Source organism: Vibrio sp. D54 (assembly GCF_021728075.1).
GTDB lineage: Bacteria > Pseudomonadota > Gammaproteobacteria > Enterobacterales > Vibrionaceae > Vibrio > Vibrio alginolyticus.
Map to the genome: position 1 here is coordinate 57,672 of NZ_JAKKCS010000014.1, position 57,671 is coordinate 115,342.

Sequence of the window (57,671 nt, forward strand, 5' to 3'; positions counted from 1 at the left end):
CTGTTCCGGGTTATGTCAATACCGCTACAAGTAATGAGTGGTCGGCACTACAACCCAAATCTCAAGCTTACCTAGAACGCAACGTATTTCTTGACTTCAACAATAGATATAATGCTCGGATGACTGATGGTTGGGTAAGTAAAATAGTCTCTTCAATTTTGACCTTATTAAGAATTTCAGGTCTGGGTCATATAATACAACAAATAGCAACTGTAGGCCTTACTGCTTGGGATCAACTAGCTAAAGCTATGGCGTACATCTCAAAACTAAAAAACGAGTATACAGAACACGTTCGCGGTATTTTAGGTCACATGAATGTAATGTCAGGTAGCGCAGCGATCGACCTATCGAGTATTACTTATAGAGTGATAAAAATTTGTTTTTCGAGACTAGTAAGAAGGTTAGATAGTCATGTTAGAAATGCTCTAAATATAGTAGAGTGACAGTAAAAGGCACGAACAATTATTCTAAAAAACGCTCTATTATCCTCAACTAGATTGAGTTCAGAAAAAGCGAAGCTATTTAGGCTTCGCTTTTTATTAGGGCTTAGAGTTGTTAACAATATTAAAATCTATATTCCACACCTAGTGATGCTTGGTTAAAGTCTGTTTCCGTGTTTGCACCGTTCGCGACATTCTCCGCATTGAGTTCTACGTCGTACCACATATATTCTGCGTTAACTAAGAAGTTATCAGTAATTTTAAAACCAACACCGGCACCAGCGAATACACCTTCATCATCTTTGTTGCCTTGGAAGCCAGCAACGTTGTAATCCGTCGAGTACCACATTTGACCGCCTTTTGCGTAAAGGTCGACACGATCAGCAATGGGAGCGGTAACTTTTAGAGCTGCTGTATAGCCGTCCGTTTCGGCATTTGCTAGGTTATTACCATAGCTACCGAAATCAATGTAACCACCTTCCAACGCTAAGTAAGGATTAAAACGGTAACCAACTAAACCTTGAATAACATCGCTGTCATCATCAAAGTCATCTTGTCCATCAACTTTTAAGTAACCGTAGTTGGCGCCAACATATACACCATGATCGTTGGAGTCCGCAGCATGTGATAAAGTACTAAACGTTGCTAAAGAAAAAAGGCTAATCAAAGTAACAACATTGCTTTTCATTTCGTTCTCCTAATATAAGTTCCATTGAAGGTTCGAATAGTAAAGAGCAAACGCAATGCCAACTTTAAATTAATGAAAAATATATTTAATTTTATAGAATACTGACAATCCTCTAAAGAACGCCGAACAAAAACAGAAAAAAAGAGCTGTCTGTTTACTTTATATAAACAATACTAAATTGAGGTTAATCACTGATGTGAAAAAGATTCTTGTTAATTTGTAGATTTTTCAAAGAAATTAAATAAACATCTAAAATACTCTTGTAGATTAATCCGTCAAAAAACGCTTAGCTAGTTTTTATAAGAAAGGAAGCTAATCACACATACGTTGCATCTTACTTTGCTTCAAGCCGTGAATACTCTACTCTTTGCCTAAGCAGAGTTTAATGGAACTGAAGTATGTTAAAAGGCAGTGAATACCCTTCTATTCGAGCATTAAGGACGTTTGTCGCGGTCTCTAATTACCTCAGTTTCTCTAAAGCAGCGGATGCCCTATGTATTACGCAAAGCGCAGTGAGCAAACAAATCGCATCGCTGGAGCAATTGGTGGGTTTACCTTTAATACAAAGAGGGACGAGTGGTATTGAGTTAACCGAAGAAGGCAAGCGTTATCTGCCGCAAGTCACAGAAGCTTTGGAGCTTATTCAGCATGCAACTGCCAACTTAATCCAGTCAGATTCAAAGCAAGAATTACTCACCGTGGACGTAACCCCTTCTTTTGCCAGCCTTTGGTTGATACCTAATATTGATGACTTCCACCAGCAACATCCTAACATCCGAGTAAGAGTCTGTACCGGGGATGGGAACGTCAAAGATTCGAGCAACGAAAGTGACTTACATATTCGCTGCCTTCCATTATCCACACATTATGAATACAGCAACTTACTGTGCGAAGAAACATTGTTATTAGTCGGTTGCACAAATGCTCCTGCAATTGAGAGTGTGCACGCTGTTAGCAATTATCCTTTTATACCTCAAATCACTCGCCCTCAGCTATGGGAGCAATTTAAAGCTGTCTACACTGTAGAATCTCCCGTTACCTATCAACCTGTAGGCGTCGAACATTTTTACCTAGCTTGCGAAGCTGTCAGAATGGGAAAAGGGCTCGCCTTGCTTCCCGATTTTATGGCGCAGTATTCGATTTTAAGAGGGGACATTCAGCATGTTCTCAACCTCTCTTTACAGAGCGGTTATGGTTATTACGTGATGATTCCAAATTATCGACTTTCAGCTAAAAAAGTAGTGGCATTTCACGAATGGCTGAAGAGCAAGCTAAGTTAATGTTGTTTCTTTAAACTCGTTTAGGTAAACCAAAACAACTCAAAGACTTCGGTATCTGTCTGCTCAAATTTATGGCATTCTCATCCATACTATTTAAAAAGGATAAATGGATAGTAGGATATGGACAGCAACACGCCAAGACTCTCTTTACGCACCATTGAGCCGACCGATTACCCAGAGCTCGCGGAATTAATGGACCTTGTTTTTCCTGATGTTGGTGGCTCATGGCCACGCCTGACCATCATGGATCTTATTCATCAGTTTCCTGATGGACAAATCTGTATTGAGGATAACGGAAAAATTGTCGGCGCAGCGCTAACAATCAAAGTGGACTACAACCGATTTTCACTTCCTCACCTGTACACCGACATCATCACCGAGAACAACGTCATCCAAAACCAAGTGACCGGTGACGCCATGTATGGTCTCGATGTATTTGTCCACCCGGACTATCGAGGGCTACGTTTAGGTCGACGTTTGTATGATGCGCGTAAAGAGCTTTGCCGTAGTAAGAACTTCAAAGCAATTTTAGCCGGTGGCCGCATCCCGAATTACCACAAATATGCTGACGAATTGAGCGTGGCTGAATACATCGACAAGATAAAACGCCGTGAGCTTCACGATCCTATTTTGTCTTTTCAGCTTGCAAATGACTTCGATGTAAAGCGTATTATGCGTGGTTACTTGCCAGAGGATAGTGCTTCTAAAGGCTACGCAACTCTACTGGAGTGGGATAACTTTTTCTACGAAGAGGATATTCAATCCGTCCATGATGTAGAAAAAACGCTGATTCGTATTGGTGTTGTGCAGTGGCAAATGCGTGCTATGAATGACTTAGAAGACTTGCTCGATCAGGCTGAGTTCTTCATTTCTTCTCTTGCGAACTACAAAGCCGATTTCGCCCTATTCCCTGAATTCTTTAACGCGCCGCTGATGGGATTGCAAAACGACCAAAATTCCGTCGAAGCAATTCGCTTTTTGGCTAGCTTTACAGAAGAGATCAAAAACCGCTTCTCGCAGATGGCCGTCACCTACAACATCAACATTATTGCAGGCAGTATGCCCGTCATCGAGGATGGCAAGTTGTATAATGTGGCCTACTTGCTGCAACGAGATGGTGAAATAAACGCTCAATATAAGATCCACATCACGCCCCATGAGCAAAAAGACTGGGTGATCGACGGTGGTGACAATGTTCAAGTGTTCGAAACCGATGCAGGCAAAGTCGGCATACTGATTTGTTATGACAGCGAGTTCCCTGAGTTGGGAAGAATGCTCGCCGAGCAAGGCGCACAAATTGTGTTCGTTCCTTTCTGGACAGACACAAAAAATGGCTACCAACGAGTACGAATCTGTTCCCAATCACGAGCCATCGAAAACGAATGCTACGTTGCAATTGGGGGCAGTGTCGGCAACTTACCTCGTGTTGATAATGTCGATATCCAGTACGCACAATCTGCCGTATTTTCACCGTCGGATATCTATTTTCCACACGATGCGACCTTGACAGAAGCAAGCGCCAACACCGAAATGATAATCTTCGCTGATGTTGATTTGACTAAGTTGAAACAGCTTAATACCGAAGGCTCTGTCACCAACTTACGTCATCGCCGCCTTGATTTGTATGGCGCATTCACCAAAGCCAAAGAGTCATAAGGATCTCCCTAGTTCGCCGCTACCAAAGAGCGTGGCGGCGAGTAAAGCCAGCTGCAGGTTGATTCTGCGCAATTATCAGAGGCATGTCAGTTTTTCTCAACGGTGAGAAACAAGAATTGACCCAATAGGACATTCGGAGTATCACTCCAACTTCATTCCGCTTTTATTAGGGGAAAGCTTTTGGAACATATTAACGAACTTCTCATGTCAATGAAGCCTTTGCTTGAGCAATATGGCTACGTTGCGCTGATTGTCAGCATATTTCTAGAAGGGATAGGTATCCCGATGCCTGGTCAATCACTGATGATCGCGGCATCTTTGCTCTCGTCAGAACAAGTCATGAACCTAAGTATGGTAATGATGGTATCGTGGCTGAGCTGCTTTTTTGGTAATACCTGTGGCTACTTAATCGGTTATTACTTTGAGGGGTGGTTAGATAAAAAAGGCTACATTTCCGGCCCGAAGATGCAAACGCTTCAATTGACGATCCAGAAATACGGCCCTACGTGCTTGGTCGTCAGCCGCTTTATTGAAGGAATGAAGCAATTTATGCCTCTTGCATGCGGTATCGCGAAAATGCCACGTAGAGAGTTTTTGCTCGGTAACGCCCTCGCGGCGACGGTTTGGGTATTGGCATTCAGCTTGTTAACTCACTTTGCATTTGAACATTTAAGCGTGTTGAGCAACCTGTACACAGAATACAAATATCTGGTATGGGCACTTGCTGCTGTCTTATTTACGTGGATGGTTTTAGGTATTGTTAAACGCAAAAAAGCCAAATCAATGCAATAACGACAGTCTCTTCATTAGCGCATAACTAAAGCTCGTGGTATCAGTGAGATACGCAACACGAGCTTTTATCTTTTTCTTTACGTGTAAAATTTAAACAGCCATTTAGACGTCTAGACGTTGACAATGTAGAAATGTGATATTAGTCTGCTCTTCTCTCTTATCATTAACATTGTCGTTTACATGTCCGGTTCCCAACAAACTACTAAAACAGTTGCACCTTCTGCGGTCGCACTGATCCCATTGATTGTATTCCTTGCGCTGTTTATTGGCGTAGGCACTTACTTATCTTTGCAAGGCGTGGAATTTGCCTTCTACCAGCTGCCTGCACCCATCGCGGTATTACCAGCCATCATCATTGCGTTTCTTTTAAGTAAAGAGAGGCTTAACCGCTCAATCGAACACTTCATGCGTGGTGTTGGCCACCCAGACATCATCGCAATGTGTATGATCTATCTGCTTGCAGGTGCCTTTGCTGCGGTAGCAAAAGCCTCTGGCGGTGTTGATGCAACAGTAAACCTTGGTTTATCCGCTATTCCAACCAGCATGATTTTACCGGGCATTTTTCTGATTTCTGCTTTTATCGCAACAGCAATGGGGACTTCGATGGGTACCATCGCAGCCGTTGCCCCCGTAGCGTTGGGTATTGCTGAATCAGCAGGAATGAGCTTACCGTTAACCGCAGGCGTTGTACTGAGCGGCGCTATGTTTGGTGATAACCTTTCTATCATCTCTGACACCACCATCGCGGCGACACGCTCTCAAGGTTGTGAGATGAAAGACAAGTTTAAAGAGAACATTCGTATTGCTTTACCTGCGGCGTTGATCGCGATTGCAGTGTTCGCTTTCAACAGTACCGCGACTCAAGTGCCTGAAACTGGCGATATTGAGTGGCTAAAAGTCTTGCCGTACATCACTATTTTGATCCTAGCGGTATCTGGTGTGAATGTGTTTGTGGTTCTGTCGATTGGCATTCTTTTGGCTGGCGGCGTGAGCTTGGCATCGATTGACAATTACGGACTGACTAATCTAGCCCAAGACGTTTACAAAGGCTTTGGTAACATGCAAGAGATCTTCTTGTTATCCATGCTGATTGGTGGTTTGAGTGAACTGATGCGTCGCCAAGGTGGTCTTGCTTTTCTAACAAATTTCGTTAGTAGCCTTATCCACGCGTTTGGCTCTAGTCACTCTAAGCATGCGAACAGTCGTGCAAGCGAGCTAGGTATTGCAGGTTTGGTATCAATGGTCAATGGCTGTACGGCAAACAACACCGTAGCCATCATTGTATCGGGCAGCGTTGCTCGCCAACTGGCGGAAGAGAATAATGTCTCTCCTCGCCGCTCAGCAAGCTTGTTAGACATTTTCTCATGCGTGGTGCAAGGCGTGTTGCCTTACGGTGCTCAAGTACTGCTGCTAGGTTCCGTATTCAACCTATCGCCACTTGAAGTAGTTGCCAATTCTTACTACTGTTTTGCATTAGCGATAGCGGCTGTTGTCGCGGTGTTTATCAAACATCCCGCTCGTCAACCTGTAGCGCAAACTGAGAACTAACGACAAATATCGAAAAGGCTCCGATGGAGCCTTTTTACTTTCCTTTCTTCTTTTTTTCTTTTCCGCGAGCAGATTTACTTCAAAGCTGAACGCAAACTTTGCGCACTGTGTAAAGGAATCGCAAAGCGATGCGCCACATCGCGTAGAGCTTCCACCTGAGTCGCGTTACTGATTGCTAATTCGCCTGCCACATCGACGTGGTTATTCTCAAACCCCACTCTCACATCGAATCCAAGTAACATCGCACTCGCTAAACAGTCTTGCTCTCGCGCGCCAAAAGCACAAATGGCACATCGAATTTCTTCCTCGACAAAATGCGCCAAATTCAAACCTCGTAAATCCCATGGCGAAGACTGTTGAGCTTGGTGATAACGCCCTAACACCACTAATGCATGCTGATGCGTTTTAGGTAACACGCCCGCATCACGCAGTTGGAAATAACGTTCAATGTCGGTTGCATCGTAGAGAATAATTTGGCTCACGATGTTGTGTTCTGCCACCCAATGGAAAAAGGCATGCCCTTCTTTCTCACTTGCGCGATCAGGGATTAACTCCCTCAATGCAAAAGAAGCCGCTTCTGGTTTCACAGCTTTAACTAACGCCATCTGTTGTGGCGGAGAATACAAGCCCACCGCCTCTGTGGTGAGCTGTACCATCATGTTTTGTCCCACCGCTTCTTTCACGGCATGGTAAATTGCCATGTTGTCGTCGATGTCTAATGAATGACGTCCGTTGGCGTCTCTAGCATGCAAATGGATCATGGCAGCCCCTACCGTTTGACAAGCGATAGCCTCTGCAACCAGTTCGTCTGTTGTCATGGGTAAGCTGGCGTGATCGTGCTTAGTTTTTCTTGCACCGTTTGGGGCCACGATAATAGCGATAGGCTCTCGTATACATCGATTTTCTAATTCCATTCCTTCGCTACCTCTTTTAGCGTTAATGAGAGTTTGCCAACTAGCTCATCAATATGGTGAGGCTGAATAATGAATGGCGGCGCAAGCAAGATATGGTGCCCATTAACGCCATCAATCGTTCCGCCCATTGGATAGCACATTAAGCCATTTTCCATTGCTCGCTGTTTGATGCGTTTGTCTGCCAATGTGGCTTTACTCAGAGGCGCCTTGCTTTCTTTATCCGCCACCAGCTCAATGCCAAAAAACAAGCCTTTACCACGAATGTCGCCAATATACGGTAAATGGGCCAATGCAGAAGTAAGCTCATTACGCAGCAAAGCACTTTGCTGATTCACCGCCGTTAATAAATCATCTTGGAAGATGGTTTGAATGGTCGCCACGGCAGCAGCGCACGCCACAGGGTGCGCCATAAAGGTATGACCATGTTGGAAAAAACCGCTTCCATCAGCAATAGCTTGATAGACTCGATCATTCGCAACCACCGCGCCAATAGGTTGATAACCCGCACCAAGCCCTTTAGCTATACACACCAGATCGGGTTCTGCCTCTTCTTGCTCAAACGCAAAAAAACTGCCACTGCGTCCAACGCCACACATGACTTCATCCAAGATCAATAACACATCGTATTGGTCGCATATTTCGCGAATACGCTTGAAATAGCCTTGCGTTGCAGGCACAGCTCCAGCTGTGGCACCCACAATGGGCTCGGCGACAAAAGCCATGACATTATCAGCCCCCAACTCAAGAATTTTTGCCTCTAGCTCATTCGCCGCTCGCAATGAGTAATCCAATTCCGACTCATGACTCTGCTGATAACGATAAGCATAGCAAGGGGCGATATGATGGCTCGGGTGTAAGATGGGTTTGAACGGTTCACGTCGCCATTCATTACCTCCGACAGCCAGAGCCCCCAAGGTATTACCGTGATAACTTTGCTGACGCGCGATGAATTGCTTTTTCTCTGGCTTACCTGATTCCACGAAATACTGCCGCGCCATTTTTAGTGCCGACTCCACCGCTTCTGATCCGCCACTGACTAAATACACATGGTTGAACTGTTCAGGCATGTGCTGACAAATCAATTCTGCTAGGCGCTCACTGTTGTCACTAGTAAAAAATCCAGTATGAGCAAATGGCACTCGCTCGATCTGTTCCAACATGGCTTTTTTAACGGCGTGATGACTGTGGCCAAGGTTTGATACTGCAGCACCACCACAAGCATCGAGATACTGCTTTCCATGCTTATCGAATAGATAAACACCTTCACCTCTATCGATGATTGGTAGCGTGGCATGGCAATGACGGTGAAATACGTAAGACATTTGAGTCCCTTCCAATGTGTAATACTTGCACACATAATCAGGAACAAACCCAAACGTGACAAGAGAATAAATCTCACCCTCTATGAGCTTTTGGAATGCCACAAACCAAAAACACCAAAACCCTTGATATTTAAACAATAAAATAAAAATAGGCCAGCTTTTTTAAAGGCTGACCTATGGGTAACCCAAAGCTAAAAACAGAATCGTTTTACGCGTTTAGTGCCTGTTCTAAATCGGCTAGAATATCGTCAATATGTTCAATACCCACCGATAAACGAATCATCTCTGGAGACACACCAGCTTGTTTTTGTTCTGCTTCGCTCAATTGACGATGAGTCGTCGATGCAGGATGGCAAGCCAATGATTTTGCATCGCCAATGTTCACCAAACGCTTAAAGATTTTCAAAGCATCATAAAAACGCACACCTGCGTCATAACCATCTTTTAAACCAAACGACAAAATCGCAGAAGGCTTACCTTTCATGTATTTTTCGGCGAGATGGAAGTGTTCAGAACTTGGCAATCCGGCATAACTTACCCAACTGACTTTGTCATTCTGTTCCAAGAATTCAGCCACTTTGAGTGTGTTCTCGGTATGGCGCTCCATACGCAGCGGTAACGTTTCTAACCCTTGCATAAGCATAAATGCATTCATCGGTGATAATGCTGCTCCGGTATTACGCAGTGGTACGGTACGCGCACGCCCGATAAATGCCGCCTCACCAAACGCTTCGGTATACACCACGCCGTGGTAAGAAGGTTCTGGTTGGTTGAAAACAGGAAAGCGGTCTTTGTGCTGTGCCCAAGGGAATTTACCGGAATCCACAATCACGCCACCTAATGTGGTGCCATGCCCACCAACGTATTTAGTGAGAGAGTGAACTACGATATCCGCACCAAATTCGATGGGTTTGCAAAGCACTGGCGTCGCAACGGTGTTATCCACAATCACAGGTACGCCTTGTGCATGAGCAAGCTCCGCCACACGTTCTAAATCGATGATATTGCCCGCAGGGTTCCCAATGCTCTCGCAGTACACCGCTTTGGTATTTTCATCAATTAATTCGGCCAAACTTTCTGGCTTGTCATCTTTAGCAAACTTCACCTGAATACCTTGATTTGGGAGCATGTGCGCAAACAAGGTATAAGTACCGCCATAAAGTTGCGGCGTAGAAACGATGTTATCGCCCGCTTGCGCTAACGTCAGAATCGCATAGTTAATCGCTGCACTCCCCGCACTCACGACCAATCCAGCAATGCCGCCTTCTAACGCTGCCATGCGTTTTTCCAGCACGTCATTAGTCGGATTCATGATGCGAGTGTAGATATTCCCCGGCACTTCCAAGTTAAACAGATCAGCACCATGCTGCGCGTTATCAAACTCGTACGCGACCGTTTGATAAATCGGCGTCGCGACAGATTTAGTGGTCGGGTCAGTTTCGTAACCAAAATGGATGGATAGCGTTTCGTCTTTCATGTTCTTCCCTGTCTTTCATCACTCAAATAGCGGCAAGCAAAGCACTTACCTTGCTTAAAACTTATATTGCCCAATTTTTCAACAAATAACGTAGGGATGAATCACAGAGATAAAACGCTAATTCAACTGTCCAAGTAACCAGTGACGAAACGTTTCTGTCGCATTCGTACGTGTGTTCATGATCAAGTAATACCCTGCATTGGCAGGAATCGGTTTGAATGGAGAAACCAAACGCTCTGTCGTCAATTCATCCTCAATCAATGCCATTCGAGCCATCGCAATCCCAACGCCTGCTTCGGCTGCAGACATCGCCATATCCGTTCGATTAAAAAAGTGTCCGACATCGGTTTTAAAATCCAACCCCATCGCTGACGCCCAATATAGCCACTCATAGTCACGCGTCGCTTTTTCCCATGGCATCGCATCGTGTAGTAGCGTCGCCTCTCGCCATTGCTTCACTGGCATTGAGTTTTTTTGCTCACCAAACAACGTTTTTAGCCAGCCATGATCCTCAAGGTATTTTGGACTCATCACCGGTAGCAGATGCTCATCCAAAATCAGCTCCGCGTTAGCATTTCTATAAGGATGAAGACCATAGTCAATTGCGACGTCATAGTCTTTTATCTCACTATTTACCAGCGCACCTTCCGCAAAGATTTGTACTTGGATATCCGGATTATCATGATGGAAGCTTTCGAGCTTTGGGACTAACCATTTGAAAGCAAAAGAAGGCGTCAACTTCAAACGAATTTCATTGGTTTGCTTTTCTACTTTGAGCTCATCAAGCAATTTGCTCAGTTCCGAAAAGTGAAACTGCGTCGCTTGGTGTAACTGAGTGCCTTTTACGGTTAAACGAATACCGCGAGAGTGGCGTTCAAATAAAGTAAAACCTAATAACGCTTCCAAATGAATAATTTGTTGGCTTATGGCACCAGTGGTGAGGTGTAAATGTCTTGCGGCGCCAGTAAAGCTGTTGTACTCCGCGACTTGGCTAAATAAACACAAACCACTTATCAGATTACTTTTCATCCTTGAGCCTATAGTTTTTCTAAACGCTATGTGTAATTTATATCGATTGTTAACAAAAGGTAAAGAAAAGAAACTGAGCACTCTGATAAATGTGTGGAGTGCATCAATGGAAGTCATCGTATTAGGCAGCGGCGTTATCGGCTTAACCTCTGCTTGGTATTTATCTCAAGCAGGCTATCAAGTTACCGTCATTGACCGCCAAGCAAGCAGTGCCATGGAAACGAGCTTCGCCAATGCCGGGCAGATTTCATACGGCTATTCTTCGCCTTGGGCTGCGCCTGGTGTTCCTGTTAAAGCCATTAAGTGGTTAATGGAGGAGCATGCTCCACTTAAAATCAAACCCACTCTGAATGCCGACATGATCCGCTGGGCGAGTAAAATGGTCGCGAACTGCACCCTACCTCGCTATCAAGTTAACAAGGCTCGCATGCTTTCTATCGCCAACCACAGCCGTATTTGCTTAGAACAGTTACGCCAAGAACACGCCATTGAGTATCAAGGGCGTCAGTTTGGGACCTTGCAAGTATTCCGAACACATCAACAGCTGCAAGCTATTGAAAAGGACATGCAGCTCCTTGAACAAAGTGGAACTCGATTTGAGCTAATGGACGTCGAACAATGTATTGAACAAGAGCCAGGGCTTGCACTTGTGAAAGACAAACTGGTTGGTGGCTTGCATCTACCTGATGACGAAACGGGCGATTGCCATCAATTTTGCCAACAACTAACGGAGCTTGCTAAGGCACACGGTGTCCGATTTGAGTTCGATACTGAAGTAAGCAATTGGGTTACAGTAGGCAAAAAGATCATAGGTGTCCAAACGAACCGAGGACAATTTAAAGCAGACCAATATGTGGTGGCCTCTGGCAGCTACTCTACAGCGCTACTCAAGCAACTCGATATTGATATTCCGGTCTACCCTGTCAAAGGCTATTCACTCACCATCCCGATGGAAGATGAACACTTCTCTCCTCGATCTACTGTGATGGATGAAACCTATAAAGTCGCTATGACTCGATTTGATGACAGAATTCGCGTAGCTGGCACCGCAGAATTAGCAGGGTTTGATGCTTCCCTTCCACAAAAGCGCAAAAACACCATCGAAATGGTCATCCGTGATCTTTTTCCTCGTTGTGGTGACTTCAGCCAAGCTGAGTTTTGGAGCGGCTTTAGGCCAATGACGCCTGATGGCACACCAATTATCGGCGCGACTAAATACGATAACCTTTTTACTAACACCGGACACGGAACTCTGGGCTGGACGATGGCTTGTGGTTCAGGTCAATTGCTAGCAAGCGTAATGAAAGGTGAAAAAGCAAAAGTGATGGATAATGCGGAGCTTAACCTTTGTCGTTACGCCTGAGGACATGGCTGAACAAAAAACAGACAGACAGACACTTACTCCACAAAATGCATAACCATTGGCATTTTTAACTCATCAAAATCGCAGCACATTTAAATGACAATGTGCTGCATAATTAATCATCAGGCAAATCTTCTACCTAAAAGGAGCAAATAAGCAACAAGAACCAAATTTTAACAACCACTCTCCATTCTGTGTTCATCATCACGCTACAAAGGATTTGTAGCTAAAAAAGTTAACAATTGCATTACATAAAGGGTAATGTATTGTGTGAAAAACAACCACAAACACAACTAACAGGGAAAATACTCATGCAGTCATTAGTTGATTTTCTGAATGGAATTATTTGGAGCCCGGTACTGATCTATTTGTGCCTTGGCGCAGGTTTGTTCTATTCAATCATGACGCGTTTTGTACAAATTCGTCACTTCTTTGAGATGTGGCGCTTATTACTTTCAGGGAAGAGTTCAACAAAAGGGATATCATCATTTCAGGCACTTGCCGTTTCACTGTCTGGCCGTGTAGGTACAGGTAACATTGCTGGTGTTGCTGCTGCTATCGGTTTCGGTGGCCCAGGCGCCGTATTCTGGATGTGGGTCGTAGCCTTCTTTGGCGCTGCAACCGCATACGCAGAATCAACACTTGCACAAATTTATAAAGAAGAAGACGAAGGCGAGTTCCGTGGTGGCCCTGCTTACTATATTGAGAAAGCAATGGGACAAAAATGGTACGCTTGGATCTTTGCTATCGCGACCATCTTTGCTTGTGGTGTTCTACTTCCTGGCGTTCAATCGAACAGTATCGGTAACGCAGTAGAAGCCGCATTTGGCTCAGGTGACATGATTGAAACCGCTATTGGTACCTTCAGTTTTGCTAAAATTTTCACTGGTACGGTTGTTTGTGTCATTTTGGCTTTCATCATTTTTGGTGGCGTAAAGCGTATCGCGAACTTTACCCAAGTCGTTGTGCCATTTATGGCGTTAGCTTACATCATTACTGCGTTTGTCATCATCCTTCTAAACATTGGTGAGGTTCCACGCATTTTCGGCATGATCATTGGTGACGCGTTCACACCAATGGCAGGCGTTGGTGCAGCAATCGGCTGGGGTGTAAAACGTGGTGTCTACTCCAACGAAGCAGGTCAAGGTACTGGTCCTCACGCAGCAGCAGCAGCGAGTGTTGATCACCCTGCTCAGCAAGGTCTTGTTCAATCTTTCTCTATTTACATCGATACACTACTTGTGTGTTCAGCAACCGCGTTCATGATTCTTATCACTGGCGCGTACAACGTAAATGGTGCGATTGAAGGTACATTCCTGGTTCAAAACCTACCAGCGGATATTGGTGCAAATGGCCCTGTGTTTACACAGATGGCGATCGAAAGCGCACTACCTGGCGTGGGTAAACCATTCATCGCAATCGCTCTATTCTTCTTCGCGTTTACGACCATTCTGGCTTACTACTACATTGCAGAAACGAACATTGCTTACATTCGTCGTACGTTCAAAGTAAATGGACTGATGTTTATTCTGAAAGTCATCATTATTTCATCCGTGTTCTACGGAACCGTGAAAACCGCCAACTTAGCATGGGCGATGGGTGATGTAGGTGTAGGACTGATGGCGTGGCTAAACATCATCGGTATTTTGATCATTTTCTTTATGTCGAAGCCTGCACTCAAAGCACTGAACGACTACGAAGAACAACAAAAACGTGGTGTGACCGATTTTACATTTAACCCTGTTGCACTGGGCATTAAAGGCGCAGATTACTGGGAAGATAAGTACCGACGTAAAACGGGTAAAGCTCCAACGGCAGACAGCAATAGCGCAGAAACTGTTGAGCAACCATCAACATAGCGTTATCACATAAATAAGAAAAAGCAGTGGTCCGATTGAGGACATAAAAAAGGGGGATTAACCAATGGTTAATCCCCCTTTCTTCATTATGAGTAACAGCTTAGGCGATAACCGCTTCAACTTTACGAGCGATTTTTGCTTTACCGACAGGTAACACTTCACGACCAAATTCGTTGTTCAGTACTTGCGCCATTGCAAAGTAAATTGCACTTGCGCCACAGAAGATACCCTCGAAGCCAGCGATAGCACCGATCACTTCGCTACCAGTGAAATCACGAGCAGCAAGCAAGAAGAACAGGATAGTTAGAGAACCAAATACCACTTGCTTCGCTGTTGGGTAACATAGAGAACCAATGAACATGAAACCAGTGAAGATGCCCCAAAGCGCTAGGTACCAACCCATAAAGCTTGCAGGGCTTGCAGGAAGCCCCATGTGAGGCATTACGATTAGACCAACCAATGTTAGCCAAAATAGACCGTAAGAAGTAAACGCAGTTGTGCCGAACGTATCACCGCGTTTAAAACACATGATGCCAACGATTACTTGGCTAAGGCCACCGTAAAAGATGCCCATCGCTAGAATCATAGAGTCAATTGGGAAAAATCCTGCATTATGAATATTGAGCAGAATAGTGGTCATACCGAAACCCATTAGACCTAGCGGTGCTGGGTTAGCCAGTTTTGTCGACATGTACAAATACCTTTTTTCAAAAATGTTGATAAAAAATGCGCGCGAATTTTAATGGGCTCCAGAACAAAAGAGAAAAGCTGTTATTGAAAACTTAGATTCCATAAATAAACCACTACATATATAAAAAAAGACCCTGCAAAAAAGCAGAGTCTTTATAGATGGTTAGGTTGTTTTTTACTCGATCACTGACAAGAAATCTCGTCCCAGAACCAGTTGCTTTGCGTTGGGCTTTCCCACACTCCTGGGCCATTTTTCGCAACAAAACATTTGTTTTGGTACGTCACTTTATCGCCGTTAGCGACTTGCGTTACACCCGGCTCCCACTGAATAAAATTGCCTGTCACTGGTGGTTCTGGCTCGGTTACTGGCGGCTCAGGTTCTGTGACGGGCGGCTCTGGCTCAGTCACCGGTGGTTCAGGTTCCGTTGTAGGCGGCTCCGTAGGAGTGCCTGAAACCAGCTTCCACGGGTCTCCTTTCGTTGGCTCATTACCTTGTGACCACCATTTCGCTTCGTAAACAGCACCTTGGTAAGAGACTTGTTCCCCCGTGTTATATACTTTGCCAGAATCCCAAGCTGCCACACCACCTACAGGCGGATCGACCGGATCCACTGGATCTAACTTGTCAACTACACGAACTTCTGGCCAACCCGCATGAGATTGGTAGAAGTTAGTTACACATTTCTCATAATCACCCGCAACTAGCGCAGAGTAAGCCGTTTGGAAACCAACAAGTTCACATTCAAAAGAGTGGCCTCCCGGACGATCTGAGTAGTATTTCCAGTTTCCATCCCAGTTGGTGTACAACACGTCTGTCGCACCATTCAGATTTAAGCTACCGTAAGGCGTCTGCTGCCAACAGGTATTGGTCTCATCGGCTTCAATTGGAATTTGATAATGGGCGGCAAGACCTTCCCAATAACGAATACGGTTAACAGGTTGACCTTTATCCTTGTTTTGCTCACCACACTCAATACCACCATTGATCACGTTGATGGTGGTACCAAAGCCGTAACCAATGCCAGCATCAAGCTCACGCTGTGAAGGCACCCAAGTACGGTCAATCACATGTAGCATTGCAGGTTTCGGTGCTTGTGGGGTTAGGAAGAACCAGATAGCCGATGCTAAGTTCAGCCACGAATCCGCAACCAAGCCTGGATTTTTTAGCAATACAGATGCATCACCATCAAACATCACTTCAGAGAACGCGCCATAGTTAAAATGGTAAGAAAGCTGTTTTGCACCACGTCCAAAGTAACCTTGTCCAGGTTCACATGGCCAGCGTTTGTTTTGCCAGTCATTTTGACCACAACCTGTTGTGTAACCTTCTTGCCCTTCAGACCATCCCATTTCTCGCACATGAACCAAAGCTTGCTGCCACTCTTCCAACCCTAGCGGATTATCCGATACGTTATCGATCGAAATATGGCCACCGGTTTCTTGTGCAAAGTGAGCAAACGCTGTCACGATCGATTTTTTACAAATTGCATCCGAATCACGACCGTCTGTGTACTCACCACAGAATGCAGGGAACTTACCAATTGCACGTAGGAAACGCGTGTAAGTGTATTCAGGTGCAGCCATTTGAGTCAGGAAGTCCCACTCACTTTCGGGGAATACACGCTCTACACGCTTCACGTTTTCTGGGTTGGTTGTCGCCCCTGGAACAATCGCTTCAACCACTGAGTTCGGGCGTGTCTCTAATGCTTGTGACCAAATGGCATACATAGGATCAGAAGTTTTGCTTTGCTCTACGGCTTGAACGTCACCACGAGCAATAACATAACCATTCGGATTTTGCGGATCGGGCTGAATATTCATACTCGCATTCACTTGTGCAGCTAAGACACAACTCAATGCAAGAGGAAGATGTTTGAGTGCAAACATGTCTAGTCTCCGGATTTCAACAATACAATATACGAGGAATAACTAGACATATAGTGGATCATATATACGAAACACCGAGCCAAGTACGTTGATTCTGCGAGACAAAATGAATAAATAGGTCCTCACACACATTTTGTCACAAGAAAAATGTTACCTTGACTCAAAAGAAAAGCGGAGACCCTGTGAGCCTCCGCTTTGTGATGTTTCTCTCTTTATTGTTCTGCCGAAACCACCTCTAGCTTCGCGGTTGACTTTTGTTTAGACAGCACAAAATAAACCACACACTGAGAAATAATTGCGGCAAGTACAATCACTGGTGAGGCGTTGATTCCAGCTAAAAGAAAACACCCCAATGCGATCATTCCATTGAGTAATGCGTAAGGCAATTGTGTACGGAAGTGCTCATACTGTTCACACCCCGCTCCTGTCGACGACAAAATCGTAGTTTCAGAGATGGGAGAACAGTGATCGCCAAACAAGCCACCAGATAATACCGCACCAATACAAACCAACAGTGGTGCATCAATCGCGACGGCAGTTGGGATCACTAATGGCATCATGATGGCAAACGTCCCCCAAGATGATCCCGTAGCGAACGAGATAATACCGGCCAGTAAAAACGCAACCGCTGGCAATAACCAGTAAGGGAAACCGGCTTGAGCTTGTTCAGCAATGTATGCAGCTGCACCTAATTCTTTCCCAACCGAGCTAAGCGCCCAAGCCAATACCAGAATCACCGCCACTGACATCATGTTTGACATCCCTTTCAGATAAACCTGAATACCATCCGAAAGCTTTCTTACGCCATAAAACGCCATCAGCGCAATTAAAGTGAAGGCCGCGAAGAAATATGCAGAAGAAAGTGCAGCCCTAAACGTTGATCCTGCCACTTTTTGAAATGGAAAACCGTGTGGCACGAGGATGGTACATAGAACCACCAGCATAACGAGCAAAGGCGCCCATACAAAACTGGATTTTGCATTTTTATGCGTAAACACATTCATAGACTCCTGTACGTTCCCAAAGTCGGAGCCCTGTTCTGCTAACTGCTCAGCCTTCGCCATCGGTCCGAAATCTAATTTGAAGAAAGAGACAATCGGCACAATCGCGATCGCAAGAAAGGCGTAAAACTGATACGGGATCGCGCCAATGAAAGCATCCCAATCACTCATACTGACATTCAGGGCAGTAAACTCTTTTTGAATCAATCCCATGATGTAAACGCCCCATCCGATAAAAGGGATCAAGATTGCGACGGGAGAGGAAGTAGAGTCGATAATAAAAGCTAATTTTTGGCGTGATACTTTTAACTTATCAAATAAAGGGCGAAAAACAGGACCAACAATCAACGGTGTACCAAGGTCAGAGAAGAAAATAACCACACCACCGAACCATGCGGACAGTTGAGCTTGGCACTTACTCGCCACCCATTGAGTGACCTTTTTAGCAAACGCCACACCACCGCCAGATTTCTCCATCAAGGCAACAAAGCCACCAATAAAGACCAAGAGCAAAATGACGCCCGCATTGTAGCTGTCAGTTAATTGCGGCAGTAGATAGCTTTTCATCAATGCACTAAACGAGTCTAGTGGCCTTTTTTCGACAAATGTCCCTTCAAGCATAGCGACACCACTCACCACACCGGCGAATAAACCAACAACGACATTTCTTGTGGTCAGCGCGAGGAAAAGAGTAATAAGGATGGGAATGAGAGAGGTAACGTCAGCCTGTTCCATAGCAATACCATTTATGATAATTAAACAATTAAAATGAATATATATTTAATTTAACCGCATGTATATATCTCTCACAAAAAAGTTGAGCCACCTCTTCACAAACTTGAAGTACAAAAAAACCAGCCCGAAGGCTGGTTCTTATAAACTCAACTGTCTAGAGGAAAATTATTCCCACTCGATAGTCGCTGGTGGCTTACCAGAAATGTCGTAAACAACACGAGAAATGCCATCAACTTCGTTGATAATACGGTTAGATACCTTACCTAGGAAGTCGTATGGTAGGTGCGCCCAGTGTGCCGTCATAAAGTCGATGGTTTCTACTGCACGCAGTGATACAACCCAGTCGTATTTACGGCCATCGCCCATTACACCAACAGAACGTACTGGTAGGAATACCGTGAACGCTTGAGATACTTTGTTGTATAGATCAGCTGCGTGCAGCTCTTCAATAAAGATAGCATCAGCACGGCGTAGCAAGTCACAGTACTCTTTCTTGATTTCACCAAGAACACGAACACCTAGACCAGGACCTGGGAATGGGTGGCGGTAAAGCATGTTGTAAGGCAGGCCTAATTCTAGACCAATCTTACGAACTTCATCTTTGAACAGCTCACGTAGTGGCTCAACAAGACCCATTTCCATGTCATCTGGAAGACCGCCCACGTTGTGGTGCGATTTGATCACGTGCGCTTTACCAGTCTTAGATGCAGCTGACTCGATTACATCAGGGTAAATCGTACCTTGAGCTAGCCATTTCGCGTTTTTCAGCTTCTTAGACTCTTCATCGAATACATCTACGAATACGTGACCGATAGTCTTACGCTTCTCTTCTGGGTCAGACTTGCCTTCAAGTGCTTTTAGGAAGCGTTCTTCAGCGTCAACTTTGATGATGTTCAAACCAAATTGGTCGCCGAACATATCCATTACTTGTTGACCTTCGTTTAGACGAAGTAAACCGTTATCAACAAATACACACGTTAGCTTGTCGCCGATTGCACGGTGAACCAGCATCGCGACTACCGATGAATCAACACCACCAGATAGACCTAGGATAACTTCGTCGTCACCCACTTGCTCTTTAATGCGAGCAACCGCGTCTTCGATGATAGATTCCGAAGTCCATAGACGCTCACAGCCACATACGCCAAGAACAAAGTTCTCAAGCATTTGTAGGCCACCTTTTGTGTGTGTCACTTCTGGGTGGAACTGAACACCGTAGTATTTCTTCTCTTCGTTCGCCATCGCAGCGTAAGGACAAGTGTCTGTCTCACCAACTTTTACGAAATCGGCTGGGATCTCTACTACTTTGTCGCCGTGGCTCATCCAAACGTCTTGAGTTGCTTCAAGATCTTTAAATAAGGCACATTCACCAGAAACTTTAACCTGAGCGTAGCCAAACTCACGTTCGTTAGAGCCTGCTACTTTGCCACCTAGTTGTTCCGCCATAGTTTGCATGCCGTAACATACGCCAAGTAAAGGAACACCAGAGTCAAATACATATTGAGGCGCGCGTGGAGAGTTCTCTTCCGTTACGCTTTCTGGACCGCCAGATAGGATAATGCCATCTGGGTTGAATTCGCGAATATCCGCTTCTTCTACATCCCAGCTCCATAGTTCACAGTAAACGCCGATTTCACGTACGCGGCGTGCTACTAATTGAGTGTACTGAGAACCGAAGTCCAAGATCAGAATACGTTGGTCATGGATATTTTTAGTCATTTTGAGCAGTCTTTTTAAGGCTAAGTGATTAAAACCGAGGCGAGTGTACTCGCCTCTTCTTAATGCTTCAAGGAAAAAGCAAACGTTTCCGTTAGGTAATTAGTTCCCTAGACGGTAGTTCGGCGCTTCCTTAGTAATTTGAACATCGTGTACATGAGACTCTTGCATACCTGCACCAGAGATACGTACAAATTCAGCTTTCGTACGCATATCTTCGATAGTTGCAGAACCAGTTAGACCCATGCTTGAACGTAGACCACCCATTTGTTGGTGTACGATCTCTTTTAGACGGCCTTTGTATGCGATACGACCTTCAATGCCTTCTGGTACTAGCTTGTCCGCTGCGTTGTCAGACTGGAAGTAACGGTCAGAAGAACCTTGAGACATAGCACCAAGAGAACCCATGCCGCGGTAAGACTTGTAAGAACGGCCATTGTATAGAATCACTTCACCCGGCGCTTCTTCAGTACCAGCAAACATAGAACCAACCATCACACATGATGCGCCAGCTACGATTGCTTTACAGATATCACCTGAGAAACGGATACCACCGTCAGCAATAACCGGAATACCATAATCATTAGCCACTTCTGCCGCATCTGCGATTGCAGTGATTTGTGGAACTCCCACACCCGTTACAATACGAGTTGTACAGATAGAACCAGGGCCGATACCAACTTTCACTGCGCTTACGCCAGCTTCGATTAGTGCTTTAGCACCAGCACCAGTTGCTACGTTGCCACCGATGATGTCTAGATCTGGGTATGCTGCGCGAGTTTCGCGGATACGGCTTAGAACACCTTCAGAATGTCCGTGTGAAGAGTCGATAAGTAGAACGTCAACGCCAGCTTCAACTAATGCAGCAACTCGCTCTTCGTTACCAGCGCCAGCACCAACGGCTGCGCCAACACGTAGGCGACCACGCTCATCTTTACATGCGTTTGGTTTACGTTCTGCTTTGTGGAAGTCTTTCGCAGTAATCATACCGGTTAGTTGGAACTCATCATTCACAACCAATACTTTCTCTACACGAGCTTCGTGCATTTTCTCTTGCACTTCTTCTCGTGTTGCACCTTCTTTAACTGCTGCCAACTTCTCTTTTGGCGTCATTACTGAAGATACTTTCTTAGAAAGGTCCGTCACAAAACGAACGTCACGACCAGTGATAATACCAACAAGCTCATTGCTCTCAGTGACAACAGGGAAACCTGCAAAACCATGCTTTTCAGTGAGTGCAACAACATCAGCGATGGTCGCGTCAGGGTTTACAGTAACCGCGTCAGTCACCATACCAGCTTCGAACTTCTTAACTTTACGAACTTCGGCTGCCTGCTGCTCAATAGACATGTTCTTGTGGATAAAGCCAATGCCACCCTCTTGCGCTAGCGCAATCGCTAGACGAGCTTCAGTAACAGTGTCCATAGACGCTGAAATCATTGGGATGTTTAGGGTGATGTTCTTAGTCAACTGAGTGCGAAGATCAGCTGTGTTTGGGAGAACGGTGGAGTGAGCTGGCACGAGTAGTACGTCATCGAATGTCAGCGCTTCTTTGGCAATTCTTAGCATTTGCAATATCTCACAATTAGAGGAGTAAAAAGACAATCCAATCTCATCGTTTCGCATAATGAGGGTAACCAGTTTTAGGTTGTTGGCTACATTTGGATTAGATATTGCGGAGGGATTATACGGTTAACGCAATCGCTTGACCACAAATTTTTTAATTTTTTTCTTGCAATTACCCCCTTGCTATGTATTATATTGCCGCTAATTTCCATACTCACGTCTAAGAGATTAGCTGTGCTCTCCAAGACCAATCAAAACATCTTTACTGTTTCTCGTCTCAACGCAGAAGTTCGTTTACTCCTTGAAAACGAAATGGGGATCGTTTGGCTCGTCGGAGAGATATCCAACTTTTCAGCTCCTGTCTCTGGTCACTGGTACCTCACTCTTAAAGACTCTCGCGCTCAAGTTAAATGTGCCATGTTTCGTGGTAACAATCGCCGCGTTACTTTCAAGCCCGCTAACGGTAATCAAGTCCTAGTAAAAGCTCGTCTTTCTCTTTATGAGCCTCGCGGTGACTACCAATTGATCATCGAAAGCATGCAACCGGAAGGTGACGGCCGTCTTCAGCAAGAGTTTGAAGAGCTGAAAATGAAGCTTGCCGCAGAAGGGTTGTTCGCTCAAACCAATAAGCAACCTTTGCCTGAACACCCAAAACGTGTTGGCGTCATCACATCGAAAACTGGTGCCGCGCTTTACGATATCTTAGACGTATTGAAACGTCGTGATCCTTCCCTACCCGTTGTGATTTATCCGACAGTGGTACAAGGTGAGGACGCAGCCATTCAAATCGCACAAGCCATTGGTCGCGCTAACAGCCGTGATGAATGTGATGTGCTAATTGTGGGCCGAGGTGGTGGTTCATTAGAAGACTTATGGTGCTTTAACAACGAGATATTAGCTCGCACGATTGCAGCAAGCCAAATTCCTATTATTAGCGCCGTTGGACATGAAGTCGACGTGACAATAGCAGATTTTGTCGCCGACGTACGCGCACCTACTCCATCAGCGGCCGCTGAGCTAGTAAGTCGTGATAACAGCCACAAAGATCAAGCTTTAGTTACCCGCCAGCATAAGTTAGCGAGCGCGATGCGTTACTACCTAGCACAACAAAAGCAGCAATCTGCTCAATTAGTGCACCGTCTAGAGAGACAGCACCCAAGCTATCGCTTGCAACGTCAGACGCAACAGTTAGATGAGTTGGACATGCGCTTACAGCGAGCGATGAGTCGTTTTATTGCCTTGCGTCAACAGCGAATCGAGCGTCAACATTATCGGCTGCAATTAAATTCTCCTGTAACACGCCTTGCCGAGCAGAAGTCGAAGCTAGAACGTGTAGAGCAAAAGCTCATGGATGCAATGGATCGCAAGTTACTGACTATGCGCCATCAACTCGCGATTGCCGCAGAAAAGTTGGACACCGTCAGCCCACTAGCGACATTGAAACGAGGTTACTCAATTACTCAAACTGAGCAAGGTAAAGTAATTACGCAATCTTCAGATGTTAAGTCGGGAGATGTATTGATTACCCGGTTAGCCGAAGGCGACGTTCGTTCTACCGTTAACTGAATACAAACTCTGGTTAACTGATTTTCTGGAACTCAAATCGGACACGTGATTTTGACTTGAGTTCATTACACACATTGCAAAAGTAACTCGCAGCACCGCATGCTTGCAGCTTCTCCAGCTCCGCCTCACAATCAGGGCAAAAACCTACTTTTTTAAAATCCGATTCACACTGTGCACAGTGGTATTGTCCTGTCCATTCCAGTTCGACATTGCAAGTCGGGCAAATGTTCTGCTGCATATCCCGTTCCTCTCTAAACTAAGCAATTTCGAGTAACGCATGCTACTCAAAATAACGAACAAGTATGTTGATCTTCATCACCGCCCCAACAAGTTTCACGAGGCGTTAACCATACTTGATACGTAGGATCTTATACTGATCGTCTGATATTTACTCCTTGATCAGCGATCACCCCTTAAAAGAATATTTATATAACCACACACCGAAAGCATAAGTTACATATTCTGCATTCCAATTTAAGACAGAATAAAAAACCCTAGATAGATTTAATTAAACTAAAAATCAGAATTTAATAAAAAGATCTTATTCAAAAAGCAGTGCTTACATTGGTGTGCATTTCGATAGTTTGAGCGTCGAGCTTAACGAGTTTAACTTGGATAAAAGCAAACTCATTTAAATGGCTCGCATGCGTTCCACCACAAGGGATTACCGCTAATTGACCTTCCCCTAAATCGCACTTCCAATAGCGAGAATCCGTTAATCTATCGCCGTGGCATTCCATGGTGATCATCGCATCTCTTTGAAGCCATTCAACCAGTTGGCCATTCACTTTTTCTGCAATCGCCTGGAGGTCATTCAGCATATCTGCACTGTTTAATCCTCTTTTACGGAGTGTTTTGCCTAAACGGTACGTATCGAGGCACTTATCTGGAGTGACATAACTAGTAACTTGCGCATAGCTATTAAAGTCATAATAACCATGTGGGTCTTTGCGGCCTGCGTCTTTTCGCCAATATTCTTCCGATAGTACTTTATTCAACGCCAAATACGCTAAGTGTCCTGCAGTGTGGCCTCGACTCAAAGCATTTTGATAGTCTTTATCTACCGCTAATGTTACCAAGTCATTAATTGCACATGATTCCGTACGTGATAAAACATGCACGACGACAAACACCCAACCTTCAGCATCACGCTTTACAGGGATGTCACTACCCACATACAGAGAACCACTTTCCTGCTCCACTGCCCCAACTTGGCAATCTACCACATCATGCTCAGCCCCATTCACCTTCAACGTTCCTTTGTCTGCAGGGTGATCCGGCCATATGTGACTAACGGGATGGAACGGCGTGACATCTGTAATAACGTAAGTCACTTCTTCCGTATATTGAACGAGCTGTATTTGTGCTTCTAATTGCCATGTTTGATGACAAAAACGAGTCTTTGTTGCTGTGATAGTCATTTTTACGATTACTTTTGATAAAAAAATACCCAAGTAGAAACTTGGGTATTCGAATTTCATTATTTATTGCGGTTTTTCACCATCGACATCATACGCTTACGTTTACGCTCTTGTGATAGCGTAAGCTTATTCGTACGGTTCTCGTATGGGTTATCACTGTTATGGAAGTTAATGCGAATCGGTGTTCCCATAATTTCCAGAGACTTACGGAAGTAGTTCATCAGATAACGTTTATACGAATCTGGCAATTCACGAACCATGTTACCGTGGATAACAACGATCGGTGGGTTGTAGCCACCTGCGTGTGCGTATTTGAGTTTGATACGACGACCACGAACCATTGGCGGCTGGTGATCATCCACTGCCATCTTCATGATACGCGTCAGTACTGAGGTACCTACACGTGTTGTCGCCGAGTTATATGCTTCTTGGATAGATTCAAACAAGTGACCAACGCCAGTACCGTGCAGCGCAGAGATAAAGTGGATACGCGCGAAATCGACGAATCCTAGACGGCGGTCCAGTTCTTTCTTCACGCTTTCTTTCACGTCACTGTCTAGACCATCCCACTTGTTAACGGCGATGACAATTGAGCGGCCAGCATTCAGTGCAAAACCAAGCAAGCTTAGGTCTTGGTCTGAAATATTTTCACGTGCATCAATCACCAGTAGAACGACGTTTGCATCTTCTACCGCTTTCAGCGTCTTAACAACAGAGAACTTTTCAACCGTTTCATTGATACGACCACGACGACGAACACCTGCGGTATCAATTAGTACGTACTCGCGTCCATCACGCTCCATCGGGATGTAGATAGAATCGCGCGTTGTACCAGGCATATCGTATACAACCACACGTTCTTCACCCAGAATACGGTTAGTCAGTGTCGATTTACCTACGTTAGGACGACCGATGATCGCCAGCTTAATCGGCTGCTCTTGAAGGCGTTTGAACTCTGCTTCTGCGTCTTCTTCAGTGTAATCTTCAACAAGAGGCTCTTCGTCTTCGAATCCAGTCAGGTCTTCAATCTCACCTTCTTCAGATTCACTTGTTAGTAGATCATCAAAGAATGGAGATAAAGCACGCTCAAGCAAAGCGGTCACACCACGGCCATGAGCGGCCGCAATCTGGTACATATCATCCACGCCGAGCTGCCAAAAGTCAGCACACGCCGCATCGGCATCAATACCATCGATTTTGTTTACTACCAGCATCGCTGGCTTTTCAATTTTACGCAGATGCGCAGCAATTGCTTCATCTGAAGGTGTCAGACCAGCACGACCGTCAACAAGGAACAATACAACATCCGCCTCATCAATCGCGGCTAATGACTGTTCTGCCATCTTTGTTTCCACGCCTTCTTCTGTGCCATCGATACCACCAGTATCAATCACAATGAATTCGTGCTCTTCACCAAGTCTCGCCTGGCCATATTTACGGTCTCGCGTTAGGCCTGGAAAGTCCGCAACCAACGCGTCACGAGTGCGAGTCAATCGGTTAAATAGTGTAGATTTACCTACGTTCGGACGCCCTACTAGAGCTACAACAGGTACCATAACAACCTCTACAATAATCTTTCTTCTGTAGTTATAGGTAACGACTTGCTCGATGCCAAATCAAACCAGCTTTTTACCTATAACCACGTCAGGGTTAATAAATTCAAACAACAAAACGGCTCCTAGCTGTCACCAGCCAGGAGCCGAATGTGAATTATATCACGATATTATTCGTTAATGGTTAGTTTCTTTACATCGCCGTTGCGAGTTGTAATCACATAACCATCCGACAATAACGTCGGGCCAACTGCCAAGCCGCTATCATCGACAAACTGCTGCGCAACAAATTCGCCCGTTGAACGATCCATCCAGTGAAGGTAACCAAGCGTGTCACCGACAACGAGATAATTGCCAACAATAACTGGCGCTGTAAGTTGTCGGTGCTCAAGCAAGCTGTTTTCCCACAACTCAGTCCCGCTTCGTGAATCAACGGCAACAACATGATCTTTTTCCGTTATCACAAAGATGCGACTACCATCTGTAGAAATGTCTGTCGCAGATGAGTAATTACGCTTCCAAATCGGGTTCGCTGAACGCAAGTCAATGGCGATAAGTTGACCATTGTATCCAATGGTGAAAAGAGTACCGCCTAGCACAATTGGCGATGAATCAACGTCAACCAAACGATCAATTTCTGTCGCGCCTTTTGGCGTACCAACAGGCTGTTGCCAAATCAACTGACCACGCTCAACGATAGCAGCTGCGAGTCGGCCATTTGCCGTTCCCCAAAATACACCGCCGCCAATTGCAGTCGGAGTACTGTCGCCACGTAAAGTTAAGTTCGGCACTTCTGTACTCAATGCCCAGCGTTGCTCACCTGTACTCTCATTAAGGGCAATCAACATGCCTCGGCTAGTATTGATGATAATAAGGCCTGAATCTGCAACTGGCTTTGCCAGTACCTCACCACCAACTTTTACACGCCAAACAATTTCACCTGTTTCTTGGTCAAGAGAGATGACTTCACCATTCTCAGAGCCAATGTAAAGGTTTCCGTATGCCGCTGTGATACCACCAGAGAGACGAGCAATGACATCTTCTTCTAGGTCCGTTTGCCAACGTTGTTTACCATTCTCAGGATCCAGCGCTTTTACTAAACCATCACGACTTGCCACGAACAACGTATCATTCGCAAATACAGGGGATAGTTTTGAAAAGTAATGACCAACACCATCGCCAACCGACGTGCTCCACTCACTACTGGTTGTAAACTGACTGTCTACCTGAGGTAGTGGCGCCATTACAATGGTGTCTTTCTCACCTGCACAACCGGCAAGTACTCCCATTGTTAACGCCCCTAGCAAGGCTTTCTTAAAGACTCTTTTCATCCAATGCGGTCCTTATTTCGCCAGGTCGTCCAATTTCATTTGTAGTGTCGGGCTTGCATCTGCCGCTTGCTGAGCTTCAGTATACGCAGCGTACGCAGCATCTTTATCACCTTGGCGAATCGCAATATCGCCACGAAGTTCAGCAATACGACCTGTCCATGCTGTATCAGTGACGTTACTTAGCTCTGCCGTTGCAGCGTCGAAGTTACCCATTTCCGTCTCAATACGCGCAATGCGGTAACTAATCAATGGTAACAACGCAGCATCTTGAGTGTTGCTTTGCGCCCACTTCAGTTGCTCCAATGCAGCAGAAAGGTCTTGAGCTTCAACTTGTGCTTTAGCAAGTTGTAGCGCAGCCAATACTGAATATTCTTTTACTTCATTTGACTCAATGAAAGCTTTCACGTCAGCTTGGGCATCAGTGCCTTTGTCTTGCAAAGCATTCATTGCTGTCGTGTAGCTTTGAGAAGCTGCTTCACTCGCCTGAATCACAGAATCCTGGTAGTAACGCCAGCCAAATAGACCACCTAAACCAACAACCGCACCGATGATGACGGCTTTGCCGTTTTCCTTCCACCAGTCTTTAATGGCTTCAACTTGTTGTTCTTCAGTATCGTAAAGTTCCACTTCCTGTCCTCTTAAAACATGTAAATGGCAGCTTAGCTGCCATTGTTCCTATTTCGTTTAAAGGCTCCACATTTGGGAGCCTTAGCTTACGAACTAGGATGTAATTTTGTTAGATTACTAAAAGACTTAAATCAGTGCTGCGATCTTTTCTGCAACTTCTGCTTGGTTGTAAGTCTCTTGCTCACCACCAGCTAAGTCTTTCAGTACTACGGTATTATCCGCAACTTCGTTTTCGCCCAGAACCAATGCTACAACAGCACCAACTTTGTCTGCGCGTTTAAACTGTTTCTTGAAGTTACCGCCACCGAAGTGATTCATCACACGAACGCCTGGAACAGACTCGCGAAGCTGTTCTGCTAGCTTCATTCCTGCCATCATGGTGCCTTCACCCGCTGTGACTACGTACACGTCAACACTGCGACGAACGTCTGTCAGTTCCAACGTTTCTAGCATCAGTACTAGACGCTCTAGGCCCATTGCAAAGCCAACCGCTGGTGTTGGTTTACCACCTAATTGCTCTACAAGGCCATCGTAACGACCACCGCCACATACAGTGCCTTGAGCACCTAGGCTCTCAGTGATCCACTCAAATACCGTGCGATTGTAGTAATCCAGACCACGAACTAGACGTTCGTTAACTGTGTATTTGATACCTGCGGCGTCTAAAAGTTCACATAGACCTGCGAAGTGTGCTTTAGATTCTTCACCCAAGTAATCTGAAAGGCGAGGCGCATCACCTAAAATAGCTTGAACGTCTGGGTTCTTCGTATCCAAAACACGCAGTGGGTTCGTGTGCATGCGACGCTTACAATCTTCGTCTAGCACATCAATATGTTGCTCAAGGAATGCAACCAGTGCAGTACGGTAGTCTGCGCGGTCTTCTTGAGAACCGATAGAGTTCAGCTCAAGACGAACATGTTCATTGATACCTAGCTCACGCCATAGACGCGCCGTCATCATGATAAGCTCTGCATCAACATCTGGACCATTTAGACCAAACACCTCAACACCACACTGGTGGAATTGACGGTAACGACCTTTCTGTGGACGTTCATGGCGGAACATAGGCCCCATGTACCACAGACGCTGTTCATCACGGTTGATCAGGCTGTTTTGGATACATGAACGTACACAACCCGCCGTACCTTCTGGACGAAGTGTTAGACTGTCGCCGTTACGGTCATCAAAAGTGTACATTTCTTTTGAAACGACGTCTGTTTCTTCACCAACAGCGCGGCTGAATAGGTTTGTTTCTTCAACGATTGGCATGCGCACTTCGTTATAACCGTATGCGCTAATTACATTTTTCACTGTGTTTTCTAATTTTTGCCACAGTGGCGACTGAGTTGGGAGGCAATCGTTCATGCCTCGAATTGCTTGAATTGTTTTTGCCACAATACTTACCGTAATTCTCGTTGAGATTAATCTTGTACTTTAACTTCGATGCGGTTTTCGCCATTCATCATAGCTGCTTTCGCACGGATCTTAGCTTCTAGCTTATTCACAAGGTCATCGTTATCAAAGCGCTCTTTCTGGCGTTTACCATCTTCGTAGAATGCGCTCTTCTTGTTACTACCTGCTAGACCTAAGTGAGAAACTTCTGCTTCACCAGGGCCGTTTACCACACAACCGATGATAGACACATCCATTGGCGTGATGATGTCTTCTAAACGTTGCTCCAGTGCATTCACCGTACCAATCACATCGAATTCTTGGCGTGAGCAGCTTGGGCACGCAATAAAGTTGATGCCTCGAGAGCGAATGCGCAGAGATTTAAGGATGTCGAAACCGACTTTGATTTCTTCAACTGGATCGGCAGCCAAAGAGATACGCAGCGTATCGCCTATCCCTTCAGATAGCAGCATACCTAAGCCAACAGATGACTTAACAGCGCCAGCTCGAGCACCACCCGCCTCTGTGATACCTAAATGAAGAGGCTGATCGATTTTCTTCGCCAGCAGACGATATGAATCCACCGCAAGAAAAACGTCTGAAGCTTTCACGCTAACTTTAAATTGGTCAAAGTTAAGACGATCGAGATGGTCTACGTGACGCATCGCCGATTCAACCAAGGCTTCTGGCGTTGGCTCACCGTATTTCATCTGTAGGTCTTTTTCCAAAGATCCACCATTGACACCAATACGGATCGGGATGTTTTTATCGCGAGCGCAATCAACAACAGCGCGAATGCGCTCTTCATTGCCGATGTTACCTGGGTTGATACGTAAACAGTCAACTCCGTACTCCGCAACTTTCAGCGCGATACGATAGTCGAAATGAATATCAGCCACTAATGGTACAGAAACTTGCTGTTTAATCAGTTTGAAAGCTTCTGCTGCGTCCATCGTAGGTACAGAAACTCGAACGATATCTGCGCCGACTTTTTCTAGTGCTCGGATTTGAGCGACTGTCGCTTCTACGTCAGTCGTGCGAGTGTTAGTCATTGACTGTACTGCAATTGGCGCACCATCACCAATTGGCACATCACCCACATAAATACGCGTCGATTTACGACGAATAATTGGAGATTCGTGTTGCATAATTTTTTATAACGGTAGAGTGAATCTAGCTACTTTGCCTGAAGTATACCCAGAAAGGTCGACAGGTTCACTTGCAAATGTCATTGTAACCCCTTCCGGTGCGCCTAATATCACTTTAAATGGCGCTTTTCCGGTAAGTTCTACATCTTGTCCTGGCTTATGAGTACCACTTACCAGCGTTTTACCATTGGTGTCTTTTACTTGAATCCAACAGTCCGCTTTAAACTTCATAGTAAGAAGTGTCATGCCTTCAGGTACTACTGGCGCAGGCTGTTCCTCTTCCGCCGCTTCAATCACGGCAACAGGTTCTTCAGAATCTACGCTTGTTGTATTTTCAGTTTCAGTCAGCAAAGGATCCGCCCCTTGCTCAACGGGTGCTTCAGTCGATTCAGCAACGCCTTCATTAGTTGAAGCAACTTCTTCAGGAGTGCTTGCGATTAACTCTTCAGCCGTCATCAAATCGATATCAGCTAATTCTTGAGCAGTGGGCTGCGGCGCTTCAACACTTGAATCCGTGACTTCCTTAGTTAGGCTATTCTCTTGTTGGTTTTGCCACCACCATGCCGCTGAAATGCCAATAATGACCAGCCCGATAACCCAAGTAAGGAGCATAATACGGCTATTGTGCTTCTCGTCTTTTGTTTTACGAGAGAAGCTTTGCATTTCAATTTCTTGCTCTTGAGGCTGAGCATCTGCAGTCTGCTCTAACGCCGTCAAAACCACCTTCTCATCAAGACCTACGAATTTAGCGTAAGAGCGTAAGTAACCACGCGTAAATGTCGCGACTTGTTGAGATTCAAATCGGTTATTTTCAATATCTTCAATCACAGAAATGCGAAGCCTCAGGCGATCGGCAACTTGCTTTTGGCTCATTCCCAAGGATTCACGTTTGTTTTTCAGTAATGTGCCAGCTTCAATAGAGAGTGGCACTTCATTCGTATTTTCGTGTTCTGTCATAATGGCGGTATTTAATCTGTTTTAGTGGCTAACGTGGTCATGTATTTTCGTTATTGTTCTTAAGCCTCTTTAAAGATAGCTAGCCTAAACGCGTTAACCAAAAATAATAATTTTAAGAAACTCTCAGCGATCTGAGTGCGAATACCCGTTTTGCAAAAATCAGCAAAACGTATGTGAGAAAGTGCTGAGAATTATCGGTGTCATCGTTAGTGTTACATATCATGATAAGCGAATGCGCAACGAAGACAAAAACTCTTTACACTCAAACTAACAGATAGCTCAAGCTTTTGTCCAAACTTTGACAAAGGAATTCGAAATTATACCCAAATAACCTTAGGTTGAAGAGTGATAGTCCCAAATCTTGGCGAAAATGTCCTAAACAATAAACAAAATAGCCAGAGCGAATGGCTCTGGCTATTTTTGAATTCCGGTCGTTTATACAGCTTTCACTTCAATGGTATCGGCACCGCGTGACGCTTTCAGCATTGCCGTACGTTTAGTTCGGTCAATTACATCACCGACCAACTGACCACATGCGGCATCAATGTCATCACCGCGCGTTTTACGAACCGTAACTGTGTGCTCGTATTGCATCAATGTTTTTTGGAAGCGATCAATACGTGAGTTACTTGGTTTCTTGTAAGGTGAACCTGGGTACGGGTTAAACGGAATCAAGTTAATCTTACATGGTGTGTCTTTCATCAATTCAGCCAGCTCGCGTGCATGGTCCATGTCATCGTTCACATGATCAAGCAACACGTACTCGACTGTTACTTTGCCACGGTTTGCATTAGATGAAGCAATGTAACGACGAACGGATGCTAGGAAATCTTGAATATCCCAACGATCGTTAATTGGCATGATTTCACTACGCAGCTTATCGTTTGGCGCATGAAGAGAGATCGCCAACGCAACGTCGATTTTGCCCGTCATTTGATCAAGACCAGAAACCACACCTGATGTTGATACGGTTACGCGACGCTTCGACAAACCAAAGCCAAGGTCATCCAACATTAACTCCAGTGCTGGAATCAAGTTCTTCATATTAAGAAGCGGCTCACCCATACCCATCATCACGACGTTCGTAATTGGGCGACGGCCTGTTTCTTTCTCAAGACCAATTTCACGTGCAGCACGCCAAACCTGACCGATGATCTCTGAAACTTTCAAGTTACGGTTAAAACCCTGCTGTGCTGTTGAGCAGAACTTACATTCCAATGCACAACCTACTTGAGAAGATACACAAAGCGTTGCGCGATCATCTTCTGGAATGTAAACCGTTTCTACATCCTGATCACCAACCTTCATTGCCCACTTGATCGTGCCGTCTGAAGAATGCTGAGCTTCTGCTACAGTTGGTGCTTTAATTTCACACTTGTGTAAAAGCTTTTCGCGCAGCTTCTTGTTGATGTTTGTCATTTTTTCGAAGTCATCTACACCGAAATGGTAGATCCACTTCATAACCTGATCGGCACGAAACGCTTTCTCGCCAAGTTCTTCCGCGAAAAACTGACGCATGCCTTTGCGATCAAAGTCGAGTAGATTGATTTTTTCAGTGGTCATGTTGCCTCTCAATGACTGAAACAAGAATAAGGGCGCGAATTGTACAGCCTTTATGCAGCTACAACAAGGGGTGTAAGACCCTGACTTTGCTAAGGCATTAAAATAAAAACGATTAAATTTCAAACAGACTTTGCGGTGAGAATAATGATTAGACAACCGACAGCAAAAGCGTAGAAGTGATACAGAGAAAACAGTGAGAACAAACACACTTAACTAAGCTTTCCCCCCTGTAAGATGCTCAGATTAGCCAACGTCTTCGCGAATAATTACGAATGAACTCGCCGGTGAAATGGAGAACGCGGAATAAAAAACCTCGGACAATTCCGAGGTTATTACGAACTAGATCATCACGCAAAAGTGATGCATGAACGAGTTAGCGAGAGAAAACTTCTGATTCAGGGAAGAAAAACTCAATTTCACGAGCGGCAGACTCAGGGCTATCTGAACCATGAACTGAATTGTGACGCATGCTGAGTGCGTAATCAGCACGCAAAGTGCCGCATGCCGCTTCCTCTGGGTTGGTTTTACCCATTAGCTCGCGGTAACGTGCAATCGCATTTTCACCTTCCAATACCTGAACCATAATAGGACCAGATGTCATGAACTCTTTTAGAGGAGGGAAAAACTCTTTACCTTCATGCTCTGCATAAAAGCCGCTTGCCTGATCTTCTGTCAGGTGAACCATTTTGGCAGCGATGATACGTAGGCCAGCCTTTTCAATACGATTGTAGATTTCACCAATTAGGTTTCGCTCTACAGCATCAGGCTTAATGATTGAAAATGTTCTTTCTAGAGCCATAAAATTTCCTTTCTGTACTTGTAATAATAGTTGTGCTTTTAAAGTGACTTACTGGGTAAGAGCAGCACTCAAACAAGAGAGTGCTGCAATCAATCTTATTTTCCAGCTTGCTCATTGAGGAAACGAGCAAGTGTACGAACACCCATACCCGTTGCTCCCGCAGCCCATTTATCAGAAGCGGCTTTACGATACGTACCCGCACAGTCGAAATGTAACCAGCCTTTTTTGTAGTCCTCAACGAAGTAAGACAAGAATGCAGCTGCAGTACTTGCACCTGGAGAATAATCACCAGAGCTGATATTCGATAAATCGGCAAAATTAGATGGCAGCATTTCTCGATGGAAATCAGCAAGTGGTAGCGGCCACAAGCCTTCTTTTTCCTGGTTTGCCGCCGTAAGCGCTTGATGCGATAGCTCATCATCAAAGCTCATTAGCGCATGGTAATCGTTACCTAACGCATTCTTCGCTGCGCCTGTTAGCGTCGCGCAGTCAATGATTAACTCAGGCTTTTGCTCACTGGCGTAGATAAGACCGTCTGCAAGCACCAAGCGACCTTCCGCGTCGGTATTCATAATCTCAACGGTTTTGCCGTTTTTGTAAGTGATGATGTCTCCAAGCTTAAGGGCACGGCCAGAAACCATGTTCTCAGCACAACACAAGATCAGTTTTACGCGCTTGTTTAAACCGCGCAAGATAGCTAATCCTAGGCCACCAGTTATAGTACCCGAGCCACCCATATCTGCTTTCATTGCACTCATGAAGGTAGAAGGCTTCAAGCTGTAACCACCGGAATCAAAGGTGATGCCTTTACCCACAAGACATGCGAATACAGGTGCGTTTTCGTCACCAGTTGGGTTGTAGTCTAACTGAAGCATCGCAGAAGTACGCTCAGAACCACGGCCTACTGCGTAAATACCTTCCCAACCTTCTGCCAACAAGTCTTTGTCTTTGACGATACGAGCTGTCACCGTGCCTTTCGGCGCAACAGATTTGATGAATTCAGCAGCCATTGTCGCTAGCTGACGAGGAGCAACTTCTTCTGCCGTTTTGTTGATAATATCGCGGGTAAAATCAGTCGAAGTAATACGAGCTTGAAGCTCTGCTTGATCTTCATCAGACAATGCTGCCCACTCAACTGAGCCATGTTTTTTAGGGTTACGGAACCCTTGGTGGAAAGCCCATACGCTCTCTAGATCCCAGTTATCACCAGAAAGAAAAATAGAACGAATTCCTTGGCCATCTAGCTGACGAGCTGCACGTTGAATTGCGCCGAGATCATGACCTTCACCTAAGTGAATAGTTGCGCCGTTTTCAGCGAATGAAAGCAGTGCTTTTTCACCCCATTGTGGTGCTGCCGACTCTTGACTTAAAAATACAGACATCTGTGTAGACATGGTTTCTCCTTGTCTTATAGCAGCGTTGCCTACGCTGCTTCTTTTTAATAACTCACGGATGTTAGCATTATGTAGGGCAAAAATGTCAATTGGATAAAAAAACGGACCTAAAGGTCCGCTTTTTTTAGTAAGAATTGTTAACTAGGCTGTGTTTTACAGACTTAGTCCGCTTCGTCCATCCAGCACATGATAACGGCTTCTAGAATCTTTTCATTAGAACGGTTTGGCTCATCGTCAAACTCATCTAACTCCATGATCCATTGATGAAGATCGGTAAAACGCACTGTTTTTGGATCGACATCTGGAAACTTGTCACAAAGTTCAATCGCGATATCGCGAGAATCTGTCCATTTCATTGCTCATCTTCCTTTTGCTTCTTCCCTATATTGGGAAGATAGTTTTAGTGATCTTCTGAAGCGTGGTTTAGTGTGTATTTAGGAATTTCTACCACCAAGTCTTCATCAGCGATTCTCGCCTGACACCCTAGGCGTGACTCAGGCTCTAGACCCCACGCTTTATCTAGCATGTCGTCTTCTAGTTCTTCACTTTCTTCTAGTGAATCAAAACCTTCACGGATGATTACGTGGCAGGTAGTACACGCACATGACTTCTCACACGCATGTTCAATACCGATACCGTTTTTTAGCGCTACGTCTAGAACGGTGTCACCAGAGTTTGCTTCCAACACTGCACCTTCTGGGCACAAATCGTCGTGTGGTAATACAATAATCTTAGGCATAACTACTTATCTCTTATATATCGTCTACTGATTGACCTGACAACGCAGCTCGAATCGATTTATCCATACGGCGTGATGCGAAATCTTGGCTCGCTTTATCGGTATCTTTAATGCCTTGCTCTATCGCATCTGCATCATCACCATTACGCAGCTCAATCAAGGCTTCGATGGCTTTAATCAAGTTTTGTTTCTCTTGTTCTGATAGTAAGTCATCACCATCAGCTTGCATCGCTGCAATCAAACCTTCTATCACTCGGTCGGCTTCAACACGCTGCTCAGCTAAGGCACGAGCTTGCATGTCTTCTTTTGCGTGCGTCATTGAATCACGCAACATATCCGCCACTTCATTGTCACTTAAGCCGTAAGAAGGTTTTACTTGAATCTCTGATTGAACACCAGTGCTCTTCTCCATTGCCGTAACAGAAAGAAGGCCATCAGCGTCAACTTGGTAAGTCACGCGAATATGTGCCGCACCCGCTGCCATCGGAGGAATACCTTTTAACGAGAAGCGAGCAAGTGAACGACAGTCATCAACCATTTCACGTTCACCTTGTACCACATGAACACTCATCGCCGTTTGGCCATCTTTGAATGTGGTAAATTCTTGCGCACGCGCAACGGGAATCGTAGTGTTGCGGGGGATGATCTTCTCGACCAAACCACCCATGGTTTCAATACCGAGCGACAGTGGAATCACATCAAGAAGCAACATTTCAGAGTCAGGTTTGTTACCCGCTAGGATATCAGCTTGAATACCCGCACCGATTGCAACAACTTCATCTGGGTTAATGCTTGTCAGTGGTGTACGGCCAAAGAATTCGCCAACCATTTCTCGTACAAGCAATGTGCGTGTTGAGCCACCGACCATGACTACTTCAAGTACATCTTCCGCATCTACATCCGCATCTTTCAGCGCACGTCGGCAAGACATCAGGGTTTTCTTCACTAGCGGACGAATCAGATCTTCGAACTGCTCGCGAGTCACGGTGCCTTTCCAACCAAAAACGTCAACGTCAACACTGTCTTGCTCAGAGAAAGCAATCTTAGCTTCAGTAGCAATGTTCAACAGTGTACGGTTCTTTTCTGCAGAAAGCGGCGCTTCTAGACCCGCTTGCTCCATTAAATAATCGGCAAATAGATGGTCGAAGTCGTCACCGCCTAATGCAGAATCGCCACCTGTTGCTAATACTTCAAATACGCCTTTCGATAAACGTAGGATAGAGATATCAAAAGTACCGCCACCTAGATCGTAAACCGCAATCACACCTTCTTGACCAGAGTCTAGGCCATAAGCAATTGCCGCAGCGGTTGGTTCATTAAGTAGACGGAGAACATGAAGACCAGCTAATTTCGCCGCATCTTTTGTACCTGCACGTTGCGCGTCATCAAAGTAAGCAGGAACGGTAATAACGACACCTGCTAACTCACCACCTAACGTATCTTCAGCTCGCTTACCCAATACTTTTAGGATGTCCGCAGATACTTCAATCGGGTTTTTGTCACCTTGAGGTGTTTGCAGAATTGGCAGGCCGTTTTCACTCTCTTTAAAACGATAAGGAAGTGAAGAGTAACGGGACTGAATGTCCTTTAATGAACGACCGATCAAACGTTTTACAGAGATAATCGTGTTCTCTGGTTCAAACTCTGCTTTGGCTTTGGCTTCGTGGCCGACCGTTAACGTTTCCTCAGCGTAATTAACGACTGAAGGTAAAATAGTACGGCCCTGCTCGTCCGCAAGTGGAGTTGCATCGCCGCTACGTACAGAAGCAACCAAAGAGTTGGTAGTACCTAAGTCGATACCCGCTGCTAACTTATGCTCATGAGGTGCCGAGCTTTGGCCCGGTTCTGCGATTTGAAGTAGTGCCATGATAGGTCCTTGTCACGCTTACTAGCCGAGGAGTTTGTCTTCGACTAGCTCAATTTCGTTCTTTAGTTTGGCAATGAATTTTAGCTTACGAACTCGGTCTGCGGCTTCAGCCCATAGACCATCATCAAGCTCTTGCTCGACGCTTGCCAGATGCTGTTTGTACATTTTGCTGACCTTAGAGTCGAAGTCAAAAAGCGCCGATTCAGGATCGGAGCTGTCAGCAATCTCTTCCAGTTCTTCGCGCAGTTCCATTTGCTCCATTAAGAACATCGGATCTTGCATTGTTTGCTGTTCACCTCGGATCTCAACACCTTGCTCTGCGAGGATATACTCGGCGCGAGAAATAGGATTTTTCAGAACTTGATAGGCATCGTTGATTTGCGCCGCCTTTTGCACCGCCATCAAACGGTCACGTTCTGAGCCCGTTGCAAAGTTATCCGGGTGGAAGCGTTTTTGTAGTTCTCGGAACTGAGAAGAAAGAAGGCTACCATCCAGCTTAAACTGACTTGGTAGCCCAAATAATTCAAAGTGATTCATTAAGTTCGGGTCCTAGTAAAGCCTTCCGGACTCGTTTGCCCAGAAGGACAATCAATTAGACGTTGAAGCTTTCACCACAACCACATTCACTTTTCGCGTTAGGGTTGTTGAATTCAAAACCTTCGTTCAACCCTTCTTTCACGTAATCCAATTCAGTACCATCTAGGTACACTAAGCTCTTTTGATCGATGATAATTTTCACTCCAGAGAGTTCAAATACTTCGTCTTCTTCATTGAGCTCATCAACAAACTCAAGTACGTATGCCATGCCGGAACAACCAGTCGTCTTCACTCCAAGACGTAAACCGATACCTTTGCCTCGGTTATCTAGGAATGCTCTTACGCGACTTGCCGCTGATTCTGTCATTGTGATGGCCATACTGCACCTTAGTCTGTCTAAATTTCGATTGGAATGGGAGCGTCAAAGCTCCCATTATATTACGGAATAATTATTCTTGGTGTTTTTTCTTGTAGTCAGCAACCGCTGCTTTGATTGCATCTTCAGCAAGAATAGAACAGTGAACTTTCACTGGTGGAAGCTCTAGCTCTTCAGCAATCTCAGAGTTTTTAATTGCTGCCGCTTCATCAACTGACTTACCTTTTACCCACTCAGTTACTAGTGAGCTTGATGCGATTGCACTACCACAACCGTATGTTTTGAACTTCGCATCTTCGATGATACCTTCAGGTGTCACTTTGATTTGAAGCTTCATTACGTCACCACACGCAGGAGCGCCAACCATGCCGCTACCTACTGATGGATCTTCTTTATCGAATGAACCAACGTTACGTGGGTTCTCGTAGTGATCAATTACTTTTTCGCTGTATGCCATGATAAATTACCTCGAATCCTCTATTTCAATCCCTGAGATTAATGGTGAGCCCATTCAACAGTGCTCAAATCAATCCCTTCTTTGTACATATCCCATAGAGGAGACATGTCGCGTAGCTTAGTCACTGCAACGCGGATTTGTTCAATTGCGTAATCAATTTCTTCTTCAGTCGTGAAGCGACCAAACGAGAAACGAACCGAGCTGTGAGCCAATTCGTCATCCATGCCTAGGGCACGAAGAACGTAAGAAGGCTCAAGACTTGCAGACGTACAAGCACTACCAGAAGATACCGCTAGATCTTTAAGCGACATTAGTAGTGATTCACCTTCTACGAATGCGAAGCTGATGTTTAGGTTGTGTGGTACACGTTGCTCAAGGTCACCGTTTACCGTCACTGCTTCTAAGTCTTTCACGCCATCAAAAAGACGGTTACGAAGCGCTAAAGCGTGATCGTAATCTTTTTGCATGTCTTCTTTTGCAATGCGGAATGCTTCACCCATACCAACGATTTGGTGGGTAGGAAGTGTACCAGAGCGGAAACCACGCTCATGGCCGCCACCGTGCATTTGCGCTTCAAGACGAATACGAGGCTTACGACGTACGTAAAGTGCACCGATACCTTTAGGACCGTAAACTTTGTGAGCAGAAAGTGAAATTAGATCAACTTTCATCTCTTGGACGTCGATTGGTAATTTACCTGCAGATTGCGCAGCGTCCACGTGGAAAACAATTTTACGCTCACGGCACAGTTCGCCGATCGCTGTAATGTCTTGAACCACACCAATCTCGTTGTTTACATGCATAATAGACACAAGCACGGTGTCATCACGCATGGCTGCTCTAAGCTTCTCTAGATCGATCAAGCCATTTGATTCTGGCTCAAGGTAAGTCACTTCAAAGCCTTCACGCTCAAGTTGACGACATGGGTCAAGAACGGCTTTGTGCTCTGTTTTACAAGTGATTACGTGCTTGCCTTTCTTCGAGTAAAAGTGCGCTGCACCTTTAATCGCAAGGTTGTCTGATTCTGTCGCACCAGATGTAAATACGATTTCGCGAGGATCTGCATTTAGAAGGTCAGCAATTTGCTCACGAGCAGTATCGACCGCTTCTTCTGCCTGCCAGCCGTAACGGTGCGAACGTGACGCTGGGTTGCCAAATGTGCCATCCATTGTCATGTACTGAACCATTTTTTCAGCAACACGTGGATCAACTGGACATGTAGCGGAATAATCAAGATAAATCGGCAGTTTCATTCTCTACTCCAATGTAAAAAGCTGACCGCTAAGAGCGGACGTTTACACCGATGGGCGCGGCGGTTGTATTTTTGTTTGATAGCCCATGGGTTACCGCCAGATCAATGTCCTGACGATCAGAAATTTCGAGTACTTCATTGTCTGTCATCAACTCACCAAGAGTGATGTTATTCAAAAAGTCACTAATGCGAGAGCTTAGGTCACGCCACAGCGTGTGAGTAAGGCAACGTGTTCCACCTTGGCAATCTCCTTTGCCTTGGCATTTGGTTGCATCTACTGACTCATCAACGGCCGCAATCACGGTACCAATAGCGATACTGTGGGCGTCGGCACCAAGTCGGTAACCACCACCAGGACCACGAACGCTGGCAACGAGACCTGCTTTACGCAATTTTGAAAATAGCTGCTCTAAGTAAGAGAGCGAGATCCCTTGACGCTCTGAAATATCAGCCAGAGGTACAGGGTTTTGTTGCGAATGCAGTGCCACATCCAGCATGGCTGTCACCGCATATCTTCCTTTAGATGTAAGTTTCATACCACACCGTATCCACATGGTTTGTAATGGTTAAGATTTTTCCATACCCGAGTAATTTGGTCAAGTATTTATTTGACCATTTTACTCAGGTATTCATCCTTACATCTAAAGTGGTTATTATTCACTCAGAACTTCTTTTCTATCGAAGTCAAAACGCCTCGTAGAATATTAAGCTCTTGGGTTTCTGGTCGAGCACGAGAGAACAAACGGCGCAACTTATTCATCACCTGTCCAGGTTGCTCTTTGTTAATAAACTGGGTCTCAACCATCACCTTTTCAAGATGCTCGAAGAACATTTCAAGTTCTCGATGACGCGGGTATTCTTCCGATTCATTTGGGGAAAACTGGCTTTGCTCTAAGTTCAAGTGTGCAACTCGCACTTCGTAACTGAGAGTTTGTACAGCCATCGCTAGGTTAAGCGAGCTGTACTCAGGATTAGCGGGAATACAAACATGGTAGTGGCACTTTTGTAGCTCTTCGTTTGTCAAACCAGTTCTTTCTCGTCCAAACACGAGCGCAACCGGATGCTTTCGGCCTTCAACTGCAAATTTCTCACCGCATTCACGTGGCTCGAGCATTGGCCATTCTAATGTACGAGAGCGGGCGCTAGAACCCACAACAAGGCCACAATCTTCAACCGCTTCTTCTAATGTGCCGACAATCTTTGCATTTTGAGCAATATCACCAGCCCCCGCAGCTAAAGCAAGAGTTTGTTCATCCACTTCACATTGTGGATCGACTAATACTAGTTGGTTTAAACCCATCACTTTCATTGCTCGAGCTGCTGAGCCAATATTGCCTGAATGAGAGGTACCTACGAGTACAATTTTTACTTGATCCAACATCTGTGTTTGCTACCTAAATTAAAACCGCAGAATGTTATCATAGTTTTTTAAGACACCCTAGAGGCAAGCAGACCTCTCTTCTCATTCTTGGTTATTGTTCTCGTCCGCAGTATGCTCTGTACACTCAACCAGTCGCATTTAGAACAAAAAATAACCACTTCCCTTTTTAATTATCTCTGGTATACTCGCCGCCGCTTTCATTTGTTCTTTAACATCCGTTGGGAAATTCGTATGCATCCAATGCTAAACATTGCTATTCGCGCTGCGCGAAAGGCAGGCAATCATATTGCTAAATCATTAGAAAACACTGATAAAGTAGAATCTACTCTTAAAGGCACTAATGACTTTGTCACTAACGTAGACAAAGAAGCAGAATACATCATCATCGATACTATCAAGCAGTCTTACCCTGAGCACTGTATTGTTGCTGAAGAACAAGGTCTTATCGAAGGTAAAGATAAAGACGTACAATGGATCATCGACCCACTGGATGGCACCACTAACTTTGTAAAAGGTTACCCAACTTTCGCGGTTTCTATCGCTGTTCGTATTAAGGGCAAAACTGAAGTTGCTTGTGTTTACGATCCAATGCAAAACGAGCTATTCACTGCACAACGCGGTGCCGGCGCTCAACTAAACAGTGCGCGTATTCGCGTTGCTCAACTAAAAGACCTTCAAGGTACTGTTCTAGCAACAGGCTTCCCATTCAAGCAGAAACAACACGCTGAGTCTTACATCAAGATCGTTGGTGCTCTATTCACTGAGTGTGCTGATTTCCGTCGTAGCGGCTCTGCTGCTCTAGACCTTTGTTACGTGGCTGCTGGCCGTGTTGATGGTTACTTCGAACTAGGCCTAAAACCTTGGGATATGGCAGCAGGTGAGCTTATTGCTCGTGAAGCTGGCGCAATCCTAACTGACTTTGCTGGCGGCACTGACTACATGAAGTCTGGTAACATCGTTGCTTCAAGCGCTCGTGGCGTAAAATCTATCCTTAAGCACATTCGCGAAAACGGTAACAGCGCGATCCTTAAGTAAGATTTGAAAGTCATATATAGCCCGTCACGCTGATGACTTTAGAAAGCCCCGCTCATTGAGCGGGGCTTTTTTATTTCGAACAATCAGCCTGTTTGTAGAAACGGTCGTAGTCAGATAAGTGGTCTATTTTTACGTGCTTAACCTTCCATACTTGTTCCTTCATTAAAAACTGCAGCGAAACCGTGACTGGCTGGTATACATCACCAAAGCCGTTTACAGAAAGACATCCAACTCCTCCATCCTCACTGTACTCTTCAAAGTAAGACAGCTCTGTAACCAAACTTGATGGGATAGATGATAAAAATGGAAATTGATGACCAAATTTTATTGGGTGAGACTTAATACTGTTCAGCTCTTCAATCGATAGATTTGGTCCTGCCATAGCTTCTACCACCTCTATATACTGCATCTTGTATAAATTATTACGTATATCAAGGTAAGTATCGTGGAGTGGACTTGCGATGCAGGGCGTTGAAACACTTAGTAAAACCGGAATAGGTAGAATTCTATTTAGCATAACCAACTAAACCCCAGCTTCACGGAGCGCTTGATCAATTTTACTCGGCTTAAATCTGTACTTACAAAGCCCCCACTCGCACTGCTCTAAAAGCTCTCGGACATTTACCTGCCCAGTAACACCAAAGGAAACAACACCAAAAAGAGAAACACTCCCACTGTATGTCAAAACACCATCACGAGTAGTTTTAAAAGTAACAGAAACGGCTTTTAATTTTATGCCCAGCTCTTCAACCATTTCTTTTGAAACTTCAAACTTAGTAAATCCAAGCTCACCAGATAAAGTTACTTTACCTGACTCATCAACTGCTAACTTGAACCTTTTCCCTCCAGTAACTAGCTTGGTGGTAACGCCTTTATTGTGCTTGTAAGAAATCTCTACAAACTTCAGTAACTGTACTTTTATTTCAGCTTGCCTTGACATTATTTCCTCCCGAAATTGTTGAACATACTTCCGATATTCAACTCAATCAAAAAACTACAATTCAAGCTGGAAGTACCTCAAAAAAAAATGAAACTTTCAAATCTATCAGGCATAAAAAAACCGCTGATTGCTCAGCGGTTTTTTGTTTTCGATTCTCAACCTGCCTTATGGCATTTCGTCGAACTCTGCGCCTTCTTTTTCTACTTGAGGTGGCATCAAGTGCTCTTTCTGGATGCCCAGTTTTAGCGCTAGTGCTGATGCTACGTAGATAGAAGAGTAAGTACCTACAGTGATACCAAGTAGAAGTGCGGTTGCGAAGCCGTGAATCATAGCACCACCCTGCATGAACAGTGCAATTACCACGAACAGCGTCGTACCAGATGTAATCAATGTACGGCTCAACGTTTGAGTGATTGAGGCGTCCATAATGTCTGAAGGTTCACCCTTACGCATCTTACGGAAGTTTTCACGAATCCGGTCAAATACAACGATGGTATCGTTGAGTGAGTAGCCCACAACCGTCAGTAGCGCAGCTACGATGGTCAGGTCAACTTCAATTTGTAGAAACGAGAAGACACCTAGCGTGATAATTATATCGTGAGCCAATGCCATTACCGCACCAGCCGCTAGACGCCATTCAAATCGCATCGATACATAAAGCAGGATACAGATCAGCGATACCAAGATCGCTAGACCACCAGCTTCTGTTAGCTCATCACCAACGTTGGGACCTACGAACTCAATACGACGCATTTCTACGCTTTCGCCAGTACCATCTTTGATAGCACCAATGATTTGGTTACCTAGCGTTTCACCAGAAACGTCATCACGTGGACGAAGACGGACCATGACTTCACGAGCACTACCGAAGTTTTGTACTGTCGCATCGCCAAAGCCTTTTGAATCTAGTGCTGCACGAATCTCTTCAAGGTTTGCTGGCTGTTCAAAACCGACCTCGATAAGCGTACCGCCAGTGAAATCTAGACCCCAATTAAGCCACTTGGTTGACAAAGTGAAGATAGAAGCAGCAATCATTATAATTGAAAAAACGAATGCTACTTTCGACCAACGCATAAAGCCGATCGTCTTCTCTGCTTTTAGAATTTGAAACATATTAATTCCCAGCCTTAGATCGACAATTTATCAACGCGTTTGCCACCGTAGATCAGGTTCACGATACAACGTGTACCAATAATGGCGGTGAACATTGAAGTTAAGATACCGATAGATAGAGTAACTGCGAAACCTTTCACCGCACCTGTACCGACCGCAAATAGAATGATTGCAGTAATTAGTGTTGTGATGTTCGCATCAGCAATCGTGCTGAATGCATTCGCGTAACCTTGGTGAATCGCTTGTTGTGGACTACGTCCATCACGAATTTCTTCACGGATACGCTCGAAGATCAGTACGTTCGCATCAACCGCCATACCGACTGTTAACACGATACCGGCTATCCCCGGAAGCGTCATGGTAGCGCCTGGAATCATCGACATAACACCAATGATAAGCACCAAGTTTGCCATTAGAGCGATGTTTGCAATCAAACCAAAGCCGCGGTAGTAAAGCAGCGTAAATAGCATTACGGCAACCATACCCCAGATACATGCTTGGATACCCATATCGATGTTTTGCTGGCCCATTGATGGACCAATGGTACGTTCTTCAACGATAGAGATAGGTGCAATCAGTGCACCAGCACGTAGTAGAAGTGCTAGGTTGTGTGCTTCTGCAGCAGAGTCGATACCTGTAATACGGAAGTTACGACCAAGAGCCGATTGAATCGTTGCTTGGTTGATGACTTCTTCATGCTTATCCAGAATAACTTTGCCTTCAGGCGTACGACGGCCACTGTCTTTGTATTCTGCAAACACGGTAGCCATTAGCTTACCAATGTTCTTCTTAGAGAACGCAGACATCTTATTACCACCTTCGCTGTCTAGCGAGATGTTAACTTGTGGACGACCATATTCATCAACACTTGAGCTTGCATCTGTGATGCTTTGACCGCCAAGAATAACGCGCTTCTTAAGCACAACTGGGCGACCATCACGGTCCATCTTGATTTCACTACCTGCTGGCGCACGACCATTTGCCGCTGCCGATAGGTCAGCTTTATCATCAACTTCACGGAATTCAAGCGTTGCCGTAGCTCCGAGAATTTCTTTTGCACGAGCAGTGTCTTGAACACCAGGCAGTTCAACTACGATGCGACTAGCACCTTGACGTTGAACCAATGGTTCCGCAACACCTAGTTCGTTGACACGATTACGTAAAATCGTAATGTTTTGCTCAACAGCATAGTTACGGATCTCTTGTAAACGTTGCTCAGTAAAGGTTGCAGTAAGAGCGTAACGGCCATTTGAATCAGAATCGACAAAAATCATGTCCGGGTGATTCTTTTCTAGCGTTGCTTTCGCTTCTGCTAATTGCTCTTCGTTACGCAACAACACTTCTACCGCTTCTTTTCCAGAAGGGCGGATTGCACGGTAACGAATCTTGGCGTCACGAAGTTCGCTACGGAAAGCTTCTTCTTGTTGACCAACAAGCTTTTCCATCGCTGCATCCATATCCACTTCCATTAAGAAGTGAACACCACCGCGAAGGTCAAGACCTAGCTTCAATGGTGACGCGCCAATCGCTTCTAGCCAATCGGGTGTAGAAGGTGCAAGGTTAAGTGCAACAATTGTGTCTTTGCCTAGCGCTTCGCTGATGACATCACGAGCACTGATTTGTGTGTCAGTGTCGTTAAAACGAACAAGAATTGATCCATCTTCGAGAGCAATGGATTTATGAGAAAGTTGCTCTTTGTTAAGAGCAGTAGTGACAGCATCCAGCGTTGACATATCTACAGAGGCGCCACGCGCCCCTGTAACTTGAATAGCCGGATCTTCACCGTAGATATTTGGAAGTGCGTATAACGCAGCGGTGATGATGGCAAAAAGCACCATCAAGTACTTCCATAATGGATAACGGTTTAGCACAGCGAGGATCCTTTAGCTGTTTTATAGAGACTTAAGCGTACCTTTTGGTAGCACTGCAGTGATGAAGTCTTTCTTGATTACTACTTCATTGTTCGCGTTAAGCTCAATTGAAATGTAGTCATTGTCTTCAGCAATCTTAGTGATTTTACCCACTAGGCCACCGCTAGTTAAAACTTCGTCGCCTTTGCCCATAGAAGCCATTAGGTTTTTGTGTTCTTTTACGCGTTTCGCTTGTGGGCGGTAAATCATGAAGTAAAAGATCACTGCGAACATGCCAAGCATGATTAGCATTTCAAAACCACCGCCTGCTGGCGCGCCTTCTGCTGCTGCGTGAGCCTGAGAAATAAACATTAAAACATCCTCATTATATTTTATTGATAATCAAACAAATTGGGCTTTCGCATTTTAGATTCAAGTCTGAGAGTAACTAATAGAGATCGCTCTCTCAAAAATAACGTGCGTTAGCCTACTTTATTAGCAAAAGCCTCTGGCGACATGCCAAAGGCTTTAATTCTTTTAGTTTTTCAATTACTGCTCTTTTGCTAGTGGTGGCACTTCACGGCCACGACGCTCATAGAACTCAGTAACAAATTCATCGAAGCGATCTTCATCAATTGCTTTACGAATGCTTTCCATCAGACGCTGGTAGTAACGCAGGTTATGGATTGTATTCAAGCGAGCGCCTAAGATTTCATTACAACGCTCTAAATGGTGAAGGTACGACTTGCTGTAGTTTTGACAAGTGTAACAGTCACAATGCGGATCCAATGGTGTTGTATCCGTTTTATGTTTCGCATTACGGATCTTGATCACACCACCAGTCACAAATAAGTGACCATTACGTGCGTTACGCGTTGGCATTACACAGTCAAACATGTCGATACCACGACGAACACCTTCAACCAAGTCTTCTGGCTTACCTACGCCCATCAAGTAGCGAGGTTTGTCTTCAGGAAGTTGAGGACAAGTATGCTCAAGAATACGGTGCATGTCTTCTTTAGGCTCACCTACTGCCAAACCACCAACCGCGTAACCGTCAAAACCGATTTCCGTTAGACCTTTTACCGACACATCACGTAAATCTTCGTAAACACCACCTTGGACAATACCAAATAGGTTGTTCGGGTTTTCTAGCTTCTCGAAGTGGTCACGTGAACGCTGTGCCCAGCGTAATGACATTTCCATCGATTTCTTCGCTTCATCGTGTGTCGCTGGGTAAGGCGTACACTCGTCAAAAATCATAACGATGTCAGAGCCCAGGTCTTTTTGAATTTCCATCGACTTTTCTGCGTCCATGAAAATCTTGTCACCGTTTACTGGGTTACGAAAGTGAACACCTTCTTCAGTGATCGTACGCATCTTACCAAGGCTGAATACTTGAAAGCCGCCTGAATCAGTAAGAATAGGACCGTGCCAGTTCATAAAATCGTGCAGGTCACCGTGCATTTTCATCACTTCTTGACCAGGACGTAGCCACAGGTGGAACGTATTACCTAGCAGAATTTCTGCACCAGTACCTTTTACTTCTTCTGGTGTCATACCTTTAACGGTACCGTAAGTACCTACTGGCATGAACGCAGGAGTTTGAACAGTGCCGCGTTCGAAAGTCAGTTGACCACGACGTGCATTGCCGTTTTTCTTCTTAAGATCGAATTTTAATTTCACGATGCCTCCGGATGTCAGAGAAACAGTCTGACTGAGTGTTTAGGGCTCTACCCTACTTTAAGGAGCGGTCGCTTTTCCTTGCGAGAGACAAAGCAATGGATGCTTTATTTCCTAGCTTACTGCTAGCACTCGTAAATCTATTTTTAACTACGCTGTTTTCTTCTTGATGAACATTGAATCGCCATACGAGAAGAAACGGTATTTGTTTTCCACCGCATGTTTGTAAGCATTCATGGTGTTCTCGTATCCAGCAAATGCACTCACCAACATGATCAGTGTTGATTCAGGCAAGTGGAAGTTTGTGATCAAGCAATCCACTAGCTGATATTCGTAACCAGGGAAAATAAAGATTTCAGTATCGCCAAAGAATGGGGCCAGCTCAGTCCCTTTTTGCAATGCGTCTTGCGCTGCACTTTCAAGTGAACGCACAGATGTGGTACCAACAGCAATAATTCGTCCGCCACGCGCTTTCGTCGCTTTAATTGCTTCGACGACTTCTTGTGGTACTTCTACGTACTCGGCATGCATGTGGTGATCGTTGATATTTTCCACTTTTACCGGCTGGAATGTACCCGCCCCAACGTGCAAAGTAACGTAAGCAAACTCTGCACCTTTCGCTTTGATTTTCTCCAAGAGAACATCATCAAAGTGAAGGCCCGCTGTAGGTGCCGCAACCGCACCTGGCTTTTGATTATATACCGTTTGGTAACGCTCTTTATCTGCATCTTCGTCTGGACGGTCGATGTAAGGAGGAAGCGGCATATGGCCGATTTCTTCCAGAATTTCTAGTACCGTCTTATCAGAACTAAATTTCAGTTCAAATAAAGCATCATGGCGTGCAACCATTTCTGCTGAATATTCATCATTCTCGCCAACAATAATGGTTGTACCTGGTTTTGGTGATTTAGAGCAACGAACGTGCGCGAGGATGCTTTTCTCATCCAACATGCGCTCCACCAGCACTTCTAATTTACCGCCCGATTCCTTGCGGCCAAAAAGACGAGCAGGAATAACACGAGTATTATTAAACACCACTAAGTCACCGGGTTGAACTTGGCCCAATACATCAGTAAATGTGCCATCAATGAGCTCTCCGGTATTGCCGTCCATTTGCAGCAGTCGGCTAGCGGTACGCTCTGGTTGAGGGTAGCGAGCGATGAGTTCATCTGGAAGGTCGAAATGGAAATCTGATACTTGCATGTTACTTGTCTTATCTATTGGTCAAATCACGTCTAGGCGACGATAAAATTGCGACGAGTTTTTCGCAGCAGACTAGTATATGTTTACATGCTGCAATAGCAAGCAAATCACCAGAATATAGCAGTAAAAGCCATGGTGAAGAGTGTAATAAAACGTGAAAAGCCTCGATTACTTGGCACTATTTTTAATTTGAGCCCCAAAGAGAGAACATGAAAAAAGCAAAGCAACGTATACCGCTGCTTATTAGTTTGGCATTCCAATCGCCCTATCAAACCTCACGCTTTCGCCACAAGAATAACGGCACGAATAAACCCAATAACCAAAACCCTAGACTGCCACCTTCATCATCTGAGCCTTTGAAATCACAGTTATTGGTCGCAATGCCATCGTGACACTCTTTATTGTCACCACTTTCATTGTTAGCACTTTTGATAAAATTCGGCGCAATGATGTAACGACTTGGTGGCGCATCGGCAGTGATGTAAGACTGTACCCAGTCGTAATAGTGGCTCACCTTGGTGTAGAAACTTGGGATCGTCAAAGAGCCACACGTTGGTAGAATAAGGGGGCCGCCACTAACAATACCAATTTGTTTGCCGGTCGCCACATCGACCAACGGGCCACCACTGTCACCTTTACATGCAGAGTTGCCATATTGAGTATGGCTATCTGGCTCCAATACATGGTTTTGTGTTGGTAGCGTACAAATTTTGGTTTGGTTGTCTCTTGAATCAATGATCCCCGGAAAACTGCTGCCAATTTCTAAACGCTCATAACATTTGTCGATGGGTAAAAATGTGCTAATGGTGGTTTTGAGCGTATTAGAAGGTTCAGAAGCATCCGGCTGAGTAGCCCCCCATCCAAACACTTGCACATTTTCGACACGTTGATTGGTCAGGTAATTATCGTTCCAATCCGCCGCCAAACGTGCTTCGATACTCTCCATGTCAACTTTACTCGCTAGGTCAGCAAAGCTCGCGTTTGCCACTGGGCGCGTGAGATACAGCAACGCGATGTCTGAATCTAAACCGGTTTGGATAGGTTTCACGTTGCCATTACTGTCGGTCTCAGCTTTTGAAATCCGGGTGTAATCCGGATGAACCACAACGTGAGACACCGGATAGAAGTTATCAAGCCCTGCAGAATTAAGTTCATACACATTCGCATTCACCGACAGCTCACCCGGCGGGGTCACATAGTAGGTTGCTTCATTGGTTCCTTGTCCCATCACCACACAGTGCGCCGCAGTCAGTACCCATTGCTCTGTCAGCATCGTTCCACCACACAGCGGAAACTCTGCCATATTACTTGCTCGCAAAGTAACGCGGTCAACAGGATCGGTTTGTTCATCTCCTAACACAATCGCCTGTGTTGATGGCACACTGAATGCCGCCACTGCCAGCGCAATAAGTTTGTTACACGTTGTTCGTTTCATCTAGGTTGCTGTCTTCAATTTGGTAAGCCTGGACGTATCTTCTTCGAGAGAAGAATCTTGGAACATCCAGCGAATAAAAATGTGCGATTCAATTCATTGGATTACCTTGGGGACACATTCAATATCAACTAAAAATGCCAACTGACTCGCACACAAACCGACTTATTCAAATTAATAAAAACACCAATAAAACACAGATTACGCAGCCCATCAGCATTGTGCTATTTAATTGATGAAAAACGAGTTAGCTCCCAGATATACAGAAAAATATTCTCTATATTTAAGAGAAGGACAATGCCGCTGGAGGTCTCTATGATCAAGGTTGAAGACATGATGACTCGTAATCCTCATACATTACTGCGCACGCACACCTTGCGTGATGCAAAAAGCATGATGGATGCGCTTGATATTCGACACATTCCGGTTGTTGATGCCAATAACCACTTACAAGGCTTGGTGACTCAACGCGACATTCTTGCTGCTCAAGAATCGAGCTTGCACCCAGATGAGGCTGAACAATCTTTTACTTTAGACACACCGCTCTACGAAATGATGCACACCAATATCATGACGGCAGAGCCTATCGCGGGGCTCAAAGAGAGCGCTATCTATATGCAAAAGCATAAAGTTGGCTGTCTACCTGTTGTCACCAAAGGTCGATTGGTCGGCATTATTACTGATAGTGACTTCGTGACGATTGCGATTAACTTATTGGAACTACAAGAAGAAGTGGAACCTGAAGAAATCGAGCAGGAAGAATAGTACGCAAGCGTATTCTCTTTGTTGTAAGTTTCGTTTTTACACCGGTTAAACGAAAAAAGAGCGGCAGGGTTGCCGCTCAAAATGCCATTACTGACGCTGATTAAGGAAGTGTTTCTCTGCCAATTAGAATTGGTCTTCTTCGGTCGAACCTGTCAATGCTGTCACTGAAGAGTTGCCACCTTGGATAGTATTGGTCATTCTATCGAAGTAACCTGTACCTACTTCTTGTTGGTGCGCAACAAACGTATAGCCTTTTTCAGCCGCTTGGAATTCAGGACGCTGAACTTTCTCAACATAATGACGCATACCTTCACCTTGAGCATAAGCGTGTGCCAGTTCAAACATGTTGAACCACATGTTGTGAATGCCTGCTAGCGTGATGAATTGGTACTTGTAGCCCATGTCTGCAAGCTCTTGTTGGAACTTAGCAATGGTTTCTGCATCTAGGTTTTTCTCCCAGTTGAATGAAGGCGAGCAGTTGTACGCCAACAATTGATCTGGGTATTCAGCGTGAATTGCTTCTGCAAACTTACGTGCTTCTTCCAAACATGGCGTAGCCGTTTCACACCAAATTAGGTCTGCATATGGTGCGTAAGCCAGGCCGCGAGAAATCGCTTGGTCGATACCCGCGCGAACGCGGTAGAAACCTTCTTGAGTACGCTCACCTTCGATGAAGTCTTTATCATATGGGTCGCAATCTGAAGTAATGAGATCCGCCGCATTCGCATCAGTACGAGCAATAACTAATGTTGTTGTACCCGCTACGTCAGCAGCCAAACGAGCTGCAACGAGCTTTTGTACCGCTTCTTGCGTAGGAACTAATACCTTACCACCCATATGGCCACACTTTTTCACCGATGCTAACTGGTCTTCAAAGTGAACGCCCGCGGCACCGGCTTCGATCATCGATTTCATTAGTTCGTAAGCGTTAAGCACACCACCAAAGCCCGCTTCAGCATCCGCTACGATAGGTAGGAAGTAATCAATACCACCTTCATCTTCAGGCGTCTTACCAGCAGCCCACTGAATTTGGTCTGCACGACGGAATGAGTTGTTGATGCGTTTTACTACTGACGGTACAGAATCTACTGGGTAAAGAGATTGGTCTGGATACATCGTCGAGGCGGTGTTGTTATCCGCCGCTACCTGCCAGCCTGACAAGTAAATCGCTTCAATACCTGCTTTAGCTTGTTGAACCGCTTGACCACCCGTTAGCGCACCAAGACAGTTTACGTAACCTTTTTTCGCACTACCGTTGACCAGTGACCAAAGTTTGTCTGCACCACGTTGTGCAATTGTGTTTGCAGGCACCATAGAGCCACGCAGTTCCACCACTTCCTCGGCAGTGTAAGTACGCTTCACATTTTTCCAGCGTGGGTTAGTTGCCCAGTCTTTTTCCAGAGCTTCAATTTGTTGGCGGCGAGTTAAGTTAGTCATTGGTCTATCCCTCTTTATAATTTGCACTTTATGCGTGTGCGTTGAGTTTCCGTTCTCAGGCAGTACTTCCCTATCTGCCTTGAAAATCCTTCACGTTATTGGTGTTACAGTTATTCTTTATTAATCCAGGTAGTCATAACCAGGAACTGTCAAAAAGTTGGTCAGTTCATCGCTCGTCGTGAGCCTTGCCATTAAGTCTGCTGCTTCTTCAAATCGACCCTCATGGTAGCGCTGCTCGCCAATTTCTTGCTTCACGACTTCAATCTCCTCTTTGAGATAGAGCTCGAACAGCTCTTTAGTGACCTTTAATCCGTTGTCTAGCGACTTGCCGTGTTGAATCCATTGCCAGATAGAGGCGCGTGAGATTTCTGCCGTTGCTGCGTCTTCCATCAGTCCGTAAATCGGCACACAACCATTGCCAGAAATCCAAGCTTCGATGTATTGCAGCGCAACGCGAATATTGTGGCGCATTCCGCCTTCAGTGCGCTCGCCTTCACAAGGCTCAAGCAGTTCAGCTGCTGTAATAGGCGCATCCTCTGCACGGCTCACATCCAACTGGTTGGTGCGTTCACTCAGCACAGCACTAAAGACTTCCATAGCAGTGTCAGCCAAACCTGGATGAGCCACCCAAGTACCGTCGTGGCCGTTGTTAGCTTCTAACGATTTGTCAGTCTGGATCTTGTCTAATACTTTTTGATTCTCTTTCGGGTCTTTAGCTGGGATAAATGCGGCCATTCCTCCCATCGCGAAAGCACCTCGTTTATGGCAAGTACGTACCAATAATCGCGAGTAAGCGTTTAAGAATGGCTTGTCCATCGTTACCACTTGGCGATCTGGCAGTACTCGGTCTGAGTGTTTTTTCAATGTTTTGATGTAGCTAAAGATGTAATCCCAGCGACCACAGTTCAAACCAACGATGTGTTCTTTAAGCGAGAACAGAATCTCGTCCATTTCGAATACCGCTGGTAAGGTTTCAATCAGCACCGTCGCTTTGATGGTGCCTGTATCCAAACCGAAGTAGTCTTCCGTGAAATGGAACACTTCGCTCCACCACTTCGCTTCGTGATGCGATTGCAGTTTTGGAAGGTAGAAATAAGGGCCACTGCCTTTTTGAAGTAACGCTTTGTAGTTGTTATAGAAATACAGAGCGAAATCGAATAGCGCACCTGGAATGATCTGACCGTGCCACGTAACGTGTTTTTCTTTTAAATGAAGGCCGCGAACACGGCAGATCAACACCGCTGGGTCATCTTCCAGCTGATAATGTTTGCCATTGCCAGGATTGGTGTAACTGATGGTGCCATTAACAGCATCGCGCAAGTTAATTTGACCATCTAGCACTTTACTCCATGCAGGAGACATTGAATCTTCGAAGTCTGCCATGAACACTTTTACATTCGCATTCAGTGCGTTAATCACCATCTTGCGGTCAGTTGGTCCGGTAATCTCCACACGGCGATCTTGCAGATCTTGTGGGATTCCTAGGATCTTCCAACTTCCTTCACGGATGTCTTGTGTCTCTGGTAGAAAATCTGGTAGCTCACCAGCATCAATACGTGCTTGCTTCTCTTCTCTTGCTTCCAGCAACTGTTCAACACGTCCGGCAAATTTTTCACACAGTAGAGATAAAAAGGTTTGGGCTTCAACAGGGAAAATTGCTTGATGTTCTGGAGCAACGACTCCATTCACCTCAAGCATGCCTTGGGTTTGCTTTAGTTGTTGTGTTTTTTGTTCTGTCTGAGCAAGCATAATCATTCATCCTTAACGTGCTTTATCAATCTTGGGCAGTCAGCGTAAAGCTACATTTGTAAGTTATGAACAACAAATTACATCCTTTAACTTTGTGTTCAACTCGTCTAGCCATGCCGATAGATTGCGTAATGCTACGTGTATTTTCAATCTAGACATAAGTCGTATCGGCCTTTAAATAAGCTATATCAACAAAGGGTTTAGTGAAACCCCTAATATAAACAAAACAGAAAATTCAAAGTTTTATTCCGCAAGGTAAAAACCATCTATCAAGCGCCTTATTTTGTAAGTTATTACGTAATAAAATTACATTAAATTTAAAGTCGCTTTGTAATTTCAAACAAGCGTATGAATATTGACAGGTAAACAAACACCTTGTACTCACAAGGGCTGAAGAGATGGATTTAAACAGGGGTCAAACAAGACATGCAGGGCTTTGTGTAAAATTAACATTGTGAAATTTCACTATTTTATGAAAGCTTCATCAAAGAAGAGCTGTAAAATTTTACAAGTCAAAGTTTACCAGCAGAATAAAATACTAGAAAGCGCACTGTTTCCAGTGCGCTTTTAGATAAATAATGGAGAAGTAAGGGCTAATACTAATAGCTAAAGCAGCTCTGAAACGACTTCTGCAAGTTGATTAAATGTTTTCGTTCTTGACGAGCTCGGACGCCAAACTAAGCCGATTTCGCGATAAGCTTGTTTACCTGGAGGATCGATCACGACTAAATTCTGGTTATGCAGCAAGCCATGGTCGATAGCCATTTGAGGAATGAACGTTGTTCCCAAACCATTCGCAACCATTTGCACCAGTGTATGGAGGCTGGTTGCCGTAAACGGATTGATTTTTTCTTTGTCTGTTAATTTACACGCTGATACCGCATGTTCCGTTAAGCAATGTTCTTTCTCTAGTAGAAAGACGGATTCGTCAGGTAAATCCGCGTAACGAATCGGCACAGGGACCGATTGGGCTTGATTAGCGCTTATAACCATTCGAAACGGATCCTTACCCACTACTCGGCTTTCCATCCCATCAATTTCGACTGGTAACGCTAAAATAAGCACATCCAGCTCACCATGTCTGAGCGCTTGGAGTAAGTTTGTCGTCGTGTCTTCTCTTAATAAAAGGTTCAGTTGTGGGAAACGGTAGTTCACCTCTTGTACCAAATCACACAGTAAAAACGGAGCAATTGTTGGTATGCATCCTACTTTTAGCTGGCCTTGCATATCGTCGCCTTGGCACATACGTCCGAGCTCGACCAAATCTTGCCCTTTTGCTAACAGCTCTCGCCCCTGCTTTACTACCATTTCTCCTGTTTGGGTAAAAACCAGTGGACTTTTCTTGTCTTTCTTTTCATATAATGGACAGCCAATCAACTCCTCTAAGTTTTGAATACCCTTACTTAAAGTCGACTGACTGACAAAACAACGCTCTGCAGCGTCACTAAAATGTCTTGTTTCATGCAGTGTGACTAAATAGTGTAACTGCTTCAAACTGGGCCATTTATTCATAATTGTATTTGTATCTACCGCCGTTCCAGTGATCGAGTTAAGAGTTTTGTTATTATCGTTTTTTTCGATTAACTCAATCTATTTATTTCGCTTTTTTCAATACTACAATCTGTACTATAGTTTGTCTCGTACAAACACGAACCAAACCGACACAACTGAATTCGGTTTGGAGCTAACCATACTTTTTAGGAGCAAAAAAATGGTACTAGTAGGTCGTCAAGCCCCTGATTTTACTGCAGCAGCTGTTCTAGGTAACGGTGAAATCGTTGAAAACTTCAACTTTGCAGAGTTCACTAAAGGTAAGAAAGCAGTAGTATTCTTCTACCCACTAGATTTCACTTTCGTTTGCCCATCTGAGCTAATCGCATTCGACAACCGTCTAGCTGACTTCCAAGCTAAAGGTGTTGAAGTAATCGGTGTTTCTATCGATTCTCAGTTCTCTCACAACGCATGGCGTAACACTGCTATCGAAGATGGCGGTATCGGTCAAGTTAAGTACCCACTAGTTGCTGACGTTAAGCACGAAATCTGTAAAGCTTACGACGTTGAGCACCCAGAAGCAGGCGTTGCTTTCCGTGGTTCTTTCCTAATCGACGAAGAAGGCGTTGTACGTCACCAAGTAGTTAACG

Annotated in this window: 52 protein-coding genes (2 of these 52 cut by a window edge); 11 read left to right on the top strand and 41 right to left on the bottom strand. The window is 45.0% G+C overall.

The window, feature by feature from the left end:
- Nucleotides 1–443, top strand: partial view of a lipase family protein gene (locus L3V37_RS17215; protein WP_237306671.1) — the 3' portion only. The gene continues 697 nt to the left of window position 1, outside the view; only the last 443 of its 1,140 coding nucleotides appear in the window; its start codon lies off the left edge, out of view; its stop codon occupies nucleotides 441–443.
- A gap of 121 nt (nucleotides 444–564) precedes the next feature.
- Here L3V37_RS17215 and L3V37_RS17220 read toward each other — a convergent pair whose 3' ends face one another.
- The gene (locus L3V37_RS17220) at nucleotides 565–1,128 is read right to left on the bottom strand and encodes a porin family protein (protein WP_237306672.1); all 564 of its coding nucleotides are present in this window, start codon (nucleotides 1,126–1,128) and stop codon (nucleotides 565–567) included.
- A gap of 398 nt (nucleotides 1,129–1,526) precedes the next feature.
- On the opposite strand from L3V37_RS17220, the gene L3V37_RS17225 reads away from it, so the two are divergent.
- The 4 genes from L3V37_RS17225 to L3V37_RS17240 all read left to right on the top strand — a co-directional run bounded on the left by L3V37_RS17225 (nucleotide 1,527) and on the right by L3V37_RS17240 (nucleotide 6,404).
- Nucleotides 1,527–2,408 carry a LysR family transcriptional regulator gene (locus tag L3V37_RS17225; protein ID WP_064377310.1) on the top strand — a complete coding sequence of 294 codons (882 nt, stop codon included), beginning with the start codon at nucleotides 1,527–1,529 and terminating at the stop codon, nucleotides 2,406–2,408.
- 120 nt (nucleotides 2,409–2,528) lie between these two features.
- Nucleotides 2,529–4,064 carry a bifunctional GNAT family N-acetyltransferase/carbon-nitrogen hydrolase family protein gene (locus L3V37_RS17230; RefSeq protein ID WP_005381670.1) on the top strand — a complete coding sequence of 512 codons (1,536 nt, stop codon included), beginning with the start codon at nucleotides 2,529–2,531 and terminating at the stop codon, nucleotides 4,062–4,064.
- A gap of 204 nt (nucleotides 4,065–4,268) precedes the next feature.
- Nucleotides 4,269–4,856 carry a DedA family protein gene (locus L3V37_RS17235; protein WP_237306673.1) on the top strand — a complete coding sequence of 196 codons (588 nt, stop codon included), beginning with the start codon at nucleotides 4,269–4,271 and terminating at the stop codon, nucleotides 4,854–4,856.
- A gap of 180 nt (nucleotides 4,857–5,036) precedes the next feature.
- A complete protein-coding gene (locus L3V37_RS17240) occupies nucleotides 5,037–6,404 on the top strand; it encodes a Na+/H+ antiporter NhaC family protein (protein ID WP_213909953.1) in 1,368 nt (455 codons plus the stop codon).
- A gap of 74 nt (nucleotides 6,405–6,478) precedes the next feature.
- Here the strand turns inward: L3V37_RS17240 and L3V37_RS17245 are convergent, their stop codons facing one another.
- The 4 genes from L3V37_RS17245 to L3V37_RS17260 all read right to left on the bottom strand — a co-directional run bounded on the left by L3V37_RS17245 (nucleotide 6,479) and on the right by L3V37_RS17260 (nucleotide 11,146).
- A complete protein-coding gene (locus tag L3V37_RS17245; RefSeq protein WP_237306674.1) occupies nucleotides 6,479–7,318 on the bottom strand; it encodes a 3-keto-5-aminohexanoate cleavage protein in 840 nt (279 codons plus the stop codon).
- Nucleotides 7,309–8,640, bottom strand: coding sequence for an aspartate aminotransferase family protein (locus tag L3V37_RS17250; RefSeq protein ID WP_237306675.1), 1,332 nt, complete (start codon nucleotides 8,638–8,640; stop codon nucleotides 7,309–7,311). Before L3V37_RS17250 ends, L3V37_RS17245 begins: the two co-directional genes overlap by 10 nt.
- Before the next feature lie 208 nt (nucleotides 8,641–8,848).
- Nucleotides 8,849–10,117, bottom strand: a complete 1,269-nt coding sequence (locus L3V37_RS17255) for an O-acetylhomoserine aminocarboxypropyltransferase/cysteine synthase family protein (protein WP_005381677.1) — start codon at nucleotides 10,115–10,117, stop codon at nucleotides 8,849–8,851.
- A 117-nt stretch (nucleotides 10,118–10,234) separates the two neighbouring features.
- Nucleotides 10,235–11,146: a LysR substrate-binding domain-containing protein gene (locus L3V37_RS17260; RefSeq protein ID WP_237306676.1), complete on the bottom strand. Its 912-nt coding sequence runs from the start codon at nucleotides 11,144–11,146 to the stop codon at nucleotides 10,235–10,237.
- Nucleotides 11,147–11,252: 106 nt separating this feature from the next.
- Between L3V37_RS17260 and L3V37_RS17265 the strand changes: the two genes are divergently transcribed.
- Together L3V37_RS17265 and L3V37_RS17270 are read left to right on the top strand one after the other, a co-directional pair.
- Nucleotides 11,253–12,509 carry a D-amino acid dehydrogenase gene (locus L3V37_RS17265; RefSeq protein ID WP_130545199.1) on the top strand — a complete coding sequence of 419 codons (1,257 nt, stop codon included), beginning with the start codon at nucleotides 11,253–11,255 and terminating at the stop codon, nucleotides 12,507–12,509.
- Nucleotides 12,510–12,820: 311 nt separating this feature from the next.
- Complete coding sequence (locus tag L3V37_RS17270; RefSeq protein ID WP_005381681.1) at nucleotides 12,821–14,368, top strand: sodium:alanine symporter family protein; 1,548 nt, start codon at nucleotides 12,821–12,823, stop codon at nucleotides 14,366–14,368.
- Between the two features lie 100 nt (nucleotides 14,369–14,468).
- Here L3V37_RS17270 and L3V37_RS17275 read toward each other — a convergent pair whose 3' ends face one another.
- The 5 genes from L3V37_RS17275 to guaB all read right to left on the bottom strand — a co-directional run bounded on the left by L3V37_RS17275 (nucleotide 14,469) and on the right by guaB (nucleotide 21,966).
- Nucleotides 14,469–15,059, bottom strand: coding sequence for a GPR1/FUN34/YaaH family transporter (locus L3V37_RS17275; RefSeq protein ID WP_005381682.1), 591 nt, complete (start codon nucleotides 15,057–15,059; stop codon nucleotides 14,469–14,471).
- 182 nt (nucleotides 15,060–15,241) lie between these two features.
- On the bottom strand, nucleotides 15,242–16,945 hold the full coding sequence (locus L3V37_RS17280; RefSeq protein ID WP_206949575.1) for a chitinase: 1,704 nt from the start codon (nucleotides 16,943–16,945) through the stop codon (nucleotides 15,242–15,244).
- Nucleotides 16,946–17,157: 212 nt separating this feature from the next.
- Nucleotides 17,158–18,681 carry a Na+/H+ antiporter NhaC family protein gene (locus tag L3V37_RS17285; protein ID WP_237306677.1) on the bottom strand — a complete coding sequence of 508 codons (1,524 nt, stop codon included), beginning with the start codon at nucleotides 18,679–18,681 and terminating at the stop codon, nucleotides 17,158–17,160.
- A gap of 165 nt (nucleotides 18,682–18,846) precedes the next feature.
- Nucleotides 18,847–20,400, bottom strand: a complete 1,554-nt coding sequence (gene guaA, locus L3V37_RS17290) for a glutamine-hydrolyzing GMP synthase (protein ID WP_005381685.1) — start codon at nucleotides 20,398–20,400, stop codon at nucleotides 18,847–18,849.
- Between the two features lie 99 nt (nucleotides 20,401–20,499).
- Nucleotides 20,500–21,966, bottom strand: coding sequence for an IMP dehydrogenase (guaB, locus tag L3V37_RS17295; protein ID WP_005391524.1), 1,467 nt, complete (start codon nucleotides 21,964–21,966; stop codon nucleotides 20,500–20,502).
- Nucleotides 21,967–22,197: 231 nt separating this feature from the next.
- Between guaB and xseA the strand changes: the two genes are divergently transcribed.
- The gene (gene xseA, locus L3V37_RS17300; RefSeq protein WP_005381689.1) at nucleotides 22,198–23,529 is read left to right on the top strand and encodes an exodeoxyribonuclease VII large subunit; all 1,332 of its coding nucleotides are present in this window, start codon (nucleotides 22,198–22,200) and stop codon (nucleotides 23,527–23,529) included.
- Nucleotides 23,530–23,542: 13 nt separating this feature from the next.
- On the opposite strand, the gene L3V37_RS17305 is transcribed toward xseA, so the two are convergent.
- The 20 genes from L3V37_RS17305 to trmJ form a co-directional block, all read right to left on the bottom strand.
- Entirely contained in the window at nucleotides 23,543–23,767 is a 225-nt protein-coding gene (locus tag L3V37_RS17305) for a zinc ribbon domain-containing protein (RefSeq protein ID WP_012842112.1), read from the bottom strand.
- Nucleotides 23,768–24,074: 307 nt separating this feature from the next.
- Nucleotides 24,075–24,950: an alanyl-tRNA editing protein gene (locus L3V37_RS17310; RefSeq protein WP_237306687.1), complete on the bottom strand. Its 876-nt coding sequence runs from the start codon at nucleotides 24,948–24,950 to the stop codon at nucleotides 24,075–24,077.
- A gap of 59 nt (nucleotides 24,951–25,009) precedes the next feature.
- The gene (der, locus tag L3V37_RS17315) at nucleotides 25,010–26,506 is read right to left on the bottom strand and encodes a ribosome biogenesis GTPase Der (RefSeq protein ID WP_017820569.1); all 1,497 of its coding nucleotides are present in this window, start codon (nucleotides 26,504–26,506) and stop codon (nucleotides 25,010–25,012) included.
- Between the two features lie 167 nt (nucleotides 26,507–26,673).
- The gene (gene bamB / locus L3V37_RS17320) at nucleotides 26,674–27,834 is read right to left on the bottom strand and encodes an outer membrane protein assembly factor BamB (RefSeq protein WP_005381696.1); all 1,161 of its coding nucleotides are present in this window, start codon (nucleotides 27,832–27,834) and stop codon (nucleotides 26,674–26,676) included.
- 12 nt (nucleotides 27,835–27,846) lie between these two features.
- Nucleotides 27,847–28,461, bottom strand: coding sequence for a YfgM family protein (locus L3V37_RS17325; protein WP_005381697.1), 615 nt, complete (start codon nucleotides 28,459–28,461; stop codon nucleotides 27,847–27,849).
- A 126-nt stretch (nucleotides 28,462–28,587) separates the two neighbouring features.
- Nucleotides 28,588–29,856, bottom strand: coding sequence for a histidine--tRNA ligase (gene hisS / locus L3V37_RS17330; protein ID WP_005381698.1), 1,269 nt, complete (start codon nucleotides 29,854–29,856; stop codon nucleotides 28,588–28,590).
- Between the two features lie 26 nt (nucleotides 29,857–29,882).
- Nucleotides 29,883–31,001, bottom strand: coding sequence for a flavodoxin-dependent (E)-4-hydroxy-3-methylbut-2-enyl-diphosphate synthase (gene ispG, locus L3V37_RS17335; protein ID WP_005381699.1), 1,119 nt, complete (start codon nucleotides 30,999–31,001; stop codon nucleotides 29,883–29,885).
- Between the two features lie 6 nt (nucleotides 31,002–31,007).
- Nucleotides 31,008–31,958 carry a cytoskeleton protein RodZ gene (gene rodZ, locus L3V37_RS17340; RefSeq protein ID WP_136976155.1) on the bottom strand — a complete coding sequence of 317 codons (951 nt, stop codon included), beginning with the start codon at nucleotides 31,956–31,958 and terminating at the stop codon, nucleotides 31,008–31,010.
- A gap of 435 nt (nucleotides 31,959–32,393) precedes the next feature.
- Nucleotides 32,394–33,521: a bifunctional tRNA (adenosine(37)-C2)-methyltransferase TrmG/ribosomal RNA large subunit methyltransferase RlmN gene (locus tag L3V37_RS17345; RefSeq protein WP_017633913.1), complete on the bottom strand. Its 1,128-nt coding sequence runs from the start codon at nucleotides 33,519–33,521 to the stop codon at nucleotides 32,394–32,396.
- Nucleotides 33,522–33,894: 373 nt separating this feature from the next.
- Nucleotides 33,895–34,320 carry a nucleoside-diphosphate kinase gene (gene ndk, locus L3V37_RS17350; protein WP_042521171.1) on the bottom strand — a complete coding sequence of 142 codons (426 nt, stop codon included), beginning with the start codon at nucleotides 34,318–34,320 and terminating at the stop codon, nucleotides 33,895–33,897.
- Between the two features lie 95 nt (nucleotides 34,321–34,415).
- Complete coding sequence (gene pepB, locus L3V37_RS17355) at nucleotides 34,416–35,714, bottom strand: aminopeptidase PepB (protein WP_237306678.1); 1,299 nt, start codon at nucleotides 35,712–35,714, stop codon at nucleotides 34,416–34,418.
- 161 nt (nucleotides 35,715–35,875) lie between these two features.
- Nucleotides 35,876–36,070, bottom strand: coding sequence for a Fe-S cluster assembly protein IscX (iscX, locus tag L3V37_RS17360; RefSeq protein WP_005381711.1), 195 nt, complete (start codon nucleotides 36,068–36,070; stop codon nucleotides 35,876–35,878).
- 44 nt (nucleotides 36,071–36,114) lie between these two features.
- Nucleotides 36,115–36,453 (bottom strand): ISC system 2Fe-2S type ferredoxin, encoded by a 339-nt coding sequence (gene fdx, locus L3V37_RS17365; RefSeq protein WP_005381713.1) that lies wholly within the window; start codon nucleotides 36,451–36,453, stop codon nucleotides 36,115–36,117.
- Between the two features lie 13 nt (nucleotides 36,454–36,466).
- On the bottom strand, nucleotides 36,467–38,320 hold the full coding sequence (gene hscA, locus L3V37_RS17370) for a Fe-S protein assembly chaperone HscA (RefSeq protein ID WP_053302969.1): 1,854 nt from the start codon (nucleotides 38,318–38,320) through the stop codon (nucleotides 36,467–36,469).
- 21 nt (nucleotides 38,321–38,341) lie between these two features.
- Nucleotides 38,342–38,857, bottom strand: coding sequence for a co-chaperone HscB (hscB, locus tag L3V37_RS17375; RefSeq protein ID WP_017820566.1), 516 nt, complete (start codon nucleotides 38,855–38,857; stop codon nucleotides 38,342–38,344).
- A 55-nt stretch (nucleotides 38,858–38,912) separates the two neighbouring features.
- Entirely contained in the window at nucleotides 38,913–39,236 is a 324-nt protein-coding gene (iscA, locus tag L3V37_RS17380; protein WP_005381717.1) for an iron-sulfur cluster assembly protein IscA, read from the bottom strand.
- A 70-nt stretch (nucleotides 39,237–39,306) separates the two neighbouring features.
- Nucleotides 39,307–39,690: a Fe-S cluster assembly scaffold IscU gene (iscU, locus tag L3V37_RS17385; RefSeq protein WP_005381718.1), complete on the bottom strand. Its 384-nt coding sequence runs from the start codon at nucleotides 39,688–39,690 to the stop codon at nucleotides 39,307–39,309.
- Nucleotides 39,691–39,728: 38 nt separating this feature from the next.
- The gene (locus tag L3V37_RS17390; RefSeq protein WP_130545193.1) at nucleotides 39,729–40,943 is read right to left on the bottom strand and encodes an IscS subfamily cysteine desulfurase; all 1,215 of its coding nucleotides are present in this window, start codon (nucleotides 40,941–40,943) and stop codon (nucleotides 39,729–39,731) included.
- Between the two features lie 28 nt (nucleotides 40,944–40,971).
- Entirely contained in the window at nucleotides 40,972–41,478 is a 507-nt protein-coding gene (gene iscR / locus L3V37_RS17395) for a Fe-S cluster assembly transcriptional regulator IscR (protein WP_005381720.1), read from the bottom strand.
- A gap of 125 nt (nucleotides 41,479–41,603) precedes the next feature.
- Nucleotides 41,604–42,323 carry a tRNA (cytosine(32)/uridine(32)-2'-O)-methyltransferase TrmJ gene (gene trmJ / locus L3V37_RS17400; RefSeq protein ID WP_005383693.1) on the bottom strand — a complete coding sequence of 240 codons (720 nt, stop codon included), beginning with the start codon at nucleotides 42,321–42,323 and terminating at the stop codon, nucleotides 41,604–41,606.
- A gap of 231 nt (nucleotides 42,324–42,554) precedes the next feature.
- Between trmJ and suhB the strand changes: the two genes are divergently transcribed.
- Nucleotides 42,555–43,358 (top strand): inositol-1-monophosphatase, encoded by an 804-nt coding sequence (gene suhB, locus L3V37_RS17405; protein ID WP_005381722.1) that lies wholly within the window; start codon nucleotides 42,555–42,557, stop codon nucleotides 43,356–43,358.
- Between the two features lie 70 nt (nucleotides 43,359–43,428).
- On the opposite strand, the gene L3V37_RS17410 is transcribed toward suhB, so the two are convergent.
- From L3V37_RS17410 to L3V37_RS17445, 8 genes are all read right to left on the bottom strand, one after another.
- On the bottom strand, nucleotides 43,429–43,740 hold the full coding sequence (locus tag L3V37_RS17410) for a hypothetical protein (protein WP_115385748.1): 312 nt from the start codon (nucleotides 43,738–43,740) through the stop codon (nucleotides 43,429–43,431).
- A 141-nt stretch (nucleotides 43,741–43,881) separates the two neighbouring features.
- A complete protein-coding gene (locus tag L3V37_RS17415; protein ID WP_017633921.1) occupies nucleotides 43,882–44,298 on the bottom strand; it encodes a hypothetical protein in 417 nt (138 codons plus the stop codon).
- A 165-nt stretch (nucleotides 44,299–44,463) separates the two neighbouring features.
- Nucleotides 44,464–45,411 carry a protein translocase subunit SecF gene (gene secF / locus L3V37_RS17420; protein ID WP_005383689.1) on the bottom strand — a complete coding sequence of 316 codons (948 nt, stop codon included), beginning with the start codon at nucleotides 45,409–45,411 and terminating at the stop codon, nucleotides 44,464–44,466.
- 14 nt (nucleotides 45,412–45,425) lie between these two features.
- Nucleotides 45,426–47,282, bottom strand: a complete 1,857-nt coding sequence (gene secD, locus L3V37_RS17425) for a protein translocase subunit SecD (RefSeq protein WP_005381724.1) — start codon at nucleotides 47,280–47,282, stop codon at nucleotides 45,426–45,428.
- Between the two features lie 21 nt (nucleotides 47,283–47,303).
- A complete protein-coding gene (gene yajC, locus L3V37_RS17430; RefSeq protein WP_005381725.1) occupies nucleotides 47,304–47,633 on the bottom strand; it encodes a preprotein translocase subunit YajC in 330 nt (109 codons plus the stop codon).
- A 177-nt stretch (nucleotides 47,634–47,810) separates the two neighbouring features.
- Nucleotides 47,811–48,947 (bottom strand): tRNA guanosine(34) transglycosylase Tgt, encoded by a 1,137-nt coding sequence (gene tgt / locus L3V37_RS17435; RefSeq protein WP_005381727.1) that lies wholly within the window; start codon nucleotides 48,945–48,947, stop codon nucleotides 47,811–47,813.
- Nucleotides 48,948–49,094: 147 nt separating this feature from the next.
- Nucleotides 49,095–50,147: a tRNA preQ1(34) S-adenosylmethionine ribosyltransferase-isomerase QueA gene (gene queA / locus L3V37_RS17440; protein WP_005381728.1), complete on the bottom strand. Its 1,053-nt coding sequence runs from the start codon at nucleotides 50,145–50,147 to the stop codon at nucleotides 49,095–49,097.
- A 268-nt stretch (nucleotides 50,148–50,415) separates the two neighbouring features.
- Nucleotides 50,416–51,582: a trypsin-like serine protease gene (locus L3V37_RS17445; protein ID WP_042521159.1), complete on the bottom strand. Its 1,167-nt coding sequence runs from the start codon at nucleotides 51,580–51,582 to the stop codon at nucleotides 50,416–50,418.
- Nucleotides 51,583–51,894: 312 nt separating this feature from the next.
- On the opposite strand from L3V37_RS17445, the gene L3V37_RS17450 reads away from it, so the two are divergent.
- Nucleotides 51,895–52,344 carry a CBS domain-containing protein gene (locus L3V37_RS17450; protein ID WP_017820562.1) on the top strand — a complete coding sequence of 150 codons (450 nt, stop codon included), beginning with the start codon at nucleotides 51,895–51,897 and terminating at the stop codon, nucleotides 52,342–52,344.
- Nucleotides 52,345–52,467: 123 nt separating this feature from the next.
- Here the strand turns inward: L3V37_RS17450 and aceA are convergent, their stop codons facing one another.
- From aceA to L3V37_RS17465, 3 genes are all read right to left on the bottom strand, one after another.
- On the bottom strand, nucleotides 52,468–53,781 hold the full coding sequence (gene aceA / locus L3V37_RS17455; protein ID WP_005381733.1) for an isocitrate lyase: 1,314 nt from the start codon (nucleotides 53,779–53,781) through the stop codon (nucleotides 52,468–52,470).
- 120 nt (nucleotides 53,782–53,901) lie between these two features.
- Nucleotides 53,902–55,530, bottom strand: coding sequence for a malate synthase A (aceB, locus tag L3V37_RS17460; RefSeq protein ID WP_237306679.1), 1,629 nt, complete (start codon nucleotides 55,528–55,530; stop codon nucleotides 53,902–53,904).
- 606 nt (nucleotides 55,531–56,136) lie between these two features.
- The gene (locus L3V37_RS17465; protein WP_005383681.1) at nucleotides 56,137–57,042 is read right to left on the bottom strand and encodes a hydrogen peroxide-inducible genes activator; all 906 of its coding nucleotides are present in this window, start codon (nucleotides 57,040–57,042) and stop codon (nucleotides 56,137–56,139) included.
- A gap of 199 nt (nucleotides 57,043–57,241) precedes the next feature.
- Between L3V37_RS17465 and L3V37_RS17470 the strand changes: the two genes are divergently transcribed.
- On the top strand, nucleotides 57,242–57,671 hold the 5' portion of the coding sequence (locus tag L3V37_RS17470; protein ID WP_005381738.1) for a peroxiredoxin C. Its footprint extends 182 nt past the window's final position; only the first 430 of its 612 coding nucleotides appear in the window; the start codon lies at nucleotides 57,242–57,244; its stop codon lies off the right edge, out of view.

Bases quoted from the DNA above. Each gene is read 5' to 3' on its own strand.
- L3V37_RS17220 (WP_237306672.1), bottom strand. From the start codon at position 1,128: ATGAAAAGCAATGTTGTTACTTTGATTAGCCTTTTTTCTTTAGCAACG.
- L3V37_RS17225 (WP_064377310.1), top strand. From the start codon at position 1,527: ATGTTAAAAGGCAGTGAATACCCTTCTATTCGAGCATTAAGGACGTTT.
- L3V37_RS17230 (WP_005381670.1), top strand. From the start codon at position 2,529: ATGGACAGCAACACGCCAAGACTCTCTTTACGCACCATTGAGCCGACC.
- L3V37_RS17235 (WP_237306673.1), top strand. From the start codon at position 4,269: ATGTCAATGAAGCCTTTGCTTGAGCAATATGGCTACGTTGCGCTGATT.
- L3V37_RS17240 (WP_213909953.1), top strand. From the start codon at position 5,037: ATGTCCGGTTCCCAACAAACTACTAAAACAGTTGCACCTTCTGCGGTC.
- L3V37_RS17245 (WP_237306674.1), bottom strand. From the start codon at position 7,318: ATGGAATTAGAAAATCGATGTATACGAGAGCCTATCGCTATTATCGTG.
- L3V37_RS17250 (WP_237306675.1), bottom strand. From the start codon at position 8,640: ATGTCTTACGTATTTCACCGTCATTGCCATGCCACGCTACCAATCATC.
- L3V37_RS17255 (WP_005381677.1), bottom strand. From the start codon at position 10,117: ATGAAAGACGAAACGCTATCCATCCATTTTGGTTACGAAACTGACCCG.
- L3V37_RS17260 (WP_237306676.1), bottom strand. From the start codon at position 11,146: ATGAAAAGTAATCTGATAAGTGGTTTGTGTTTATTTAGCCAAGTCGCG.
- L3V37_RS17265 (WP_130545199.1), top strand. From the start codon at position 11,253: ATGGAAGTCATCGTATTAGGCAGCGGCGTTATCGGCTTAACCTCTGCT.
- L3V37_RS17270 (WP_005381681.1), top strand. From the start codon at position 12,821: ATGCAGTCATTAGTTGATTTTCTGAATGGAATTATTTGGAGCCCGGTA.
- L3V37_RS17275 (WP_005381682.1), bottom strand. From the start codon at position 15,059: ATGTCGACAAAACTGGCTAACCCAGCACCGCTAGGTCTAATGGGTTTC.
- L3V37_RS17280 (WP_206949575.1), bottom strand. From the start codon at position 16,945: ATGTTTGCACTCAAACATCTTCCTCTTGCATTGAGTTGTGTCTTAGCT.
- L3V37_RS17285 (WP_237306677.1), bottom strand. From the start codon at position 18,681: ATGGAACAGGCTGACGTTACCTCTCTCATTCCCATCCTTATTACTCTT.
- guaA (WP_005381685.1), bottom strand. From the start codon at position 20,400: ATGACTAAAAATATCCATGACCAACGTATTCTGATCTTGGACTTCGGT.
- guaB (WP_005391524.1), bottom strand. From the start codon at position 21,966: ATGCTAAGAATTGCCAAAGAAGCGCTGACATTCGATGACGTACTACTC.
- L3V37_RS17305 (WP_012842112.1), bottom strand. From the start codon at position 23,767: ATGCAGCAGAACATTTGCCCGACTTGCAATGTCGAACTGGAATGGACA.
- L3V37_RS17310 (WP_237306687.1), bottom strand. From the start codon at position 24,950: ATGACTATCACAGCAACAAAGACTCGTTTTTGTCATCAAACATGGCAA.
- der (WP_017820569.1), bottom strand. From the start codon at position 26,506: ATGGTACCTGTTGTAGCTCTAGTAGGGCGTCCGAACGTAGGTAAATCT.
- bamB (WP_005381696.1), bottom strand. From the start codon at position 27,834: ATGAAAAGAGTCTTTAAGAAAGCCTTGCTAGGGGCGTTAACAATGGGA.
- ispG (WP_005381699.1), bottom strand. From the start codon at position 31,001: ATGCAACACGAATCTCCAATTATTCGTCGTAAATCGACGCGTATTTAT.
- rodZ (WP_136976155.1), bottom strand. From the start codon at position 31,958: ATGACAGAACACGAAAATACGAATGAAGTGCCACTCTCTATTGAAGCT.
- L3V37_RS17345 (WP_017633913.1), bottom strand. From the start codon at position 33,521: ATGACCACTGAAAAAATCAATCTACTCGACTTTGATCGCAAAGGCATG.
- ndk (WP_042521171.1), bottom strand. From the start codon at position 34,320: ATGGCTCTAGAAAGAACATTTTCAATCATTAAGCCTGATGCTGTAGAG.
- pepB (WP_237306678.1), bottom strand. From the start codon at position 35,714: ATGTCTACACAGATGTCTGTATTTTTAAGTCAAGAGTCGGCAGCACCA.
- iscX (WP_005381711.1), bottom strand. From the start codon at position 36,070: ATGAAATGGACAGATTCTCGCGATATCGCGATTGAACTTTGTGACAAG.
- fdx (WP_005381713.1), bottom strand. From the start codon at position 36,453: ATGCCTAAGATTATTGTATTACCACACGACGATTTGTGCCCAGAAGGT.
- hscA (WP_053302969.1), bottom strand. From the start codon at position 38,320: ATGGCACTACTTCAAATCGCAGAACCGGGCCAAAGCTCGGCACCTCAT.
- hscB (WP_017820566.1), bottom strand. From the start codon at position 38,857: ATGAATCACTTTGAATTATTTGGGCTACCAAGTCAGTTTAAGCTGGAT.
- iscA (WP_005381717.1), bottom strand. From the start codon at position 39,236: ATGGCCATCACAATGACAGAATCAGCGGCAAGTCGCGTAAGAGCATTC.
- iscU (WP_005381718.1), bottom strand. From the start codon at position 39,690: ATGGCATACAGCGAAAAAGTAATTGATCACTACGAGAACCCACGTAAC.
- L3V37_RS17390 (WP_130545193.1), bottom strand. From the start codon at position 40,943: ATGAAACTGCCGATTTATCTTGATTATTCCGCTACATGTCCAGTTGAT.
- iscR (WP_005381720.1), bottom strand. From the start codon at position 41,478: ATGAAACTTACATCTAAAGGAAGATATGCGGTGACAGCCATGCTGGAT.
- trmJ (WP_005383693.1), bottom strand. From the start codon at position 42,323: ATGTTGGATCAAGTAAAAATTGTACTCGTAGGTACCTCTCATTCAGGC.
- suhB (WP_005381722.1), top strand. From the start codon at position 42,555: ATGCATCCAATGCTAAACATTGCTATTCGCGCTGCGCGAAAGGCAGGC.
- L3V37_RS17410 (WP_115385748.1), bottom strand. From the start codon at position 43,740: ATGGCAGGACCAAATCTATCGATTGAAGAGCTGAACAGTATTAAGTCT.
- L3V37_RS17415 (WP_017633921.1), bottom strand. From the start codon at position 44,298: ATGTCAAGGCAAGCTGAAATAAAAGTACAGTTACTGAAGTTTGTAGAG.
- secF (WP_005383689.1), bottom strand. From the start codon at position 45,411: ATGTTTCAAATTCTAAAAGCAGAGAAGACGATCGGCTTTATGCGTTGG.
- yajC (WP_005381725.1), bottom strand. From the start codon at position 47,633: ATGTTTATTTCTCAGGCTCACGCAGCAGCAGAAGGCGCGCCAGCAGGC.
- queA (WP_005381728.1), bottom strand. From the start codon at position 50,147: ATGCAAGTATCAGATTTCCATTTCGACCTTCCAGATGAACTCATCGCT.
- L3V37_RS17445 (WP_042521159.1), bottom strand. From the start codon at position 51,582: ATGAAACGAACAACGTGTAACAAACTTATTGCGCTGGCAGTGGCGGCA.
- L3V37_RS17450 (WP_017820562.1), top strand. From the start codon at position 51,895: ATGATCAAGGTTGAAGACATGATGACTCGTAATCCTCATACATTACTG.
- aceA (WP_005381733.1), bottom strand. From the start codon at position 53,781: ATGACTAACTTAACTCGCCGCCAACAAATTGAAGCTCTGGAAAAAGAC.
- aceB (WP_237306679.1), bottom strand. From the start codon at position 55,530: ATGCTTGCTCAGACAGAACAAAAAACACAACAACTAAAGCAAACCCAA.
- L3V37_RS17465 (WP_005383681.1), bottom strand. From the start codon at position 57,042: ATGAATAAATGGCCCAGTTTGAAGCAGTTACACTATTTAGTCACACTG.